Source organism: Streptomyces sp. NPDC007164 (assembly GCF_040634135.1).
Classification (GTDB): domain Bacteria; phylum Actinomycetota; class Actinomycetes; order Streptomycetales; family Streptomycetaceae; genus Streptomyces; species Streptomyces sanglieri.
The window spans coordinates 1-44,238 of the sequence record NZ_JBEYFB010000050.1 but is presented as its reverse complement, the minus strand read 5'-3'; the positions used below and the strand labels follow the sequence as shown (position 1 = coordinate 44,238).

Genomic DNA, 44,238 nt, shown 5'->3' with positions numbered 1-44,238 from the left:
AACCCCCCGGGCCCCGCGGCGGCGGGGCGGGTGCGCCCCGGGGGGGCAGCCCCTCCGCAGCCCCCGCCCCCCCCCACTCCGGCCCCCCCCCCCGCCCGGTCGGGGCCTTCACTCGTTGTCCGGGTCCGGGTTCTCGCGGCGCGGGGAGCCTCAGCCCACCCAGCAGCGGGTGACGACGGCCGCGTCGACCTCGAAGTTGATCCGGCCGCCGCGGAACTCCATGGTGATGATCGCGCCCGGCGGCAGCGATCTGACGGTGGTCCAGCCGTGGCTGCGGGCCCGTCGTTCGGCGGCGTCGGCAGCGAGGCCGACGTACTCGTCGGGCGCGTCGTCGGGCTGGACTGAAGGGGCCGGTATGGGTGCCATGCCCCTCACCGTAGGCGGCCGCGGGCGGCGGCGGAAGCCGGGGCGCCCGCCGTCGCCGGGCATCCTCACGTTCCTTGCCGGTCACACTTGTGTCACAGGATCACGACATGCCCGCAGTAGGAATCACGCCACCCGGACAGGCCGCCCGGGACCCGACACACAGTAATCACACAACCCGGAGAATGATCATTCGGAAAGCCCGGAATCGGAGTGGAATATCCCGTATCGAGCCGGTGCAATTCCCGCACCGAATAACACGCGTAAATGAGCATGTCGCCGGGAATTCACGCTTCCTTATGGCAGCCTTATCCTTTGGTCACAATATTCACTCTGCGGTACGGGACAGCCGTCGACCGCCACTGGTATAGCGGGCGACCCCGGCCGTCCCTAAGGCGTCGCCGCGGCCGGTGCTCAGTCCAGCGCCCTGGTCAGCCGGTCTCTGGCGACCTTGATCGCGTCCTTCAGCTCCGGTGGTTCGACGACCTCGAAGTCGAGGCCCAGCAGCATCACATGGACGACCATCACGTCCAGGCCGGTCGCCCCGGTACGCAGCAGACAGGTGTCGGCGTCGACCGCCTCCAGCACCCCGGCGGCGGGCGAGATCCGCTCGGCCACGTGCTCGATCCCCGCCTTCAGCCGGATCACCGCGCGCATCGGGTAGGCGCTCGTGGAGATCCCCTTGGCGACATAGGCGGCCAGGTCCTCGGCGGGTGGCTCGCGGGGGACGAACCTCGGGCCGTGCGGCGGCGTGGGGGTGATCCGGTCCGCCCGGAACGTACGCCAGTCCGCGCGGCCCAGGTCCCAGGCGACGAGGTACCAGCGGCGCTCGGTGCACACCAGCCGGTGCGGTTCGACGGTCCGCCGCGAGACGGAGCCGGAGTGGTCCCGGTACTCGAAGCGCAGCCGCTCGCCGTCCCGGCAGGCCCCGGCGAGTTCGGTCAGGACACCCGCGTCGGCGACCGAGGCGCCGGGCCCGCGGAGCAGCGGCACGGTGAAGGTGTTCAGCGCGTTCACCCGGCGCCGGAGCCGGTCCGGCAGCACCTGTTCGAGCTTGGTCAGGGCGCGTACGGAGGTCTCGCCGATGCCCTCGACCCCGTTGCCCGCCGCGGTGCGCAGGCCGACGGCGACGGCGACGGCCTCCTCGTCGTCCAGGAGCAGCGGCGGCAGCTGGGCACCGGCGCCGAGCTGGTATCCGCCGCCGGTGCCGGGGCTGGCGTTGACCGGGTAGCCCAGCTCGCGGAGCTTGTCGACGTCGCGCCGGACGGTCCGCGGCGTGACCCCGAGCCGGTCGGCGAGATCGGCGCCGGACCAGTCGCGGTGTGCCTGGAGCAGTGAGAGCAGACGCAGCAGTCGTGCCGAGGTCTCCAACATGACGGCGAGTCTGCCAGGGGTTGCGGACAGCCCGGGTCCGCAACCGCCCCGGCGGCCCTCAGGAGGCGGGTTCCGGTTCGAGCCGTACGCAGAGGTCGTTGTCGGTGGAGTAGCAGGGCGTGGCCCGGCCGCCCTCCCCGGTGCTGCGGCCCGGGTAGACGAAGATCTTCTTGCGGTCCCAGACGTCGTCGAGGATGCGGGAGATCCGTACACCGCCGGCCGGCCCGTCCTCCGCCGTCCCGGGGATCAGCCAGAGCGTCCACAGCCGGGGCTCGGTGACCGCCCCGTCGGCCAGCCCGTCGAGGGGCAGTGTGAAAGCGAAGGTGCCCTCCTTCCCCGTGACCGGCACCCGCAGGACCCGGCCGTCCGCGCCGGGCGGCCGGGCCTCGACCCGGGCATCGGCGCCGAGGCCGGTGCCGTACAGCGTGCCCTCGACGGTCATCCCGTGCCCGTCGAGGGTCACCGGCCCGGCCTCGGCGTGCGGTGCGCGCAGCCAGCAGCGCACGGCGAGCCGGCCGTCGAGGGTCGGGTACGGGATCCGGACCGCGACCCGCCCGCTCTGCGGTACCTGGTCGACGAGCAGCCGCAGGTCCCGGATGCCGGGCTCGACGGCCACCGCCGCGCCGTCCTGCGTACCGGGCTCCCGCAGATAGACGTCCCAGCGGCCCTCCGCGGGCTCCGCGGTCCCCGGCAGCACCGCGCGCAGCCGCCCGTCGCGCAGCGGGCTCAGCGGCAGCCGTACGGTGTGGCCGTCGCCGCCCTTGCCCTTGGCGCCGCGCAGCCGGAGCAGCAGTTCCGGCGCCTCCTGGTCCTCGCGGCGGCCGAGGTCGAGATCGAAGGTGATCCCGCCGCCCGGTCCCGCGGTGCAGTCGGCCTTCGGTGTCCTTTGCCCGGTGGAGACGGTCATGTGGTCTTCCCCTTGCGGATCACGGCGGCTGCCTTGTAGCGCAGGGCGTACGCCCCGTCCAGCACGGTGCCCCTGGCGCGGTGCAGTGTGGTGCCCAGCGCGCCGTGCGAGCGGTCGCGCGGGCCCCGCGAGGCGAGTTCGGTGAAGAGCCGTTCATGGCGTTCGGCGATCCGTGCCGGGTCGAACCGCTGCGACGCGGCCAGCGCGGCTCTTCCCGCGCGGTGCCGTGCCTCGTCGTCGCCGATCAGACCGAGCAGGGCCTCGGCCACGGCCGCCGTGTCACCGACCGGCACCAGCCGTCCGTCGGTGCCGTCGTCGATGATCTCGCGGGGGCCGTGCGGGCAGTCGGTGGCGACGACCGGCAGGCCGCAACGCATCGCCTCGACGATGGTCATGCCGAAGGACTCGCGGTCCGAAGTGACCGCGGCGATCGACCCCTTGGGCCACTCGGCCTCCAGCGGATTGACCGGTCCCATCAGGAACACGTGGTTGTGCAGCCCGAGTTCCTCGACGAGGGCGAGCAGCACCGCGCGTTCGTTGCCGGTCGCGTCGCCGCCGCCGTAGATGCGCAGCCGCCAGTCCGGGCGGACCGCGACCACCTCGGCGAACGCCCGGACGAGCAGGTCGTACCGCTTGACCTTGTGCAGCCGGCCTGCGGCGATCACCCACTTGCGGTCGCCGTCGGCGGGCGGGACGGCCGGTTCGGGCACGCTGTTGGCGATGGCCTCGATCCGTACGCCGGGGAGTTTGAACCCGGTCCGGTAGGCCCGGGCGTCGGCCTCGGTGACGGTGGTGATCGCGTCGAGCAGGGGGTAGCGGTGCGCGATCTCGCGGCGGAGCCGGTAGCTGTGGCTGTCGAGGGTGAGGTGCTCCTGCCCGATCCGGACCGGGCCGCGGCGGGCCTGCCTGCTGATGTGCACGTTGAGCCCGGGCCGGGTGCCGACCACGACGTCCGCCTCCAGCGACCGCAGATGGTCCGCCACCCGCGCGTCGGACAGCTTGCTGTACTGCCGGTGCCTGCTGTCGCCGCGCGGGAACACCGTCGCGGGGCGGGCGTATTCGGCGGCGTCGCCGTCGTACGTCGGGCTCTTCTTCCGCAGATCGACGAGGTGGCTCATGCGCACTCCCTCGGGGGCGCCCAGCGCGGGAACGTCGCGGTGCCGGAAGACCGACACGATCTCGATGTCATGGTGCCCGGCCAGCGCCCCGGCGAGATTGAACGTCGTACGGATCGTGCCCCCGACTCCGTAGGCGTTGTGGAGCAGGAAAGAAATGTGCATGTAACGCCATATCTCCCGGTTCGGCTGATCAGCGGCAGGCTGCACTTGCCATGACGACGCAGGCCGGTCAGCGGTTCACTCCCCGTACAGGCGAATTTCGGCCAGCGGTACACTCGCCCACTTTCCTGCTTTGTCGCTTTGTTGCCGTATTCGACGCACCGCCGCATCGCCGAGTCGACCACATCGCGAGCCCCCGGACCGGCCCGAACGGTCTCCAAGTGCGCTCCCGGGCCCCGGGATTCACCCTCTGGCCCGGTTGGTTCGATTACGTTCCCTTTCTCGCGTGACCCCGGCCGCGGCTCGCCCGTTGTCATTTCCATGAGCCGGGAACCGCCCGGCGCACGTACCGAGTTCGAGGAGCCACCCGTGCCGCGCATGCTCGACGTCAGCGAGGACGTACGCGCCGAGATCGGCGATGCCGAAGCCGAGCGGCTGCTCGTCGGCGACAACGCCCCGGGCAGTTACGACTGCACTTCCTGCCGCACCCCCGGAGACTCCGAGCAGGAACGCACCAGCACGGTGCTCTTCGTCGGCGACGAGACCGCCGTCCTCGCCTTCGCCCACGCGACGTGCATCCCCTCGCAGGTCGTCCAGGTCGCCGAGGAGCAGCTCCAGGGCGCCGTACGCAGCATCACCGGCGGCGAGGGCCCGTACGTCGACGGTTCCGGCTCCGGCGCGGGCCGGCCGCAGGACGCCCCCACCGAACAGGCCGTACTCGGCATCACCAGCGGCCTCGTCCTGATCGACGACGAGCTCCACCCGGCCCTCGTCGTCGAGCCGACCGGCGCGATCGCCCGGCCGGGCACGGACGGCGGCCGGGGCGACGAGTTCCTCCAGCTGCTGCTGGAGCAGGGCTTCCACCCGGTCCACCGGACGGACCAGGTGCCCGCCGTGCTGCACGGCTGGTCGATCCTGCTCGCCATGGGCCAGCTGCACGCCGTGCTCCAGCCGGGCACCGGCGGCGGCGCACCGGTCGCCTGGTGGCAGGCACACGCACCGCTCCAGGTCACCGAGGGCTGGCGGACCGCGGCCAACAAGTCGCAGACCGTGCTCGTCTTCGCCGCCCCGGCCGGGTCGATCGGCCAGCAGCCCCGCGAGGACCTGCTGCGCGACGCCCTGGACAGGGCCGCGGCCAAGGGGCTCCTGGTCGCCGCCGCGATGCCGCTGGCCGGTACCTGATCATGTCCGCCGGCCCCTCGCACCAGCGGCGAACAGCTATTTCTCCGCCACGCCCGCATCCGACCGCCACCGGTGTCGTTGGCACATACGTGCACTCATACGACTCCTCCCACCAGCGCCCGAGCCCGATTCCTGCCATGCGGCCCTCGCAGGAGCCATCGGGCGGTCAGTCCCACACCCCGATCTACGACGCGCTGTACTCCGAGTACCGCCGCTCGTTCCGGGCGCTGCCGGGTGATCGGAGCGGCGAGGAGAATCTCGGCTTCCTGGCCTTCGGCTCGGGGCTCTTCGGCAGCCGCCTCCCGCTGAGCGGCCACTCCGGCCACTCCGCCGGTTTCTCCACCGGCCTCGCCGTGACGGGCGGCTCCACCGGACACAGCACCGGGACCGGGACCGGAGGCCTCGGTTCCTGGCAGCGGATGGGCCGGCACTCCGGGCGCACCCAGCCGGCGGCCCTGCCCCCGGGCTCGCGGGGCGCCTGACCGTACGTCCGCGGGGCGCCCGGCCCGTGACTGAGCCCCGGACCGTCTCTCGTACGAGACGGTCCGGGGCTCCATCGTGCGCCCGTGGGTGCTACTTGTTGCGGCCGCGCTTCTCGCGGACCCGCACCGAGATGTGGATCGGGGTGCCCTCGAAGCCGAACTCCTCACGCAGCCGGCGCTCGACGAACCGGCGGTAGCCGTGCTCCAGGAAGCCCGAGGCGAACAGCACGAAGCGCGGCGGCTTGGTGCCGGCCTGGGTGCCGAAGAGGATCCGGGGCTGCTTGCCACCGCGGACGGGGTGCGGGTGGGAGGCGACGATCCCGCCGAGGAAGGCGTTCAGCCGGCCGGTGGGGACACGGGTCTCCCAGCTGGCGAGGGCGGTCTCGATCGCCGGAACGAGCTTCTCCATGTGCCGGCCGGTGACCGCCGAGACATTGACCCGCGGCGCCCACGCGATCTGCGCGAGCTCCGTCTCGATCTCGCGCTCCAGGTAGTAGCGGCGCTCCTCGTCGAGGGTGTCCCACTTGTTGAACGCGATCACCATGGCCCGGCCGGCCTCCACGGCCATGGTGATGATCCGCTGGTCCTGGACGCTGATGGACTCGCCCGCGTCGATCAGGACGACAGCGACCTCGGCCTTCTCCACGGCGGCGGCGGTACGCAGCGAGGCGTAGTAGTCCGCGCCTTCCTGGAGGTGGACGCGGCGGCGGATGCCGGCCGTGTCGATGAACTTCCAGGTGATGCCTCCGAGCTCGATCAGCTCGTCGACCGGGTCGCGGGTGGTGCCCGCGAGCTCGTTGACGACGACGCGGTCCTCGTTGGCGACCTTGTTCAGCAGCGAGGACTTGCCGACGTTGGGACGGCCGATGAGCGCGATCCGGCGCGGGCCGCCGATCGCGGTGCCGAAGCGCTGCGCCGGGGCCTCGGGAAGCGCTTCGAGCACGGCGTCGAGCAGGTCGCCGGTGCCGCGGCCGTGCAGCGAGGAGACCGGGTGCGGCTCGCCGAGGCCCAGCGACCACAGGGCGGTGGCGTCCGCCTCGCCGCTCTGGCCGTCGACCTTGTTGGCGCAGAGCACGACGGGCTTGCCCGCCCGGCGCAGCAGCTTGACGACGGCCTCGTCGGTGTCGGTCGCGCCCACGGTCGAGTCGACCACGAAGACGACCGCGTCGGACGCCTCGATGGCGTACTCGGCCTGGGCGGCGACGGAGGCGTCGATGCCCAGCACGTCCTGCTCCCAGCCGCCGGTGTCGACGACCTTGAAGCGGCGGCCCGCCCACTCGGCCTCGTAGGTGACGCGGTCGCGGGTGACGCCGGGCTTGTCCTCGACGACGGCCTCGCGGCGGCCGATGATCCGGTTCACCAGTGTCGACTTGCCGACGTTGGGGCGGCCGACTACGGCGAGCACGGGCAGCGGTCCGTGACCGGCCTCGTCGATGGCGCCCTCGACCTCTTCGAGGTCGAAGCCCTCCTCCGCGGCGAGCTCCATGAACTCCGCGTACTCGGCTTCGCCAAGCGCTCCGTGCTCGTGGTCCGAGCCGTCGGAGTGAATCTGGTCGTTCATGAAGTCCGTTCCTCTTTGCATCATCATCGATGGGCCACTGCTGCGCGGCCCACTACTCAAGTCTTACCCGGCGCCCGGTGAAACGCCTGGCCTCGTCCAGGTGGGCGGTCAGCCGCGCCTGGATCCGTACCGTCGCCTCGTCCAGCGCCCTGCGCGTACGCCGCCCGCTGCCGTCGCCCGCCTCGAAGGCGTCACCGAAGACGACATCGACCCGGCTGCGCAGCGGCGGCAGTGCCGATATCAACCGTCCGTGGCGCTCGGTGCTTCCCAGGACCGCCACGGGCACGATCGGCGCCCCGCTGCGTACCGCGAAGTACGCGAGCCCGGCACGCAGGGAGGCGAAGTCGCCCTCGCCCCTGGTGCCCTCGGGAAAGATCCCGAGCGCCCCGCCCTCCTCCAGCACGCCGAGGGCGTGGGTGATGGCGGTGCGGTCGACGGTCGTACGGTCCACCTTCAGCTGACCGATTCCGCGCAGGAACGGATCGAGCGGGCCGACGAACGCCTCCTTCTTGATCAGGAAGTGGACGGGCCGGGGCGCGGTGCCCATCAGCATCGGACCGTCGATGTTGTGCGAGTGGTTCACCGCGAGTATGACGGGTCCGGAGGCGGGAACCCGCCACGCGCCGAGTACACGGGGCTTCCACAGCCCGTACATCAGCCCGATTCCGATCCCGCGCCCCACCGCTGCTCCGCGCAGTGAGGGGCGGCCCGTGGCCTGGGTCACTTCGCGGCCCGCTTCTCCTCGACGAGGGTGACGACACACTCGATGACCTGCTGAAGGGTCAGCTCGGTGGTGTCCACCTCGACGGCGTCGTCCGCCTTGGCCAGCGGGGAGGTCTTGCGGCCGGAGTCGGCCGCGTCCCGCTTGATCAGCGCTTCCCTGGTGGCGGCGAGGTCGGAGCCCTTGACCTCTCCGCTGCGCCGGGCGGCGCGTGCCTCCGGGGAGGCGGTGAGGAAGATCTTCAGGTCGGCGTCGGGAAGCACCGTGGTGCCGATGTCGCGGCCCTCGACCACTATGCCCCGCTCGGCCGCGGCGGCGGTGGTGCGCTGCAGCTCGGTGATCCGGGTGCGCACCTCGGGGACGGCGCTGACGGCGCTGACCCTGGAGGTGACCTCCTGGGTACGGATCGGGCCCGAGGCGTCCTCGCCGTCGACGGTGATCGTCGGGGCGGCCGGGTCCGTGCCGGAGACGATGACCGGCTTGGCGGCCGCGGTCGCCACCTCCACCGCGTCCTGGACGTCGATGCCGTTGTTCAGCATCCACCAGGTGATCGCCCGGTACTGGGCGCCGGTGTCCAGGTAGCTCAGGCCGAGCTGCGCGGCGACGGCCTTGGACGTGCTCGACTTGCCGGTGCCGGAGGGCCCGTCGATGGCGACGATCACTGCGGCCGGGGCCGTACGGGTTTCCACGGTGGTGGACACCTTCCTGGTACACGGGGTGGGCGGGACGGGGGCGTGTGCGAACCCGCCCCGCACAAGGTTACCGAGTGTCGGGGCGGGCCCGAGCACCCCTGTGGACAACGGTCCCCCGGTCCCGCCCCGCCTACTGCCGTACCGACCAGCCGCGCTCGCGCAGTGCCGCGCTCAGTGCGGGGACCGCGCTCGGGTCGACCATCAGCTGGACCAGGCCGGCCTGCTGCCCGGTGGCGTGCTCGATGCGCACGTCCTCGACGTTGACCCCGGCCTGTCCGGCGTCGGCGAAGATCCCGGCCAGCTCGCCCGGCCGGTCGCTGATCAGCACCGACACCATCTCGTACGCGGCGGGGGCGGTCCCGTGCTTGCCGGGCACCCTGACCCGGCCCGCGTTGCCGCGGCGCAGGACGTCCTCGATGCCCTCGGTGCCCTCGCGGCGCTTGTCGTCGTCACCGGACTCCAGGCCGCGCAGCGCCCGTACCGTCTCGTCCAGGTCGGCGGCCACCCCGGCCAGCACGTCGGCGACCGGGCCGGGGTTGGCGGAGAGGATCTCCACCCACATCCGGGGGTCGGAGGCGGCGATCCGGGTGACGTCCCTGATGCCCTGGCCGCAGAGTCGTACGGCGGTCTCGTCGGCCTCCTCCAGGCGGGCGGCGACCATCGACGAGATCAGCTGCGGGGTGTGGGAGACCAGGGCGACGGCCCGGTCGTGCGCGTCGGCGTCCATGACGACCGGGACGGCACGGCAGAGCGCAACCAGTTCCAGGGCGAGGTTGAGGACCTCGGTGTCGGTGTCACGGGTCGGAGTGAGGACCCAGGGCCGACCCTCGAACAGGTCCGCGGTGGCGGCGAGGGGGCCCGACCGTTCCTTGCCGGCCATGGGGTGCGTACCGATGTACGGCGCGAGGTCGAGGCCGAGGGCCTCCAGCTCGCGGCGCGGGCCGCCCTTCACGCTGGCGACGTCCAGGTAGCCGCGGGCGATGCCGTCCCGCATGGCGGTGGCCAGCACCGTGGCCACATGGGCGGGCGGTACGGCGATGATCGCCAGGTCCACCCGCTCCTCGGGCTCCTCGTCCGTACCGGCGCCCAGCGCGGCTGCGGTACGGGCCGACCGGGGGTCGTGGTCGACGAGGTGGACCCGGATGCCGCGTCCGGCGAGGGCGAGGGCTGCGGACGTGCCGACGAGGCCCGTTCCGATGACGACGGCGGTTCTCACTGGGCGATGTCCTTGCGGAGTGCGGCGGTGGCACCGAGGTACACGTGGGCGATCTCGGACTTGGGAAGGTAGGTCTCGATGTGCGCGAGCACGCGCACCACACGGGGCATGGCGCCCACGATGTCCAGCTCCTGGGCGCAGATCAGCGGTACGTCGACGATGCCGAGCCCGCGCGCCGCGGCGGCCGGGAAATCGCTGTGCAGGTCCGGGGTGGCCGTGAACCAGATGCTGATCAGGTCGTCCGCGACGAGGCTGTTGCGTTCGAGGACGGCGGTGAGCAGGGCACCGACCCGCTCGTCCATGTGCCCGGCCTCGTCCCGCTCCAGCTGGACGGCTCCACGGACCGCTCGTACCGCCACGTCGTGCTCCTCGGTTCTTCGTGCTCGTTCTCTGCCCGATCAGCCTAGGGCCTGGCGGGTCACGCGGTCCGGGGTGCTCTGTCCGTGAGACGGGGCGGGTACACGGCCGCGGCCCGAGGGCTGCCCGGCCGTGATCCGCCGGACAGCCCTCGGGCCGCTTCCACCATCAGAGCTGCTGCTCGCGGACCAGGTCCTCGATCGAGCGGCCCTCCGGCACCTCCCCGGACGGGGTCAGCCTGTCGACCGCGGTCGGCAGCGAGCGGGCGATCTGGTCGGCCGCCTGTTCGGTGCTGACCCCCGATTCCCGGGCGACCTTCCGCAGGGTCTCGTCCGGCAGCGCCTCGGCGATCTGGGCGCCGCTGACCGCCTGGTTCTCCCCGGTGCCGACCCAGGACTGCGCCTGGTCGACGAGGCCGGATCTGGTGAGCATCCCGATCAGCCCTTCGAGCGCGTTGCCGCCGCCCGTACCGCCCTGGCCGCCGCCGAGTGCGCCCAGCAGCGCGCCGAGGACGTTCCCCGCGCCGCCCTGGCCGCCGCCCTGGCCACCGCTCTGGCCGCTGCCGCCCAGCAAGCCGCCGAGCAGGCTGCCGAGATCGTTTCCTGCCATGGTTCTGCCTCTCCAGAGGGGATGATTTATCGACAATGTCGATCAGAACCCGGGCTTCTGCCACTTGAGCGGGGCACCCCGCGCCGGAGCCGCAGCACGGAAATCACCGGTGTGGACCGCTCCCGCTCACGTAGCCTCGCCGGCATGATCACCCCTGATCCCGAGGCTCTCGTACGCGACCACACGGTCTACTCCTGTGTGATGGGCTCGCGCGCCTTCGGGCTCGCCACGGAGGGGAGCGACACCGACCGGCGCGGCGTGTTCCTCGCGCCGACCCCGCTGTTCTGGCGGTTCGAGAAGCCGCCGACGCATGTCGACGGCCCGGCACCGGAGCAGTTCTCCTGGGAGCTGGAACGCTTCTGCGAACTGGCGCTGCGCGCCAACCCCAATGTGCTGGAGTGCCTGCACTCGCCGCTGGTGGAGCACATCGACGACGTGGGCCGGGAGCTCCTCGCCCTGCGCGACGCGTTCCTGTCCCGGCTGGCCCACCGGACGTTCGTCCGTTACGCCTGGGGGCAGCGCAAGAAGCTGGAGGCGGACGTACGGCAGTACGGGGCTCCGCGCTGGAAGCACGCCATGCATCTGCTGCGGCTCCTGACCTCCGGCCGGAACCTGCTGCGCACCGGTGAGCTCACGATCGAGGTGGGCGCGGCCCGCGACGAACTTCTGGCGGTGAAGCGGGGCGAGGTGCCGTGGGAGGAGGTCGAACGCCGCATGAACCGCCTCATGGAGGAGAGCGAGGAGACGGCGCGGAACTCCCCGCTCCCCCAGGAGCCGGACCGGGCCCGGATCGAGGACTTCCTGATCCGCACCCGCCGGGCGTCCGTGGACCGGTCCTAGCAGGAGGCCTCCGTCAGCCGCGCGCGCACCACGAGGTCGTGCAGCGCCTCGAACCCGCCGGCCGTCGCGGGCAGCGCCGACTCCGTCCGGGCCTCGTCCAGCACCCCGTGCAACGCCTCGACGTCCCGCGACACCGCCTCCCCGTCCACGCCCTGCGCTCCACCGTGCTCCGCCTCGGCCTTCGCCTCGATCAGCCCGGGCAGATACGCGGGCGCCGCCACCTCCCCCAGCAGGGTCGGCAGATGCGCCAGCACCTCACCGCTGCGCATCAGGTGGATCCCGGTGAGCAGTGCCCGGAACGTGTACAGCAGCGGCTTCAGTTCACCGGTCTTCCCGAAGAGCAGCCACTGGGTGCCCGCGAACCCCCGGTAGTGGTGGGCGTGGTTACGGGTGACCACGCCCGGTGCCAGCGCCACCAGCTCCGTGTGCGGCTCGCTCGTGTGCACGACCAGCGGCGAGAGCAGTTGTTCCAGCACATAGCCGTTGGGCTTCAGCATCAGCCGGACGAACTTCCGCAGGTCGTGCGTGACGAGATCCATCTCGGTCCCGTCCCGGTCCCACATCCGTGAGCGGGTCTCCTCGGCCTCGCGCAGTCCCACGAGGTCGGCCGCGGGCAGGAGATGGACCCCCCGAAGGTCCACATCCGAGTCCTTGGAGGGGAACCCGTACAGATGCGCCCCGGAGACCGTGGCGAAGAGCAGCGGGTGACGCTCCTCGGCGAGGACCGGGCCGAGGTCGGTGACCGGCAGCCCGGCCTCCTTGAGGTGCTTGGTGTCCATGAGCATGGGTCAAGAATCCCAGAGCGCCCCCAGCGACAGCAGATCGCTGCGGTACTCGATCCGCTCCGACCACTCCTTGGGCCAGGCCCCCGCCCCCAGGTGCGCCCCGGCGAACGCACCGGTCAGGCAGCCCAGGGAGTCCGAGTCGCCGCGGGTGCAGGCGGCCCGGCGGAGCGCGGTGACGGGCTCCTCGGGGAACAGGAGGAAGCAGTGCAGGGCCGTGGCCAGGGCCTCCTCGGCGATCCAGCCGTCGCCGGTCACCTCGCAGGGGTCGGTCTCCGGGGACGGGTCGCGCAGCGCGTCCTGGACGCGGGCCAGCGCGGTCAGGCATTCGTCCCAGCCGCGCTGGATGTACAGCTCGGGCGAGGCGTCGCCCGCGTACCGCCAGAGGTCGCCGAGCCAGCGCGTGAGGTACCGGCCGCTGTTCTCGTACGCGTAACTGCGCAGCTGCCCGATCAGGCCCATCGGCTCGGCCCCCTGCGCCAGCAGGTGCACCGCGCGGGCCGTCAGGTCGGACGCGGCGAGCGCGGTCGGGTGTCCGTGGGTGAGGGCGGCCTGCAACTGGGCGGCGCCGGAGCGCTGTTCGTCGCTGAGTCCGGGTACGAGTCCGATCGGCGCGACCCGCATGTTGGCGCCGCAGCCCTTGGAGCCGGTCTGGCTGGCCTCCTGCCAGAGCCGGTCGCTGTCGAGCATCCGGCAGGCGGTCATGCAGGTGCGGCCGGGTGCGCGGTTGTTGTCGGGCGAGTGGTACCAGTCGACGAACTCCTCGCGCACCGGGCGGGCCAGCCGCAGCGGGGTGAGCAGTCCGCGGTCCATGGCGGTGCGGATGCCCCGCCCCAGGGCCAGCGTCATCTGGGTGTCGTCGGTGACGATCGCCGGCTTCGGCAGCCGCATCGCGCGCCACGGCCCGCACTTGGCGAGGATCGACGGAACGTTGTTGAACTCGGTCGGGAAGCCCAGCGCGTCGCCGAGCGCGAGCCCGGTCAGCGCGCCGGTGGCGGCCTGTTTGGTGATGGTCCTGGTCACGATCACGTGCTTCTTCCTTCCGGTCTCAGCAGTGGTGGGTGCAGGGCGGTAGCGGCACCCGCCCGGTAGAGCGCGGCCGGTTTTCCCCGTCCGCCGGTGCGGCGCGGCGATCCCTCCACGGCCTGGACGAAGCCGGGCGTGGTGAGGACCTTGCGCCGGAAGTTGGGCCGGTCCAGCTCGACGCCCCAGACCGTCTCGTACACCTGCTGGAGTTCCCCCAGGGTGAATTCGGGCGGGCAGAAGGCGGTGGCCAGGCAGGTGTATTCGAGCTTGGCGCCGATCCGGTCGTGCGCGTCGGCGAGGATCCGGTCGTGGTCGAAGGCGAGCGGGCCGGGCCGTACGGCGTCCCACCACCGGGCGCCGGCCGCGTCGCCGCCGCCGCGCGGTTCGGGCAGGTCGGGTACGAGTGCGGCGTAGGCGACCGAGACGACCCGCATCCTGGGGTCCCGGTCCGGGTCGGTGTAGGTGCGCAGCTGTTCCAGGTGGAGGGCGCCGGCGGTGCCCCCGGTCAGTCCGGTCTCCTCGGCGAGCTCCCGGCGGGCGGCGGTCTCGGCGGACTCGCGGGGCAGTACGAAGCCGCCGGGCAGCGCCCAGTGGCCCTTGTACGGGTCCGCGCCCCGTTCGACGAGCAGGACGTGCAGCCGGCCGTCGCGGACCGTGAAGACGGCGAGGTCGACGGTGACCGCGAAGGGTTCGAAGGCGTACGGGTCGTACCCCTCGGGGACTCCGGTGCTCATCGGTGCTCCGGCAGGGGCGCGGCGAAGTTCCAGCTGTCGGCGAGCAGTGCGTCGACGGCGGCGACCGCGGTGGCCAGGCGTTCCTGACGGGTGCCGGTTATCTCAATGAACTCCCTTCCCGTGCGGTTGAGTTCGGCGCGGAACCGGTCGGTCATCCAGGGCCGCAGTTCTTCGCCGTCGCGCAGTCCGTCGTCCTCGAAGGCGACGCCCTCGTGGTCGGTGAGCAGCCACAGGTGGTGGGCGGCCCGGTCGGCGGTCTGCTCGACGAGCGGGTTGCGTCCGCCGATGTACCGCTCGTGCCAGACGGTGGTGGCGAAGGAGTCGGTGTCGCAGACGAGCACCGGCGACCCGGTGCGCGCGGCGGCCTCCTCCCTCGCGTTCTGGGCCTCGGCGATCAGCGGGAAGTCGGCGGTGGTGAAGCTGACGTCCTCCCACTGGGCACCGGGCCACCGCTCGCGCAGCTCCGCCAGCTTCCGTTCGCTGAACTCCCGTCCGTACTCGGCGACGTACCGGGTCCGCGCCCAGACGCCGCCGCGTGCGCGGTAGTGGTCGGCGAGGGCGCGGGCCAGGGTCGTGGTGCCGGTGGACTCCGCGCCGAGGACGACGACCCGGCGGGCGAGGGCGGCCCGTACCGGCGGTTCCAGGAAGTCCCAGCAGCCGACCGGGTCCTTGCGGACGGCGGTGCCGGAGACCGGGAAGACCGTGCGGTCGGGGTCGACGCAGACGGATTCGGCGCCGAACCGGCGGGCGAGTTCGTCCCCGTACGACTCCGAGGTGAAGACGGCGTCCACCGGCTCGGTCACGGCCCCGGTGAAGACGGCCATGTGCGCGTCCCAGATCACCGGGTCGTGGAGGTCCATGCGAATGTCGTCGACGGCGCCGACGACCCGTACGTCCGGGTGCACCTCCCGCATCCAGGCCACCCGGTCGGCGAGCGGTACGGACTCCACGGAGGCGGCGCAGACCAGGACGGTCAGCCGTTCGCAGCGGTCCTGGGCGGTGCGGACGAGGTGGTGGTGGCCGGCGTGCGGCGGGTAGAACTTGCCGAGGACCAGCCCGTGGCCGAAGCGCTTCATGCCGCCACCCCCACCGGCCGCGGCCGCTGCCCCGCGAGATCGCGCTTCCAGTTGCGCAGGCCGATCAGGCAGAGCGTCAGGAAACCGGCGTACAGCAGCGAGGTCAGATAGAGCTCCTTGTACGCGTACAGCGGGATATACACCACATCGGCGGCGATCCAGAGCCACCAGGATTCGACGAGCTTGCGGCACTGCCCGTACGTCGCCGTCAGGGACAGCGAGGTCGTCAGGGCGTCCCAGAAGGGCACGGTCGAGTCGGTCGCGTGGTCGAGCAGGACGGTGAGCGCGAGGGCCCCCACCGCCCCCGCCGCGAGCAGCCAGGTCCATTCGGTGCGCGTGGTGCGCCGCACCGGCAAGTCCGGTGAGCCCGGTCCACCCCCGTGGGTCCAGGTCCACCAGCCGTACGCGGCAAGGGCGATGAAGACGATCTGGAGGCCGGCGTCGGCGTACAGGCCGGACTGGGTGAACAGCAGGATGAAGAAGAGGTTGTTGGCGATGCCGATCGGCCAGTTGGCGAGGTGCTGGCGGGCCACGAGCCAGACGCACAGCGCCCCGCTTCCGAAGCCCAGCACCTCGGTCCAGCTGACCGGGGTGTCGAGCACCGTCACCAGGGGTTGCTGCAGTGGATCGAGGAAATCCGCGAGACTCACGCCCGCCTCCTTAATAGTCACTCTGACTATAAAGGCGGAAGGGGCGCAGGAAAAGGCCCGCGGCCGATTCCTGTTCGAAAATCGAAGACAGGAACCGGCCGCGGGCCGTGGAACGGAAGGAGGAGGGTTACAGACCGACCTCGCGCATCAGCATGCCCACCTCGGTGTTGGTGAGGCGGCGCAGCCAGCCGGACTTCTGGTCGCCCAGCGGGATCGGCCCGAAGGACGTCCTCACGAGCCGCTCGACCGGGAAGCCGGCCTCGGCCAGCATCCGGCGGACGATGTGCTTGCGGCCCTCGTGGAGGGTCACCTCGACCAGGTAGTTCTTGCCGGTGTTCTCGACGACCCGGAAGTGGTCGGCGCGGGCGTACCCGTCCTCCAGCTGGATGCCGTCCTTGAGCCGCTTGCCCAGGTCGCGCGGGAGCGGCCCCTGGATGGCTGCCAGATAGGTCTTCTTCACCCCGTACTTGGGGTGGGTCAGGCGGTGGGCCAGCTCACCGTGGTTGGTGAGCATGATGATGCCCTCGGTCTCGGTGTCCAGCCGGCCGACGTGGAAGAGCCGCGTCTCACGGTTGGTGACGTAGTCGCCGAGGCACTGGCGGCCGTCCGGGTCCTCCATCGAGGAGACGACACCGGCGGGCTTGTTCAGCGCGAAGAAGAGGTAGGACTGGGCCGCGACGGTCAGACCGTCGACCTTGATCTCGTCCCTGTTCACGTCGACGCGCATGCCCTGCTCAAGGACGATCTCGCCGTTGACCTCGACGCGGGCCTGCTCGATCAGCTCCTCGCACGCCCGGCGCGAGCCCATGCCGGCCCGGGCGAGGACCTTCTGCAGCCGCTCGCCCTCCTGCTCGGCGCCCGGGTGGGTCTTGGGCGTCCGGATGTCGGCCTTGCCCGCGTACCGGTCCCGGTTGCGCTGCTCGATCTTGGCGTCGAGCTCACGCGGACGGGACGGGGCGCCGTACGGGGTACGGCGGCCGCTGCTCCTGGAGCCGCCGGTCGCCGCCTTCGGGCCGCCCTTGGCGCCGCCGCGGGCCGCCGCGCCGCGGCCCTTGCGGGTGCCGCCGTCACCGCCCGGCTTGTCGTTGCCCACGTCGTAGCGGCGCTCCTCGGGGCGGGGCCGGCGAGGGCGCTGCTCCTGCTTGTCGTCACGCTCGGAGCCGGGAACCCGGGGGTTCGGGTTGCTGTTCCTGCCGCTGCCGGTGTTGTTCCTGCCGCCGCTGCCGCCGCTCCTGGCTCCGCCGCCGCTTCCGCTGTTCCTGCCACTGCTTCGCATCAAAAATCCGTCTTGTCGTCTGCGTGAGTATCCGGGGTGTCCGGTGCGTCCGGATCGAACGACGGCACACCCTCTAGCGTCTCAGCCTCGATCGCGTCCGCCTCGGGGAGGAAGGGCGCGAGCTCCGGGAGCTCATCCAGGCCGCGCAGGCCCATCCGCTCCAGAAAGTAGTTCGTCGTCCTATACAGGATCGCACCTGTTTCGGGTTCCGCGCCCGCTTCCCCCACCAGCCCCCGCTGCAACAGGGTCCGCATGACCCCGTCACAGTTCACGCCGCGGACCGCGGAGACCCTGGAACGGCTGACCGGCTGGCGGTACGCGACCACCGCGAGGGTCTCCAGCGCCGCCTGGGTCAGCCGGGCCTGCTGGCCGTCCAGGACGAAGCCCTCCACGGCCGCCGCGTACTCGGGGCGGGTGTAGAAGCGCCAGCCGCCCGCCACCAGCCGCAGCTCGAAACCGCGCCGCTGCACGGTGTACTCGTCGGCCAGCTCCCGCAGCGCGTCGGCGACGGCCCTGCGGGGCCGCTCCAGCACCTTGGCGAGGTGCTCCTCGGTGGCGGGCTCGTCGACGACCATGAGAACGGCCTCCAGGGCGGGCTTGAGATCGAGGTCCGCGACGGTGGAGCCGGTGTTCTCCTGCTGACTCATGCCTTCACATCCTTCTGGACGTCCTGCGTCTCGGGGTCGAACTCGTCCGTGACGACGGGCCCGGCCCCCTCTCCCCCGGCCCAGCGCACCAGCAGCTCCCCGAGCGCCTCGTCCTGGTCGAGCGCGACGGCCTTCTCCCGGTACAGCTCCAGCAGCGCGAGGAACCGGGCGACGACGGTGAGGGTGTCCGGGGCGTCCTCGGTGAGCGTACGGAAGCTGATCTCGCCCGCCTCCCGCAGCCGCGCCACCACGATCCCGGCCTGTTCCCGCACGCTGACCAGCGGTGCGTGGATGTGGTCCACGTACACCTGCGGCTCGGGCTTCGACTGCATCGCCTTCACGGCCAGCGCGGCGAAGCCCTCCGCCCCGATGCTGATCACGACCTCGGGCAGCAGCTCGGCGTGGTGCGGCTCCAGCCCCACGGTCCGGGGGAACCGCCGCCCCTCGGACGCCAGCCGTTCGCTGAGGATCTCCGCGACGCGTTTGTACGCGCGGTACTGGAGCAGCCGGGCGAAGAGCAGGTCCCGCGCTTCGAGCAGCGCCAGGTCCGCCTCGTCCTCCACCTCGGCGGTGGGCAGCAGCCGGGCCGCCTTCAGATCGAGCAGGGTCGCGGCGACGACGAGGAACTCGGTGGTCTGGTCCAGGTCCCAGTCCGGCCCCATGGCGCGGATGTGTGCCATGAACTCGTCGGTGACCTCGGACAGCGCGACCTCGGTCACATCCAGCTTGTGCTTGGCGATGAGCTGGAGCAGCAGGTCGAACGGCCCCTCGAAGTTCGCCAGCCGGACGGTGAACCGCCCGTCGTCGGCGGGCCCGGAAGGCCCGGAGGCCTCAACCGGAGCCTCGGCCGCCGTCGGCGCTTCGGGAGCCGCCGGCGCTTCGGGAGCCTCCGGCGGGAGGGCCTCGGCCCCGGCGCCCTCGCCGTCCGCCGGCTCCGGCGCGGTCCCGCCGCCCGGGCCGCGCCCCAGGGGGCGGCGTGGGGCGCGGGCGGGCTCGTCGGTCGTCGGCATGAAGGTCCAGGGGCAGCGGGATACGGGCGGCGGGCCGTGGCCCGTACGGAAGGGGCCGGACCGCTCGTCCGGCGGCCGCCCACCGGGCAGGCTACCGGCGCCTCACCCGTCAGCGGCCGCGCAGCCGCCGTACGAGGATGCTCGCGTCGCCTCGCGACTCCAGGTCCGCGAGCACCACCGCGACCGCCTCGCGGACGATCCGCCCGCGGTCGACGGCCAGCCCGTGCTCCCCGCGCAGCACCAGGCGGGCGTGCTCCAGGTCCATCAGTTCCTCGGCCGAGACGTAGACGGTGATCTTCTCGTCGTGGCGCTCACGGCCGCTGGGCCGCCGGTTCGCCCCGCGCCCGCCGCCACGCCTGCGCTGCTGCTGAACGGCGGCGGCGGGAACCGCCTCCTGCGCGGCCGGGGACGTGGCGGGCGAGCCCGCCGGGGGCGCGGGCGTCGGTGCGGGCTGCTGGGGCCTGCGGCCCGCCTGTGCGGCCACCGCGACCCGGTCGGCGTCGCGGCTGCGCGACTCCTCCGCGTCGACGCCCGCCGCGGAGTGCTCCTCGCGCGAGGAGCCGTCGGCCGCCTGCGCCGCTTCCGCCCCGGATCCGTCCGCCCCGGAATCGCTCTCCCCGGCCGGACCGGGCACCCGGGCCTCACCGTTCGCCTTGCGTCGCCGGTCCGCGGGGGACGAGGCCTGGAGCCCCATTCCTCCGGTGGTACGGAACAGTTCGTCGGCCCCGGGCAGACTCACTCGGCGTGACACCGGGCGAGCACCTCCCTGGCGAGCTGGCGATAGGCGGCGGCACCGACCGAGTTGGAGGCGTAGGTGGTGATGGGCTCACCGGCGACCGTGGTCTCCGGGAAGCGCACGGTGCGCCCGATGACCGTGTGGTAGACGTGGTCGTCGAATGCCTCGACGACGCGCGCGAGGACCTCACGGCTGTGCACCGTACGGGAGTCGTACATGGTGGCGAGGATGCCGTCGAGCTCCAGATCGGGGTTGAGGCGCTCCTGGACCTTCTCGATGGTCTCGGTGAGCAATGCCACACCACGGAGCGCGAAGAATTCGCACTCGAGCGGCACTATGACCTTGTGGGCGGCCGTCAGGGCGTTCACGGTGAGCAGGCCGAGCGACGGCTGGCAGTCGATCACGATGTAGTCGTAATCGGCCATCAGCGGCTTCAGGGCACGCTGCAGCGTGGACTCCCGGGCCACCTCGCTCACCAGCTGCACCTCGGCGGCCGACAGGTCGATGTTGCTGGGCAGCAGGTCCATGTTCGGGACCGCGGTCTTCAGCAGCACCTCGTCGGCCGACATGCCCCGCTCCATGAGCAGGTTGTAGACCGTGAGGTCGAGTTCCATCGGGTTGACGCCGAGCCCGACCGACAGGGCACCCTGCGGATCGAAGTCGACGAGCAGGACGCGTCGTCCGTACTCCGCGAGTGCGGCACCCAGGTTGATGGTCGACGTGGTCTTGCCGACGCCGCCCTTCTGGTTGCACATCGCGATGATCTTCGCGGGGCCGTGATCGGTCAGCGGGCCCGGGATCGGGAAGTAGGGCAGGGGCCGGCCGGTCGGGCCGATCCGCTCGCGGCGCTGGCGGGCAGCGTCGGGCGCGAGGGTGGCCGCGTACTCCGGATCGGGCTCGTACTCGGCGTCGGGGTCGTAGAAGTGCCCCTGGGGCGCTTCGTCGAAGTCGGCGAAGTGGGCGGTGTCCCGGCCACTCTCGTTGCCGGCCATGGCGTTCACGTGTAGGCCGTCCATCATCTGGGGGGCTGTCGTCATGTGCTGTTGGGTGGCGAAGGTGCGGACAGCGACGGAGCCGACAGCCTCCAGCCCGTTCGGGCTCTGGCCCCGTGCAGGCATCCCTGGATGAACACCCCCGGGAGTAAATGTCGACTCATTCACAAGTCGTCTTACCTCCTTGGACGTGACCAGGAAACTTATCGATAGGTCAGCGTGGCACCATGCCGACGATTGGCGACTCTATGGCGTGTCACCGCTCCGCAGCAACACAATCCGCCGGACCCGGCCCGATGTGTCGGCAATCGAACACGTCCCTGTCAAGGGCGTGCGGCCACCGGGGCTCAGATTTAACAGGTGTACGAATCGGTTAAAGGGTTACGTTCGAGACGAGTTGAACAGGGCCGCCGAAGGGGCCCGACATGCGTACGGCCGGACCTTGCTCGGCAAGGTCCGGCCGTACGCATGAGGTTGACGGAAGGAGTTGACCCGTCAGCCGAGGAGCGCGCTCAGCTCGACGTGCTCCAGGCCGTGCGCCTCGGCCACCTCGCGGTAAACGACCTGCCCGTCATGGGTGTTGAGGCCCTTGGCGAGCGCGGCGTCACGGCGCAGCGCCTCGACCCAGCCGCGGTCGGCGAGCTCCAGGATGTACGGCAGCGTGGCGTTGGTGAGGGCGTACGTCGAGGTGTTCGGGACCGCGCCCGGCATGTTCGCGACGCAGTAGAACACCGAGTTGTGGACCATGAAGGTCGGCTCGGCGTGGGTCGTCGGGTGCGAGTCCTCGAAGCAACCGCCCTGATCGATTGCGATGTCGACAAGTACACTTCCGGGCTTCATCTTGGCGACGAGCTCGTTGGTGACCAGCTTCGGCGCCTTCGCACCGGGGATGAGCACGGCACCGACGACGAGGTCGGCCTCGACGACGGCCTTCTCCAGCTCGAAGGCGTTGGAGACGACGGTCTTCACCTTGGTGCCGAAGACCTTGTCGGCCTCGCGGAGCTTGTTGATGTCCTTGTCGAGCAGCGTGACGTGGAAGCCCAGACCGACGGCGATCTGCGTGGCGTTCCAGCCGGAGACACCGCCGCCGATGACGACGGCCTCGGCGGGTGCCGTGCCCGGGACGCCGCCCGGCAGCACGCCGCGGCCGCCGACCGAGCGCATCAGGTGGTAGGCACCGACCTGCGGGGCCAGCCGGCCCGCGACCTCGGACATCGGGGCGAGCAGCGGGAGCGCGCGGCTCGCGGTCTCGACCGTCTCGTAGGCGATGGCCGTGGTGCCCGACTCGATCAGCGCGTCGGTGCACTCGCGGGAGGCGGCGAGGTGGAGGTAGGTGAAGAGGGTCTGGTCCTTGCGGAGGCGGTGGTACTCCTCGGCGACCGGCTCCTTGACCTTGAGCAGCAGGTCGGCGGTGGCCCAGACCTCGTCGGCGGTGGGGAGGATCTGCGCCCCGGCGGCGACGTACTCCTCGTCCGTGATGGAGGAGCCGGCACCGGCGTTCTCCTCGACGACGACCTGGTGGCCGTGGCGGACGAGCTCGTGCACACCGGCAGGCGTGATCGCCACGCGGAACTCGTTGTTCTTGACCTCGCGGGGGATGCCGACCTTCACGTCGATCACGGTCCTTGGCTCAGAGGGTTACCCGGACATAGCTATACATACCCGGATAGACACTACGTAAATGGAGACACCGCGAACACACGCGGCAGAGCCAGTCTAATGAAGGGTTTCGTGCTGTCTAGCCTTACAAAGCATTAATTTTCAGTCGTCGCACTACGGATTTCGCAGGTCACACCCTCCTGTCCCAGCAATCTGTCGGCCAGACCCCGGTGCAGCCCGGCCGCAGCCGGGTCACCGAGCCGGTCGAGCGTGTCGGCCAGCCGGAGCTCCAGCGCCGCCTGAAGCCGTACGTCACCGGCCCGCCTGGCCCACTCGACGGCCTCCTGGCAGGTGTGCAGGGACTCGTGCGGCCGGCCCGCGTACTCCTGCACCCGCGCCGCCTCGCTGAGCGCCCGCGCCTGGGCCGGCACGTCGCCGAGCCTGCGGTACCCGGCCGCCGCGGCGCGCCAGTTCCGCAGCGCCTCGCCGTACCGCCCGGCATAGGTGTGGACGGCGCCGAGCCGCCCGTAGAGCCGTGCCTCGTCGGCCCGCTCCCCCTGGGTGAGCCGCTGCGCCAGCGCGCGGCCGTACCAGTCGGAGGCCCGCTGGAAGTCCCCCAGCTCGGCGTAGGCGCCGCCTACGGATTCCATCGCGCGGCCGGTGGCGTACAGGTCCTTCGCCGCCCGTCCGGCGTCCAGCGCGGCCCGGTAGCGGGCCAGCGCCTCCCGGGTGCGGCCGGTCCTGGCGTCGAGGTCGGCGAGGTTGAGCAGCGCGGCGGCCCGCTCGCGCGGCAGCTCGCGCCGCTCGGCGACGGCCAGTACCAGACCGTGCAGTCCGTACAGCTCGGGCGCGGCGGCCTCGGTGCCCCGGTGCACGGCCAGCGCCCGCACCAGCGCGGACACCAACCGCCTTGCCAGGGTGTCGAGTTCACCGTCCTCGACGGCGACCCGGGCCGAGGCCAGCAGGGCCGGCCGGCGGATCCGCAGCCATTCGGCGGCCGCCTCGGGGCCCGGGAAGCGCAGCGACCGCGGAAGCCCGGCGAGCCTCCGGCGGGCCGGTGAGCCCTCGGGTTCGGTCACCGCCCGGCAGGACTGCAGCAGCCGTACGGTGCGCTCCAGCATCCGGGCCCTGGCCAGCTGGACCTCCGCCGGCCGGTCCCTGGACTCCAGCAGCGGCCGCAGCAGCGGTGCGAGGCAGCCGGGCACCTCGTACTGCGGCTGGTCCGCCCCGTTGGTGTGCAGCAGCCCCAGGGCCACGAAGTCGTCGAGGGTCGTCTGGGCGGCCGAGACGGAGCAGCCGGCCAGCGCGGACGCGGTGTGGGCGTCGGCGAGTCCGGCGGGGGCGAGGGCGAGCAGTCGCAGTATCCGGGCGGCGGCCGGCGGCAGCGATTCGTGGACCAGCCGGAAGGCGCGGGCCAGCGGCCGGGAGCCGGTGGACCGCTCGGTGTCGTCCGGCAGTTCGCGCAGCTGCTTGGTGACATCGGCGACCGACGCCATGGGGCGGGCGGCGAGCCAGCCGGCGACCATCACCAGCGCGGCCGGCTGTCCGCCGCACTCCTCGGCGAGGGTCTCGGCGGTCCGCGGATCGACGGTGATCCGGACCTCTCCGATGGTGCGGGCGAGCAGCCGCACGGCGGAGCCCGCGTCCAGACCGCCGATGGTGCAGGGGCGGACGCCCGGGATGCCGGTCAGCGGGCCCTCGGACGTGGCGACGACCAGGCAGTCCGGGTTGTCGGGAAGCAGCGGGTCGACCTGTTCCGCGTCCACCGCGTCGTCCAGGAGCAGCAGGGCGCGGCGTCCGGCGAGCTCGTCGCGGACCATCCCGGCGAGCTCGTCCCCGTCCGCGCCGGGCGGCCCGGTCACCCCCATCCGGTCGAGCAGCTCCCGGGCGGTGCGCTCGGTGGGCACCGGCACGCCGCCAGGGTCGGTGAGCCTGACCCGGAACAGTCCGTCGGGGTGGTCGCCCTCGGCGAGCAGTCTCCGGGTGAGCTCTCCGGCGAGCGCGGTGCGTCCGGAGCCGGGGCGTCCGGCGATCAGCAGGAACCGGGCGCGGGCGGCCTTGCGGCCGGCCAGGGTGTCCAGGCCGGCCCGTTCGATGTCGGTCCGCAGCGCCTTCAACTCGCGGGCCCGGCCGAAGAATTGGGGTGGGGCGGTACCGGACGGCTCCTCGGTTCCCGCTGCCTCGGCCGGGTCGCTGGTGTCCACCGCCTGATCCGTCACGGGCCACGCTCCACTTCGCTGCACGCGTCGCCCGCCGGGACTCCGGTCAGGGCATTGTGAGCGTAGTTCAGGCGTGTGGGCGTTTTCCTCCGAGCGCGACCGAGCACAACACCGAGGTCCCCCGATCGGATCAGCATCTTGTCCGATCGAAGGACCTCGGTGTGCGCCGTTCGGTGGCCGAACGGTCCGTCAGGCCTCGAACGGGCGGGCCGGCCACGGCGCGCCGGCCGGGCGCAGCGAATCGATCCCGTCACCGGCGAGCACCGCCGCGAGCGAGAGGACGCCCACCACGAGGCAGTTGTTGTGCAGCTCCCCCGCGAGCACGCCCCGTACCAGCTCCTGGAGCGGCACCCGGGCCAGCTCCATGTCGGCCTCCTCCTCGGAGACCTCGAAGCGCTCCCCGTCGGCCTCGGAGAGGCCGCGGGCCAGGAAGATCCGTACGGCCTCGTCGCAGCCGCCCGGTGTGGTGTAGACGTCGGTCAGCACCCGCCAGTCCTCGGCCTTGACGTACGCCTCCTCGTAGAGCTCGCGCTGCGCCGCGTGCAGCGGGTTCTCACCGGGGACGTCGAGCAGTCCGGCCGGGATCTCCCAGAGCTTGTGGCGCACCGGGTGGCGGTACTGCCGCAGCACGACGACCCGGCCGTCGTCGTCGAGCGCGAGCACCGCGACCGAGCCCGGGTGGACCTGGTAGTCGCGGCGTACGACCGTGCCGTCCGGCATCACCACTTCGTCGGTGCGGACGCTGGTCTTGTTGCCGGTGAAGGGCGTCTCGGTCGCGGTGACCTGCCACTCCTCGGGCGTGTCCTGGAAACCCATCTACGTCCTCCCACGAAAAACAGAAACCGGGGTACGCGTCCTTCGAAGGACGCGTACCCCGGTCAACGTTAACGCCTGTGCGGCGCCGGACTACTTGCCCGGCTGCCTGCCCTTGCCGTCACCCGCCGCGGCGCCCGTCTTGCGCGCGACGGCCGCCTTCACCAGGCCCGCGAAGAGCGGGTGCGGGCGGGTCGGACGGGACCGGAGCTCCGGGTGCGCCTGGGTGGCGACCAGGTAGGGGTGGATCTCGCGCGGGTACTCGACGTACTCGACGAGCTTGTTGTCCGGGGAGGTGCCGGAGAAGACCAGACCGGCCTTCTTCTCCAGCTCGGCCCGGTAGGCGTTGTTGACCTCGTAGCGGTGGCGGTGACGCTCCTCCACGTACGGCTCGCCGTCGTACGCCTCGCGGACCAGCGAGCCCTCGGCGAGCTTCGCCGGGTACAGGCCGAGCCGCATGGTGCCGCCCAGGTCGCCCGCGCCCTCGACGTACGCCAGCTGCTCCTCCATCGTCGAGATGACGGGGTGCGAGGTGGCGGCGTCGAACTCGGTGGAGTTGGCGTCGGGGATCTCGGCGAGGTTGCGCGCGGCCTCGATCACGATGCACTGGAGACCGAGGCAGAGGCCGAGCAGCGGCACCTTGTTCTCGCGGGCGTACTGGATGGCGCCGATCTTGCCGTTGACACCGCGGTCGCCGAAGCCGCCGGGGACGCAGATCGCGTCGACGTCACCGAGCTGCTTCGCGGCACCCGACGGGGTCTTGCAGTCGTCCGAGCCGACCCACTTGACCTTGACCCGCGCCTTGTTGGCGAAGCCGCCGGCCCGGATGGCCTCGGTCACCGACAGGTAGGCGTCGGGCAGGTCGATGTACTTGCCGACGAGCGCGACGGTGATCTCGTGGTCGGGGTTGTGGACGCGGTCCAGCAGGTCGTCCCACGTCGTCCAGTCGACGTCGCGGAACGGCAGGTCGAGCTTGCGCACGACGTAGGCGTCCAGGCCCTCGGTGTGCAGCACCTTCGGGATGTCGTAGATCGACTTGGCGTCCACACAGGCCACCACGGCGGCCTCGTCGACGTCGCACATCAGCGAGATCTTGCGCTTGATGGCGGTCGGTACGTCACGGTCGGCGCGCAGCACGATGGCGTCCGGCTGGATACCGATGTTGCGCAGCGCGGCCACCGAGTGCTGGGTCGGCTTGGTCTTGAGCTCGCCGGACGGGCCGATGTAGGGCAGCAGCGAGATGTGCACGACGAAGACGTTGTCCCGGCCGACCTCGTGGCGGACCTGGCGGACGGTCTCCAGGAACGGCAGCGACTCGATGTCGCCGACCGTGCCGCCGACCTCGGTGATGACGACGTCGACGTCGTCGGTGGCCATGCGGCGGATCCGGTGCTTGATCTCGTTGGTGATGTGCGGGATGACCTGCACGGTGTCGCCCAGGTACTCGCCGCGCCGCTCCTTGGCGATCACCTGCGAGTAGACCTGGCCGGTGGTGACGTTGGCGGAACCGTCGAGGTCGACGTCGAGGAAGCGCTCGTAGTGGCCGATGTCCAGGTCGGTCTCGGCGCCGTCGTTGGTGACGAACACCTCACCGTGCTGGAACGGGTTCATCGTGCCCGGGTCGACGTTGAGGTAGGGGTCGAGCTTCTGCATGGTGACCCGAAGGCCGCGCGCCTTGAGCAGGGCACCGAGGCTGGAGGCAGTCAGACCCTTGCCGAGGGATGAGGCGACACCCCCGGTGACGAAGATGTGCTTGGTCGTCGTGGATGTGGGCTGCATAGCCAAAGGGGGCTCCCGTGGTCGCGATCGTGAGGTGCGTACCGGCGTTTTCGTCCGGAGACTCCGGAGGCGCCGTCGCTGCGGTTCGGGGGCCTCGTCTGCGGTTGCGGACGACCACCGGTCCACGGGCTACCAGGGTATCAGCGCCGAAGGGAGCCCGCTTCCGGCAGCATCCGCACGCCCACCTCGCATGATCACCACGAGTGCCCGTACACACACCCGTTCGGGTCAGACGTGTTGCTGAGACGGTCGCGCGGATCATCCGGGTGCGTCGTATCCTGCTCGGACACTTGCCCCGGGCGAGGTGACTTGTTCGCAGGATCCCCCACAACAACCCCTTGCGACGACCTCTTGACCCGCAGTAATGCCCTACGGGGCGACATGGCCGTTCGACTGGAGACGCACGTGGCCGGGCGCATCGAGGATTACGCACTCATCGGAGACATGCAGACCGCCGCCCTGGTCTGCCGGGACGGCACAGTGGACTGGCTGTGCCTTCCCCGCTTCGATTCGCACGCCGTCTTCGCGGGACTGCTGGGTACCGAGGAGCACGGCTTCTGGCGCCTCGGTCCGGCCCGGGCGGACGGGACGCAGCCGCCGGCCGCGGACCGCCGCCGCTACCGCGGGGACTCCCTCATCCTGGAATCGGAGTGGGACACACCGCGCGGAACGGTCAGAGTGACCGATTTCATGCCGCCGCGTGACGGTGCGCCGCAGGTGATCCGGATCGTGGAAGGGATCAGCGGCCGGGTGCCGATGCGCTCCGAGCTGCGCATGCGGTTCAGCTACGGACGGGTCACCCCATGGGTGCACAAGGTCGACGGCCGTACGGTCGCCGTCGCGGGCCCCGACTCCGTCTGGCTGGACACCCCCGCCGAGACCTACGGCGAGAACCTCACGACGTACTCCGACTTCACGGTCGCGCCGGGTGACCGGATCGCGTTCACGATCAGCTGGCAGCCCTCGCACCACGAGCCGCCCGGTCTGCCGGACCCGGAGGGTTCGCTGGACGCGACGGCGGACTTCTGGCGCAATTGGGTCGAGCAGTGCACGTACCACGGGCCCTACCGCGAGGCCGTGGTCCGCTCCCTGATCACCCTCAAGGCCCTGACGTACGCCCCGACCGGCGGCATCGTCGCCGCGCCGACCACCTCCCTGCCGGAGGACATCGGCGGCTCCCGCAACTGGGACTACCGCTACACCTGGCTGCGCGACGCCGCGATCACGCTCTCCTCGCTGCTGCGCACCGGCTACCGCGAGGAGGCCCGCGCCTGGCGCGAGTGGCTGCTTCGGGCGGTCGCCGGCGACCCGGAGAACCTCCAGATCATGTACGGCATCGCGGGCGAGCGCGAGCTGGGCGAGGCCGAGCTGGACTGGCTGCCCGGCTACGAGAACTCGGCCCCGGTCCGGGTCGGCAACGGCGCGGCGGGCCAGCTGCAGCTGGACGTGTACGGCGAGGTCACCGAGGCGCTGCACCTCGCCCACATGACCGGACTGACCCGCAACGACTACGCGACCGGCCTCCAGCTCAAGCTGATCGAGTACCTGGAGAAGCACTGGGACGAGCCGGACGAGGGCATCTGGGAGGTGCGCGGGCCGCGCCGTCACTTCGTCCACTCGAAGGTGATGGCCTGGGTCGCCGTCGACCGCACCATCAAGCTCATCGAGTCCGGGGACGCGGAAGGGCCGCTGGAGCGCCTGCACGAGCTGCGCGACGACATCCACCGCGACGTCTGCGAGCGGGGCTACGACCCGGAGCGCAACACCTTCACCCAGTCCTACGGCTCGAAGGAACTGGACGCCTCGCTGCTGCTGATCCCGCAGATGGGCTTCCTGCCCCCGGACGACAAGCGCGTGATCGGCACGATCGAGGCGATCCAGCGCGAGCTGTCCACCGAGGACGGCTTCGTGCTGCGCTACCCCACCTCGGGCGAGGACGCGGGCGTCGACGGCCTGGAGGGCGACGAGGGCGCGTTCCTGGCCTGCTCGTTCTGGCTGGCGGACGATCTGGCGATGATCGGCCGGGTCGACGAGGCCCGCCAGCTCTTCGAGCGGCTGCTGTCCCTGCGCAACGATCTGGGCCTGCTCGCGGAGGAGTGGGACTCCCGGCTCCAGCGGCAGGTGGGGAACTTCCCGCAGGCCTTCAGCCATGTGCCGCTGATCGACACGGCACTGCGCCTGACGGCGAGCGGGGCGTACGTCGGCTGAGAGCCTGTCGGGAGGACCTCCGACCGGGCGTACGCCGGCTCAGAGCCAGTCGGACCTCCGGCCGGGCGGCCACCCGACAGGCTCTGAGCCCGGCTCACGGGGCGGGCGCGGACCCGTCCGCCCCGGTCACCACGGGCCGCCGTGACGGCAGCCCCCATTCGCTCCAGGACCCGTCGTACACGGCCTGTCCGCGGTACCCCGCCAGTTCGGCCCCCAGGGCCAGGACGCACGCGGTGACCCCCGAACCGCAGCTGACGACCAGCCGCTCGCGCTCCCCGGCGAGAGCGGCGAACACGGCGCGCAGCTCGTGCGCCGGGCGCATCCGCCCGGCGCGCTGGAGCTCCCCGAAGGGGAGGCCGACCGCCCCCGGCATGTGCCCGGCGCGCAGTCCGGGCCGGGGTTCGGCGACGGTGCCGGTGAACCGTTCCCGGGCACGGGCGTCGAGGACCACCGTCGCGGGGTCGGACAGCGCCGCCGCCACCTCCTCGGCGCCGACGAACATTCCCGGGCGCGGCCGTGCGGTGAAGTCGCCGGGCGTCACGACGGGGGCGGGCCGGGCGTTCTCCAGCGGCAGTCCGGCGTCGGCCCAGGCGGGCAGGCCGCCGTCGAGCACCGCGACCCGGTCGAAGCCCATCGCCCGCAGCATCCACCAGGCCCGCGCGCTGGAGTAGATGCCCGCGCCGTCGTGGACGACGACGGTGTCACGGTCGTTCACGCCGAGGGAGCGCAGCTCCTCGGTGAACCGGCCGGCCCCGGGCATCGTGTGGGGCAGCGGGCCGGAGTGGTCGGACAGCGCCCCGTCGATGTCGAAGGGCCGCGCTCCCGGGATCCGCCGCTCACCGCCCCGGTGCGCGCCGACCGAGGCGTCGAGGACCACCAGTCCCGGCCGGCCGAGCCGCCGCGCCAGCCAGTCGGTCCCGACCAGCGGGCCGGGAAGCTCCGGACCGCCCGGGTACGCCGGTACGTCGTCGCCCACGTCTGCTCCAGGTCCGGTTCCGGCTGTCGGGGCCGCCCGGCATGCCGGGCCTGCCGGCCCGGACCGCACGGCGTTCACAAGATCGCAGCGGCGATCGTCCCATGTCAACAACTGCCCCGCGGCTCCCCCGGTGGCTCCCCCGACGACGCCTGCGGCGGCCGGGGCCGGTACCTTCCTGAATCAGGGGCGACCGCCGTCCGACCCGAGTGGAAACGCGAGGCCAGAGCCAGTGGAGACGCAAGGCGGAATCACCGTGCAGCGAGCCCTCGAACTGCCGGGGCTGCGCGGTGGGCTCCCCGAGGTGGTGGCCGGCGCGGACCGGCTGAACCGTACGGTGCGCTGGGTGCACGCGGGCGAGGTCCCGAACATCGCCTCGCTGCTCAAGGGCGGTGAACTGCTGCTCACCACCGGTCTCGGGCTCGGCACCCGCCCCGCCGAGCAGCGCGCCTTCGTCCGCAGGCTCGCTGACCGGGGCATCGCCGCCCTGGTGGTGGAGCTCGGACCGCGCTTCAGCAGACTGCCCGCGTCGATAGTGGACGCCGCCCGCGCCGCTGGGCTGCCGCTGGTGCAGCTGCACCGCGAGGTGCCGTTCGTGACGGTGACCGAGGAGATCCACACCGAGATCGTCAACGGTCACTACGCGCTGCTGCGGCAGGCCGAGGATGTGCACCGCAGGTGTACGGAGGCGCTCCTGGGCGGCGGTGGGGTGCCCCAGGTGCTCGGCATCCTGGCGGACTTCGCGGCCAATCCGGTCTTCCTGGAGACGGCGGACGGCCAGCTGCTGTACGCGGCGGGCCCCGGCTCCGGCCCGGTCTGTGCCGATCCGCTCCAGGTGTGGGACGGGATGCGCGGTGGGCGGGCGGCCCGTGAGACCCCGCCCACCGGTTCGGTGCTGGTGGATGTGCCGGGCGGCGGCCCCGGCTCCGGGGCGGTACGGGCCAGGCTGGTGCTGCTGGCCGTGGCCGGGCCGCTGGTGACGGTGCACCGGATGGCGGCGGAGCGGGCGGCGGGCATCCTCGCCGTGGTGCTGATGCAGGCCCGCCAGGAGGAGGAGCTCGCGGCTCGCGGCCGGGGCGACTTCCTGACCGATCTCGCCGAGGGCCGGATCACGCCGGAGGACGCGCCCGCGCAGGCCCGCGTACTGGGCTTCAAGCCGGCCGAGATGCCGCTGCTGCCGGTGGTGATGCGGCTGGCCCCGGAGCTTTCGGTGTCCGGGAACTGGGCGTTGCTGGCGCGGGCGGTGCTGGAGGAGCTCTCGTCGGTGGGGGTGCCGGTGCTGCTGGGCGTGCGGCCCGTGGAGGGCCGGGTTCCGGTGCTGCTGGGGCTGCGGTCCGAGACGGAGCGCACGGCGGTCGCGGACCGGGTCGCGGCGGCGCTGCGGGCCGGTGTGGAGCGGGCCGGTCTGGAGCGGGCCGGATCGCAGCCGCCGGTCGTGGTGGTGGGGGTGGCGGGCGGCTGGGCGGCGGCCGGCGCGGGGCTGCGGCACGCCGCCGAGACGGCGACGGCCGCGCACGGTCTCAGCGACCGGCCCTGGTACGACGCCCGGCGCCTCGACATCGATCTGCTGCTGTGGCGGCTGCGGGACCACCCGGACCTGGCGGCGTTCGTGGACCGGGCGATCGGCCCGCTGCGCGATCACGACCGCACCTCGCGCCCGGCGCTGCTGCCGACGCTGGAGACGTATCTGGCCCACGCCGGACGCAAGGCGGAGACGGCGCGTGAGCTGCATCTGAACCGTCAGACGCTGTACAACCGGCTGGCCCGCATCGGCGAGCTGCTCGGCACCGACCTGGACGACCCGCAGGCGGTACTGGCGCTGAGCCTGGCTCTGCGGGCCCGCCGCCACACCTCGTGACCGGGCGGCGGCTCACCGCGTCCGTGCCGCCGGCGGCTGGGCCAACTCGTCGTACACGCTGAGCACCTGGGCGATCGTGTCGTCCTCGGTGGGCCAGCTCGCGGCCTGCGCGAGCCCCGCGGCCGCCATCTCGGCGCGCCGTCCGGGATCCCCGAGCAGCCTGGCCACCGCCCGCGCGAGCGCCTCCGCGTTGCCGTACGGCACGAGTTCCGCCGCGTCCCCCACGAGTTCGGGCACGCCACCGACCGCGGTGGCGACCAACGGGACGCCGAGCCGCAACGCCTCCTGGGCCGACACCGAACGCGCCTCCCAGCTGCTGCACAGCACGGCCAGGTCCGCGGCGGCGAGCAGTTCGGCGTGGTCGTCACGGCTGCCGATGAGCCGTACGGGCAGCTCCTCGTTCCTGATCCGGCGCTGGAGCGCGGCCCGTTCGCGCCCCTCGCCCACGACGACCAGGAGCGGCACGGGGTCCAGCTCGCGCCACAACCGCGCGGCGTCCAGCAGGGAGCCATACCCGTGATGCGGTACGAGACTTCCGCGGGCGAAGATCAACGGCCGTTCCACCGCCCCGAGTTCGGCCCGCGCCTTGCCCGCGTGGGCAGCGGCGGGGAGTCGGGGGACGGGGGCGGAGACCGGTGCGAGCCGTGCGTCGCGCGCGCCCCGGTGCCGGGCCCGGTCGACCAGGTCGGAGGTCGTGCCGAGCACAACTGTCGCCGCCCTGGCGGCCCTTCGCTCCATCAGCCCGATCAGCCGGCTGCGGGCACCTTCGGCGTGCGCGCGGGCGTGCCAGGTGACGACCAGCGGGACGTGCCGGCCGCCGAGCGCGAGGGCGGCGCGCACGGCGGCGTGCGGGCCGTGCGCGTGGACGACGTCCGCCGTCAGGCAGGCGGCTCGCAGGGCGGCGACGGCGGCGGGATCACTGCGCCGGGGTACCGGCGCGAAAGCGGCGCCCGTGCCGGAGTAGTCGTAGGCGTGGTCCAGTTCGGCCGGGGCGCAGACGGTGACGTGCACGCCCCTCGCCACGAGTCCCGCGGCAAGCGAGCTGACGTGGGCGCTGCTGCCCGCGCTGCCGCCGCCCAGGACTTGGACCGTACGCAGTTGTGACACGTTGATTGGCTCCCGGGGGTCCCGAGTCGGCGGTTTTGGCACCGCCAAGGATGCCAGTCCGTACGCGCGTTCCGGCACAATCGAGCCGCCGTTGCGGCCCGCACCGCAACAACCGGACCCGGCCCATCACTCGCCCGGGTGAGAAACCGGCACGTAGTTGCCGCGCCCGCCCCTGCGGCCCCTCCGTCAGCGGTCCGCCGGCGTCCGGGCGATCCGGCGGCCGATCCGGTCCCCGTAGACCGCCGCGGCGACCAGCCCCGCGGCATGCGCGGCGAGTCCGGCCCGGCCGCGGCCCGCGACGATCGCGACCCCGAGGCCGGCCCCCAGGGCATGGGCCCCGGTGTCCCCGAGCATGGTCCGCTCGCCCAGGTCGTCGGCGGCGAGCGCGGCCACGGCACCCACCGGTGCGGCGGCGAGTCCGCTCGGCAGGCCGGGGGCCCCGAGGGCGAGGACGGTGGCGGCGGCCGCCGCGGGCCGCACGTCGGTCAGGTTGACGAGATGGGCGGTCCCGGCGATCACGACCGCGGCGAGCACCCGGTCGACGGGCCGCTCCTTGAGCAGCGCACCGGCCGCGAGCCCGGCGGCCCCGATCCCCAGGAGCTTCACCGCGCCGGAGGTCACCTCGCCGTCCCGCAGCGCCCCGAGGTGGGCGCGGAACCCGCGGCGCGGATCGTCCGCCCCGGCGAGGTCGTCGTACGCGCCGCAGCCGCCGGCCGCCAGCACGGCGAGCGCGGCGGCGCACCGGGTACGGGCCGGCAGCGGGAGGACGGCCGCTCCGGCCGCGGTGCCGAGGACGGCGGCCGGACCCGCGTACAGATCGACGGTCCGGCCCACGTGGTTGGTGCGCTGCCAGTGCGGACGCGGCCGGGCCCGCAGCGCCCGGTACACACCCCCCGCGACGACGGCGGCGACGGCACCGGACTTCACGGCCCTGCTCGACGCTGCTCCCATGCCGGCCACACTACGCAGCGGCCCGCCGGGGCCACCCGGCGGGCGGGGCCCCGCTACCCGTCGGCCCGCGCTGCGGCCAGCAGTTCCTCCGCGTGGGCCCGTGCCGTGCGGGAGTCCTCCTGGCCGGCGAGCATCCGGGACAGCTCCCGCACCCGGTCCTCGCCCTCCAGGACCGTGACCCCACTGCTGGTCACCGATCCGTCGACGGTCTTCTCGACCAGCAGCTGCCGGTCCGCGAAGGCCGCCACCTGCGGCAGGTGCGTGACGACGACGACCTGGGCGGACCTGGCGAGCTTGGCGAGCCGCCGCCCGACCTCGACCGCGGCCTTGCCGCCGACGCCCGCGTCGACCTCGTCGAAGAGGTACGTGGGTACGGGGTCGGCGCCCGCGAAGACCACCTCGACGGCGAGCATCACCCGGGACAGCTCACCGCCCGACGCCCCCTTGGCGATCGGCCGGGGATGGGCGCCGGGGTGCGGGGCCAGCAGCAGCTCGACCTCGTCGGCGCCGGACGGCCCGTAGAGCACGCTGCGCCCGTCGATCTCGATGCCGGACGCCTCGTCGGCCGCCTCCGTCTGCCGGATGTCGAAGGAGACCCGGGCGTGCGGCATGGCCAGCGAGGCCAGCTCCGCGGTCACCGCCTCGGCGAAGAGCGCGGCCGCCCGGTTGCGTGCGTCGGTCAACACCTGGCCGAGGCCGGAGAGTTCGTCCCGCAGCGCGTCGCGTTCGGCGGTCAGCTCGCCGATCCGGTCGTCGTCGCCCTCCAGCTCGGTGAGCCGGGCGGCGCCCTCCTGGGACCAGGCGAGCACGGCGCCGATGTCCTCGCCGTACTTCCGGGTGAGCGCGGTGAGCGCGGAGCGGCGCTCCTCCACCGCGGCGAGCCGCAGCGGATCGGCGTCCAACTGGTCGGCGTACCCGGCCAGTTCGCCCGCCACGTCGGAGAGCAGGATCGAGATCTCGCCGATCCGGTCGGCCAGCGCCGCCAGTGCCGGATCATGGGCGCGCACGGCGTCCAGGGACCGTCCGGCGGCCGCGACCACGGTCGTGGCGTCGATGCCCTCCGGGTCCTCCGGATTGCCCGCGAGTGCGGTGTGCGCGAGAGCCGCGGCGGAGGAGAGCGCTTCGGCGTGGCCGAGCCGTTCGGCCTCGGCGGCGAGGTCGACGTCCTCACCGGCCAGCGGCTCGACCGCGGCGATCTCGCCCAGCCCGAAGCGCAGCAGATCGGCTTCCTGGGCGCGTTCCCGGGCCCGCGTGGTCAGCGCGTCGAGCTCCGTGACGACGGCCCGCAGCCGCCGGTAGGCCGCCGCGTACTTCGCGTGCGGCCCGGCGACGCCGTCGCCCGCGTAGCGGTCGAGCGCCTGCCGCTGCCGGGCGGGCTTGAGCAGCCCCTGCTGGTCGGTCTGGCCGTGCACGGCGACGAGTTCGTCGGCGAGTTCGGCGAGCACTCCGACCGGCACCGACCGGCCGCCCAGATGCGCCCGGGAGCGCCCCTCGGCGGAGACGGTACGGCTGATCAGCAGCGCGCCGTCCTCGATCTCGGCCCCGGCCTCCTCGGCCCGCAGGGCGACGGTGTCGCCGTCGGACACCGTGATCCGCCCCTCGACGACGGCGGCCTTGGCCCCCATCCGTACCAGGGCGGGGTCGGCGCGCCCGCCGAGCAGCAGCCCGAGGCTGGTGACGACCATGGTCTTGCCCGCGCCGGTCTCACCCGTCACCGCGGTGAAACCGGGTGACAGCTCCACCACCGCGTCGTCGATGACTCCGAGCGACCGTATCCGCATCTCCTCCAACACGGACACGACCTTACGAGGTCCGGGCGCCGATGTGCGACGGACCCCGCCTCCCGGGGGCTGCTCTCCCATGTGTTCACGATCCATTCGCAACACCTCCGGGGGAATGTCCGACGGTCAGTGCGGTGCGCCCCGCCACCCCGAGACCGGCAGGGCGAATTTGGCGACCAGCCGGTCGGTGAACGAGGCGTGGTGCAGCCGCGCCAGCCGTACCGGCACCGCACCGCGCCGCACCTCGACCCGGGCGCCGGCGGGCAGTTCCACGGTCCTGCGGCCGTCGCACCACAGGACCCCGTGCGGGGTGTGCTGCTGGACCTCTACGGCGAGCACGGACGTCGGGGAGGTCACCAGCGGCTTGGCGAACAGCGCGTGGGCGCTGATCGGCACCATCAGCAGCGCCTCGACCTCGGGCCAGACGACGGGACCGCCCGCCGAGAAGGCGTAGGCGGTCGATCCGGTCGGGGTCGCGCAGACGATCCCGTCGCAGCCGAACCCGGTCACGGGGCGGCCGTCGATCTCCAGCACGACCTCCAGCATCCGCTCGGGCGACACCTTCTGCACGGCCGCTTCGTTGAGCGCCCAGTCGGTGTGCACGATGTCGCCGTTGCTGTGCACCAGTACGTCGAGGGTCATGCGCTCCTCGACCTGGTAGGCCCGGGTCACGACCCGGTCGACGACCTTGTCCAGATCGTCCCGCTCGGCCTCGGCGAGGAAGCCGACCCGGCCGAGGTTGACGCCGAGCATCGGCACCCCGGACGCGCGGGAGAACTCCGCGCCGCGCAGCAGCGTCCCGTCCCCGCCCAGCACGATCAGCAGTTCACAGCCGTCCACGGCCTTGGGCGTGGTGTCCGTGACCGTCTCCACGGACGGCGGCAGCGGCAGATCGGCCGCCTCGGTGGCCAGTACCCGCACGCCCAGGCCGCTGCGCAGCAGCCCCTGTACGACCAGTTCGGCACTGCGGATCGCGGCCGGACGGCCGGTGTGTGCCAGAAGAAAGACAGTTCGTGCCGCATTCGTCGTCAACGAGGCCCCTCCGCCACTGCACGGTCGACATCTGCGGGATCCAGCTCAGGTGCTCCTGCCCGCAGCCAGAGAAAGTACTCGACGTTCCCGGCGGGCCCCGGCAGCGGGCTCGCCGTCACTCCCCGCACGCCGAGCCCCAGTCCCCAGGCCCGGCGCGCCACTTCACGTACCGCTTCGGCCCGCAGCTCGGGGCTGCGCACCACGCCGCCGCTGCCCAGCCGCTCCTTGCCCACCTCGAACTGCGGCTTGACCATGAGGACCAGGTCCGCGTCGGGGGCGGTGCAGCGGGCCAGGGCGGGCAGGACCAGACCCAGCGGGATGAACGAGAGGTCGCCGACCACCAGGTCCACCGGCTGTCCGTCGATCGCCTCCACCGTCAGCTCGCGGACGTTGGTGCGGTCCTTGACGGTGACGCGCTCGTCGGACTGGAGCGACCAGGCGAGCTGCCCGTAGCCGACGTCGACGGCGACGACATGGCCGGCGCCGGCCCGCAGCAGCACATCGGTGAACCCACCGGTCGACGCCCCGGCGTCCAGCGCCCGCCGGCCCTCGATCTCCAGCCCGAGGGGCACGAAGGCGGCAAGGGCGCCCGCGAGCTTGTGCCCTCCGCGCGAGACGTACCCGGGGTCGCTGTCGTCCTCGATCACGACGACGGCGGCGCTGGTCTCGACCTGGGTGGCGGGTTTGGTCGCGGTGTTCCCCCCGACGGTCACCCGCCCTGCGGCGATCAGCTGGCTCGCGTGCTCGCGCGAGCGTGCGAGCTTGCGGTGTACCAGCTCGGCGTCGAGGCGGCGACGGGCCACTCTTGCCACGTTCGGTTCAGCTCCTGTTGTCGTACGAGGGCATCGGTGCGGGTACCGGTGCGGGTGCGGGCCCGGCGTCCAGCGCCGTCAGCGTTTCGCGCAGCCCACGGTGTACATCCTCGTACACCTCGATGTGTCCGTCCGCCGGGAGGTGGTCCGCATCGGCGAGACGCTCCAGCCCGGCGTCCACCCCGGCGTTGCCCGTGGGGGCGCGTACGACGCCGAGGGGCGCGGGCGCGGCGGGGTCGGGCGGGGTCCCGGCGGCCGGGTCCTCCGCTCCGCTCCCGGGCACTGTTCCGGCTGCCGTCCCCGGTTCCGGCATCGAGTCGCTCATGCGGGAAACGCTACCGCGAAGGGCTGCGGTACCGTCGGTCACAATGGCGACCATGGCGGAGTGCCGCAGCGCACTCGACAGACTTTCCGACAACCTCGCGGGGGCCGACGGCGCCGTGCGCGGCGCGGCCGCGCTCGACCGCTCGCTGAGCTGCCACATCAAGGACCTCGACCGCACCTTCACCGGGCGGCTGACCGATGGCCGGATCCAGGTCCTGGACACGGTCGACGGCCCGCCCCGCGAGAAGGCCGAGATCCGGCTCGCGATGACCGGCGACGACCTGGTGGCCATGGTGGACGGCGAGCTGAACTTCGCCAAGGCGTGGGGTTCGGGCCGGGTCCGTCTGGAGGCCGGCTTCCGCGACCTGCTGAGGCTCAGGTCGCTGCTGTAGGAATCAGCTCGCCGACAAGTACGGATCAGGTCGCCACGATGCGGCCCAGCTCGCCACGATGCGGCTCAGCTCGCCACAGTGCCGATCAGGTCGCCGCTGCTGCCTGCCGGGCGCGGCTTGCGTGCGGCGGGCACCACCAGCGGGGTTCCGGTCTCCGGGTCGTCGATGACCTGACAGCGCAGCCCGAAGACCCGCTCCACCAGTTCCGCGGTGACCACCTCGCCCGGCGCCCCTTCCGCGATCACCTCGCCCTCCCGCATCGCGATGAGGTGGGTGGCGTACCGCGCGGCGTGATTCAGATCGTGCAGGACGGCCACCAGGGTGCGCCCCTGCGTCTCGTGCAACTCCGCGCAGAGGTCGAGGACATCGATCTGGTGCTGGATGTCGAGGTACGTCGTCGGCTCGTCGAGCAGCAGCAGCGGCGTCTGCTGCGCGAGCGCCATGGCGATCCAGACGCGCTGACGCTGACCGCCGGACAATTCGTCGACATAGCGATCGGCGAGTTCACCGACTCCGGTCGCCGCCATCGATTCCTCGACAATGCGTTCGTCGTCCGGCGACCACTGACGCAGCAGCCCCTGGTGCGGATACCGGCCACGCCCGACGAGGTCGGCGACGGTGATCCCGTCCGGCGCGATGGAGGACTGCGGCAGCAACCCCAGAGTCCTGGCGACCTTCTTCGCGGGCATCGCGTGGATCGCCTGCCCGTCCAGGAGCACCCGCCCGCTGTCCGGTTTCAGCATCCGCGAGAGCGCGCGCAACAGGGTCGACTTGCCACAGGCGTTGGGGCCGACGATCACCGTGAACGAGTTGTCGGGAATCTCGACCGAGAGATTCTCCGCGATGACCCGCCGGTCGTAGCCGAGGGTCACCGAGTCCGCGGTGAGGCGCTGCATGGTCGTACTCCCGGAGCCGGAGGTGATCGGGTGCGGGACGACGACACACCGAACAGGGACAGGTTAGGCAAGCCTACCCTCTCCCGTGCCGGTGTCGTCGGGAGCCCCCGCTGTCGTCGGAGCCCCCGCTCTACAACCCCAGCCGGGCGACCGCCTTGCCGGCGTCCAGCCCGCACGAACCGTCCCCCGCGTACGTCCACGCCGCCCCGCAGAGCGCCCGCAGCCCGTCGATCACGTCACCGTCCCCCGCCAGCACCAGCTCGTCCCCGCGCGCCGAGGCCGTCCAGCCCCCGCACCCGAAGCCCTCGCCGCTCTCCGTCACCTCGGGCTGCCCGGTCAGCAGCCCCCGCAGATCCGCGTCGATGTACGTCGGCCGGTGCTCCGGCAGGGCGGCGACCAGCTGCGCCGCGTCCGTCACCCCGGTCAGCACCAGCAGGGAGTCCACCCCGCCGTTGAACGCGCCCTCGATGTCCGTGTCCAGCCGGTCACCGACCACCAGCGGGCGCTCGGCCCCGGTCCGCAGCACCGTCTCCCGGTGCATCGGCGGCAGCGGTTTTCCGGCAACCTGCGGCTCGGCCCCGGTGGCGATCCGTACGACCTCCACCGCCGCGCCGTTCCCCGGTGCGATGCCCCGGGCGCTCGGGATCGTCAGATCCGTGTTGGACGCGAACCACGGGACCCCGCGCGCGATCGCGTACGCGGCCTCGGCGAACCGCCCCCAGGCCATGTCGGGGCCGCCGTACCCCTGCGCCACCGCGACCGGCTCGTCGTCCGCCGACTCCACCGGCACCAGACCGCGCTCCCGGAGCGCGACCCGCAGCCCCTCGCCGCCCACCACCAGCACCCGTGCCCCGGCGGGCAGCTGATCGGCCATCAGCCGGGCCACCGCCTGCGCCGAGGTGATCACATCGGCGGGCTCCGCGGGTACGCCGATTTCGGTCAGGTGGGCGGCCACCGCGGCCGGCGTCCGCAGGGCGTTGTTGGTCACGTACGCCAGGTGCATCCCGCCGTCCCGCGCCGCCCCCAGCGAGTCGACGGCGTGCACGATCGCGTGACCGCCCGCGTACACCACCCCGTCGAGATCCAGCAGCGCCGTGTCGTACGCCTCGTTCAACGCGGTACCGCTGCCGCTGGGCCTGTTCCTGCTCGCCTGACTCATTCTTTGCGCTCCTCGTCCCATGCTTTCTGTTCCGATCATCGCGCATCCCGTCCGCGCACATACGATGCAGAAATGAACACATCAGGTCCGGCCGTCCAGGGACTGCGTCTGATTCCGTTCCGTGGACTGCGGTACGTTCCCGAGCGGGTCGGCAGTCTCGCCGCGGTGACCTCACCGCCGTACGACGTCGTCGTGCGCCCCGACGGTCTGCACCACCTGGAGTCGGCGGACCCGTACAACATCGTCCGGCTGATCCTGCCGCAGGCGGACACGGCCGCGGCCCGCCACCAGCAGGCGGCACAGACCCTGAAGCACTGGCTGGCCGAGGGCGTACTCGCACCTGACAGCGAGCCCGCGCTGTACGTCTACGAGCAGCGCAACAACGAGATCCTGCAACGCGGCGTGGTCGGGGCGCTGGCACTGTCCGCCCCGGCCGACGGCATCGTGCTGCCGCACGAGGACGTGATGGCCCATGTCGTCGAGGACCGGGCCGATCTGATGCGCACCACCGCCGCCCACCTCGAACCGCTGCTGCTCACCTACCGCAGCGACGACGACGGCCCGGGAGCGACCGCCGTCATCGAGCGGACCACGGACCGCCCACCGCTGCTCGCCACCACGACCGAGGACGGCTACCACCACCGGCTCTGGGCGGTCACCGACCCGGCCGACCGGGCCGAGATCGAGACCGATCTCGGCCGCCATCAGGCCCTGATCGCCGACGGCCACCACCGCTGGGCCACGTATCTGCGCCTCCAGCAGGAGCACACCGCCCCGGGCCCCTGGGACTTCGGCCTGGTCCTCCTCGTCGACACGGCCCGCTACCCGCTCCGGGTCCGGGCGATACACCGGCTGCTGCACCGCCTCCCGGTCGCCGATGCCCTCGCCGCGCTGAACGGCCTCTTCCGCGTCCGCGACCTGGATGTGCCGCTCCCCGTGGCCCTGGACGCGCTCGCCGAGGCAGCCGCCGAAGGCAACGCGTTCCTGCTCGCGGGCGACGGCGGTTTCCATCTCGTCGACCGCCCCGACCCCGGTCTGCTGTCCCGCACGATTCGCGCCGACCGCCCGGCCGCCTGGCGGACCCTCGACGCGACGGTCCTGCACTCGGCCCTGCTCGACCACATCTGGCGGATTCCCGACGCTCCGGAGCACATCGCGTACATCCACGACACCGCAGCCGCCGTGGAACAGGCCGAACGTCACGGCGCGACGGCGGTCCTGATGCATCCGGTACGCGAAGAGGTCGTCCGGGACCTCGCCCGGCAGGGAGTCACCATGCCGCGCAAGTCGACCTCCTTCGGCCCCAAGCCGGCCACCGGCCTGGTCCTGCGGAGCCTCGACCTCGACTGACCCACAGCAACAAAAAAGGGCGGCACCCCTCCCGGGGTGCCGCCCTCTCTCATGCCTTACGCCTCCGACGGACGGTCCTCGTCGTCGCTGTCGCCGCCCTCAGCGGTGGCAGCGGACTCGGAAGCCACGTCGGTGTCGACCGCCGCCTGGTCCTCGTCCTCGTCGAGTGCATCGACGAACTCGACGCCGTCCATCTCGGCGAGCCGGTCGGACGCGTCGGTGGAGCCGTCCTTGTCGGCCTCCAGGGCCTTCCCGAACCACTCACGTGCCTCGTCCTCGCGCCCGGCCGCGAGCAGCGCGTCGGCGTACGCGTAGCGCAGCCTGGCCGTCCACGGGTGCACGGCGTTCGAGGCGAGCTCGGAGCTCTGCAGTGTGACGATGGCCGCGTCGAGCTGCCCCATGTCCCTGCGCGCCCCGGCAGCCACCAGGCGCATCTCGACCTGTCCGGCCTTGTCGAGCTTCTGCACCTCGGCCTCGCCGGCCATGGCCATCGCGCGCTCGGGCCGCCCGAGTCCACGCTCGCAGTCGGCCATGACGGGCCACAGTTCCACGGACCCGGTCATCCGCTTGGCGGCCCGGAACTCCGCCAGCGCCTCCGAGTACTTCTGCGTGGCGTACGCGGCGAACCCGGCAGCCTCACGCACCGCGGCCACCCGCGAGGCCAGCCGGAGCGCGATCCGCGAATACGCGTACGCCTGCTCCGGGTCCTCGTCGATCAGCCGGGCCACCATGACGAGGTTGCGCGAGACGTCCTCGGCCAGGGTCTTCGGCAGGCTCATCAGCTCCTGCCGCACGTCCTTGTCGATCTCGTCGCCGGTGACGTCCTCCGGAATCGGAAGCCGCTTGATCGGCTCACGGTCCCGGTCGTCCCGACGCTCGTACCCACCCCGGTCGTCGCGCCCGCGGTAGCCACCCCGGCCCCCACGGTCGTCCCGCTGCCCGCGATATCCCCCACCCCGGCTGTCGTCCCGGCGGAAACCGCCGCCGGAGCCACCGCCGCGGTTGTCGTCGCGGCGGTAGCCGCCACCACGGCTGTCGTCATCCCGGCGAGGTCCACGCGGCCGGTCATCCCGACGCTCGAAACCACCCGAGGGACGCCCACCACGCTCATCGTCACGACGCGGCCCACGATCACGGTCACGATCGTCCCGACGGAACCCACCACCAGTGGAACCACCACGGCTGTCATCACGACGGAACCCACCACCAGTGGAACCACCACGGCTGTCATCACGACGGAACCCACCGCCGGAGCCACCACCACGGCTGTCATCGCGGCGGGGTCCCCGGTCGCGGTCACGGTCGTCACGGCGGAAGCCACCACCACCGCCACCGCTTCCGCCGGTGGGCCGGCTGTCGTCACGGCGGAAGCCACCGCCGGAGCCGCCACCGCGGTTGTCGTCGCGACGGAAGCCGCCACCACGGCTGTCGTCATCCCGGCGAGGTCCACGCGGCCGGTCATCCCGACGCTCGAAACCACCCGAAGGACGCCCACCACGCTCATCATCCCGACGCGGCCCACGATCACGGTCACGATCGTCCCGACGGAACCCACCACCAGTGGAACCACCACGGCTGTCATCACGACGGAACCCACCACCAGTGGAACCACCACGGCTGTCATCACGACGGAACCCACCGCCGGAGCCACCACCACGGCTGTCATCGCGGCGGGGTCCCCGGTCGCGGTCACGGTCGTCACGGCGGAAGCCACCACCACCGCCACCGCTTCCGCCGGTGGGCCGGCTGTCGTCACGGCGGAAGCCACCGCCGGAGCCGCCACCGCGGTTGTCGTCGCGACGGAAGCCGCCACCACGGCTGTCGTCATCCCGGCGAGGTCCACGCGGCCGGTCATCCCGACGCTCGAAACCACCCGAAGGACGCCCACCACGCTCATCATCCCGACGCGGCCCACGATCACGATCGTCCCGACGGAACCCACCACCAGTGGAACCACCACGGCTGTCATCACGACGGAACCCACCACCGGAGCCACCACCACGGCTGTCATCACGGCGAGGTCCCCGGTCGCGGTCACGGTCGTCACGGCGGAAGCCACCACCACCGCCACCGCTTCCGCCGGTGGGCCGGCTGTCGTCACGACGGTAGCCACCACGGTCGTTGTCACGACGCGGCCCGCGATCCCGATCACGGTCACGATCGTCCCGACGGCCGCTGAAGCCGCCTCGGTCACCACCGTCCCGGCGACGCGGCTCGCGCTCCGAACGATCGTCGGGAGAGTTGGTGGACATCGGCGTGACTCCTGTCATCGGGTACTACAAGACATTCTGGCGCAGCCGGACATCCGACGCGCTCCGGCAAAAACAAAAGGACCCTTGGTCCCAGCGTGGACGCTGGGACCAAGGGTCCTTGAAAGATTGTTCGGCGGCGTCCTACTCTCCCACAGGGTCCCCCCTGCAGTACCATCGGCGCTGAAAGGCTTAGCTTCCGGGTTCGGAATGTAACCGGGCGTTT

Annotated in this window: 42 protein-coding genes and 1 rRNA gene; 7 read left to right on the top strand and 36 right to left on the bottom strand. The window is 72.2% G+C overall.

All coding sequences use genetic code 11. From position 1 onward, the window contains the following. Nucleotides 1-150: 150 nt before the first annotated feature. The 4 genes from ABZ622_RS35535 to ABZ622_RS35520 form a co-directional block, all read right to left on the bottom strand. Entirely contained in the window at nucleotides 151-366 is a 216-nt protein-coding gene (locus ABZ622_RS35535; protein WP_360550450.1) for an I78 family peptidase inhibitor, read from the bottom strand. 411 nt (nucleotides 367-777) lie between these two features. Continuing rightward, complete coding sequence (locus ABZ622_RS35530; RefSeq protein WP_360550448.1) at nucleotides 778-1,737, bottom strand: YafY family protein; 960 nt, start codon at nucleotides 1,735-1,737, stop codon at nucleotides 778-780. A gap of 58 nt (nucleotides 1,738-1,795) precedes the next feature. Then, nucleotides 1,796-2,644 carry a transferase gene (locus ABZ622_RS35525; RefSeq protein ID WP_360550446.1) on the bottom strand — a complete coding sequence of 283 codons (849 nt, stop codon included), beginning with the start codon at nucleotides 2,642-2,644 and terminating at the stop codon, nucleotides 1,796-1,798. Further along, entirely contained in the window at nucleotides 2,641-3,924 is a 1,284-nt protein-coding gene (locus ABZ622_RS35520) for a glycosyltransferase family 4 protein (protein ID WP_360550444.1), read from the bottom strand. Before ABZ622_RS35520 ends, ABZ622_RS35525 begins: the two co-directional genes overlap by 4 nt. Nucleotides 3,925-4,290: 366 nt before the next feature. Between ABZ622_RS35520 and ABZ622_RS35515 the strand changes: the two genes are divergently transcribed. Both ABZ622_RS35515 and ABZ622_RS35510 read left to right on the top strand, forming a co-directional pair. Next, nucleotides 4,291-5,103, top strand: coding sequence for a hypothetical protein (locus tag ABZ622_RS35515; protein WP_360550442.1), 813 nt, complete (start codon nucleotides 4,291-4,293; stop codon nucleotides 5,101-5,103). A gap of 137 nt (nucleotides 5,104-5,240) precedes the next feature. After that, complete coding sequence (locus tag ABZ622_RS35510) at nucleotides 5,241-5,585, top strand: hypothetical protein (RefSeq protein ID WP_360550440.1); 345 nt, start codon at nucleotides 5,241-5,243, stop codon at nucleotides 5,583-5,585. A gap of 91 nt (nucleotides 5,586-5,676) precedes the next feature. Here ABZ622_RS35510 and der read toward each other — a convergent pair whose 3' ends face one another. The 6 genes from der to ABZ622_RS35480 form a co-directional block, all read right to left on the bottom strand. Then, on the bottom strand, nucleotides 5,677-7,146 hold the full coding sequence (gene der, locus ABZ622_RS35505; RefSeq protein WP_360550438.1) for a ribosome biogenesis GTPase Der: 1,470 nt from the start codon (nucleotides 7,144-7,146) through the stop codon (nucleotides 5,677-5,679). Nucleotides 7,147-7,198: 52 nt separating this feature from the next. Then, the gene (locus tag ABZ622_RS35500) at nucleotides 7,199-7,870 is read right to left on the bottom strand and encodes a lysophospholipid acyltransferase family protein (protein WP_360550436.1); all 672 of its coding nucleotides are present in this window, start codon (nucleotides 7,868-7,870) and stop codon (nucleotides 7,199-7,201) included. Further along, the gene (gene cmk, locus ABZ622_RS35495; protein ID WP_360550434.1) at nucleotides 7,867-8,568 is read right to left on the bottom strand and encodes a (d)CMP kinase; all 702 of its coding nucleotides are present in this window, start codon (nucleotides 8,566-8,568) and stop codon (nucleotides 7,867-7,869) included. The genes ABZ622_RS35500 and cmk overlap by 4 nt, the downstream gene beginning before the upstream one ends. A gap of 121 nt (nucleotides 8,569-8,689) precedes the next feature. Then, nucleotides 8,690-9,775, bottom strand: a complete 1,086-nt coding sequence (locus ABZ622_RS35490; protein ID WP_360550432.1) for a prephenate dehydrogenase — start codon at nucleotides 9,773-9,775, stop codon at nucleotides 8,690-8,692. Beyond that, nucleotides 9,772-10,134 (bottom strand): chorismate mutase, encoded by a 363-nt coding sequence (aroH, locus tag ABZ622_RS35485; RefSeq protein WP_360550430.1) that lies wholly within the window; start codon nucleotides 10,132-10,134, stop codon nucleotides 9,772-9,774. The genes ABZ622_RS35490 and aroH overlap by 4 nt, the downstream gene beginning before the upstream one ends. Nucleotides 10,135-10,300: 166 nt before the next feature. After that, a complete protein-coding gene (locus tag ABZ622_RS35480) occupies nucleotides 10,301-10,741 on the bottom strand; it encodes a YidB family protein (protein ID WP_360550428.1) in 441 nt (146 codons plus the stop codon). A gap of 144 nt (nucleotides 10,742-10,885) precedes the next feature. Here ABZ622_RS35480 and ABZ622_RS35475 point away from each other — a divergent pair, with 144 nt between their 5' ends. Next, nucleotides 10,886-11,581, top strand: a complete 696-nt coding sequence (locus tag ABZ622_RS35475) for a nucleotidyltransferase domain-containing protein (RefSeq protein WP_360550426.1) — start codon at nucleotides 10,886-10,888, stop codon at nucleotides 11,579-11,581. On the opposite strand, the gene ABZ622_RS35470 is transcribed toward ABZ622_RS35475, so the two are convergent. The 14 genes from ABZ622_RS35470 to ABZ622_RS35405 form a co-directional block, all read right to left on the bottom strand. Further along, nucleotides 11,578-12,366 carry a nucleotidyltransferase domain-containing protein gene (locus tag ABZ622_RS35470; protein WP_360550424.1) on the bottom strand — a complete coding sequence of 263 codons (789 nt, stop codon included), beginning with the start codon at nucleotides 12,364-12,366 and terminating at the stop codon, nucleotides 11,578-11,580. The two genes, ABZ622_RS35475 and ABZ622_RS35470, sit on opposite strands and share 4 nt — an antisense overlap. Nucleotides 12,367-12,369: 3 nt before the next feature. Then, on the bottom strand, nucleotides 12,370-13,392 hold the full coding sequence (locus tag ABZ622_RS35465; RefSeq protein WP_360550422.1) for an ADP-ribosylglycohydrolase family protein: 1,023 nt from the start codon (nucleotides 13,390-13,392) through the stop codon (nucleotides 12,370-12,372). Further along, nucleotides 13,389-14,123, bottom strand: coding sequence for an NUDIX domain-containing protein (locus ABZ622_RS35460; RefSeq protein WP_360550420.1), 735 nt, complete (start codon nucleotides 14,121-14,123; stop codon nucleotides 13,389-13,391). Before ABZ622_RS35460 ends, ABZ622_RS35465 begins: the two co-directional genes overlap by 4 nt. Next, nucleotides 14,120-15,199 carry an AAA family ATPase gene (locus ABZ622_RS35455; protein ID WP_360550418.1) on the bottom strand — a complete coding sequence of 360 codons (1,080 nt, stop codon included), beginning with the start codon at nucleotides 15,197-15,199 and terminating at the stop codon, nucleotides 14,120-14,122. Before ABZ622_RS35455 ends, ABZ622_RS35460 begins: the two co-directional genes overlap by 4 nt. Further along, nucleotides 15,196-15,849 (bottom strand): nicotinamide riboside transporter PnuC, encoded by a 654-nt coding sequence (pnuC, locus tag ABZ622_RS35450; protein ID WP_360550416.1) that lies wholly within the window; start codon nucleotides 15,847-15,849, stop codon nucleotides 15,196-15,198. The genes ABZ622_RS35455 and pnuC overlap by 4 nt, the downstream gene beginning before the upstream one ends. Nucleotides 15,850-15,976: 127 nt before the next feature. Next, nucleotides 15,977-17,125: a pseudouridine synthase gene (locus ABZ622_RS35445; RefSeq protein ID WP_360550414.1), complete on the bottom strand. Its 1,149-nt coding sequence runs from the start codon at nucleotides 17,123-17,125 to the stop codon at nucleotides 15,977-15,979. Beyond that, on the bottom strand, nucleotides 17,125-17,772 hold the full coding sequence (gene scpB, locus ABZ622_RS35440; protein WP_360550412.1) for an SMC-Scp complex subunit ScpB: 648 nt from the start codon (nucleotides 17,770-17,772) through the stop codon (nucleotides 17,125-17,127). The genes ABZ622_RS35445 and scpB overlap by 1 nt, the downstream gene beginning before the upstream one ends. Continuing rightward, the gene (locus tag ABZ622_RS35435) at nucleotides 17,769-18,782 is read right to left on the bottom strand and encodes a ScpA family protein (protein WP_360550410.1); all 1,014 of its coding nucleotides are present in this window, start codon (nucleotides 18,780-18,782) and stop codon (nucleotides 17,769-17,771) included. The genes scpB and ABZ622_RS35435 overlap by 4 nt, the downstream gene beginning before the upstream one ends. A 109-nt stretch (nucleotides 18,783-18,891) precedes the next feature. After that, nucleotides 18,892-19,521: a hypothetical protein gene (locus tag ABZ622_RS35430; protein ID WP_360550454.1), complete on the bottom strand. Its 630-nt coding sequence runs from the start codon at nucleotides 19,519-19,521 to the stop codon at nucleotides 18,892-18,894. Next, entirely contained in the window at nucleotides 19,518-20,636 is a 1,119-nt protein-coding gene (locus tag ABZ622_RS35425; protein ID WP_266916845.1) for a ParA family protein, read from the bottom strand. Before ABZ622_RS35425 ends, ABZ622_RS35430 begins: the two co-directional genes overlap by 4 nt. A gap of 369 nt (nucleotides 20,637-21,005) precedes the next feature. After that, on the bottom strand, nucleotides 21,006-22,121 hold the full coding sequence (gene ald, locus ABZ622_RS35420; RefSeq protein WP_360550452.1) for an alanine dehydrogenase: 1,116 nt from the start codon (nucleotides 22,119-22,121) through the stop codon (nucleotides 21,006-21,008). A gap of 143 nt (nucleotides 22,122-22,264) precedes the next feature. Further along, nucleotides 22,265-24,328, bottom strand: a complete 2,064-nt coding sequence (locus tag ABZ622_RS35415; protein WP_360550408.1) for a tetratricopeptide repeat protein — start codon at nucleotides 24,326-24,328, stop codon at nucleotides 22,265-22,267. 189 nt (nucleotides 24,329-24,517) lie between these two features. Next, nucleotides 24,518-25,144, bottom strand: coding sequence for an NUDIX hydrolase (locus ABZ622_RS35410; protein WP_360550406.1), 627 nt, complete (start codon nucleotides 25,142-25,144; stop codon nucleotides 24,518-24,520). Between the two features lie 90 nt (nucleotides 25,145-25,234). After that, nucleotides 25,235-26,920 carry a CTP synthase gene (locus tag ABZ622_RS35405; RefSeq protein WP_360550404.1) on the bottom strand — a complete coding sequence of 562 codons (1,686 nt, stop codon included), beginning with the start codon at nucleotides 26,918-26,920 and terminating at the stop codon, nucleotides 25,235-25,237. A gap of 381 nt (nucleotides 26,921-27,301) precedes the next feature. Here ABZ622_RS35405 and ABZ622_RS35400 point away from each other — a divergent pair, with 381 nt between their 5' ends. Continuing rightward, the gene (locus ABZ622_RS35400; RefSeq protein ID WP_360550402.1) at nucleotides 27,302-29,128 is read left to right on the top strand and encodes a glycoside hydrolase family 15 protein; all 1,827 of its coding nucleotides are present in this window, start codon (nucleotides 27,302-27,304) and stop codon (nucleotides 29,126-29,128) included. 94 nt (nucleotides 29,129-29,222) lie between these two features. On the opposite strand, the gene ABZ622_RS35395 is transcribed toward ABZ622_RS35400, so the two are convergent. Continuing rightward, entirely contained in the window at nucleotides 29,223-30,104 is an 882-nt protein-coding gene (locus ABZ622_RS35395) for a sulfurtransferase (protein WP_360550400.1), read from the bottom strand. A gap of 229 nt (nucleotides 30,105-30,333) precedes the next feature. Between ABZ622_RS35395 and ABZ622_RS35390 the strand changes: the two genes are divergently transcribed. After that, nucleotides 30,334-31,959, top strand: coding sequence for a PucR family transcriptional regulator (locus ABZ622_RS35390; RefSeq protein ID WP_360550398.1), 1,626 nt, complete (start codon nucleotides 30,334-30,336; stop codon nucleotides 31,957-31,959). A gap of 12 nt (nucleotides 31,960-31,971) precedes the next feature. On the opposite strand, the gene ABZ622_RS35385 is transcribed toward ABZ622_RS35390, so the two are convergent. The 6 genes from ABZ622_RS35385 to ABZ622_RS35360 form a co-directional block, all read right to left on the bottom strand. Then, the gene (locus ABZ622_RS35385) at nucleotides 31,972-33,066 is read right to left on the bottom strand and encodes a glycosyltransferase family 4 protein (protein WP_360550396.1); all 1,095 of its coding nucleotides are present in this window, start codon (nucleotides 33,064-33,066) and stop codon (nucleotides 31,972-31,974) included. A gap of 186 nt (nucleotides 33,067-33,252) precedes the next feature. Then, nucleotides 33,253-34,017: a hypothetical protein gene (locus tag ABZ622_RS35380; protein WP_360550394.1), complete on the bottom strand. Its 765-nt coding sequence runs from the start codon at nucleotides 34,015-34,017 to the stop codon at nucleotides 33,253-33,255. 53 nt (nucleotides 34,018-34,070) lie between these two features. Then, nucleotides 34,071-35,816: a DNA repair protein RecN gene (recN, locus tag ABZ622_RS35375; protein ID WP_360550392.1), complete on the bottom strand. Its 1,746-nt coding sequence runs from the start codon at nucleotides 35,814-35,816 to the stop codon at nucleotides 34,071-34,073. 108 nt (nucleotides 35,817-35,924) lie between these two features. Then, the gene (locus tag ABZ622_RS35370) at nucleotides 35,925-36,830 is read right to left on the bottom strand and encodes an NAD kinase (RefSeq protein ID WP_072484231.1); all 906 of its coding nucleotides are present in this window, start codon (nucleotides 36,828-36,830) and stop codon (nucleotides 35,925-35,927) included. Beyond that, complete coding sequence (locus ABZ622_RS35365; protein ID WP_266916830.1) at nucleotides 36,827-37,642, bottom strand: TlyA family RNA methyltransferase; 816 nt, start codon at nucleotides 37,640-37,642, stop codon at nucleotides 36,827-36,829. The genes ABZ622_RS35370 and ABZ622_RS35365 overlap by 4 nt, the downstream gene beginning before the upstream one ends. A 7-nt stretch (nucleotides 37,643-37,649) precedes the next feature. After that, the gene (locus ABZ622_RS35360) at nucleotides 37,650-37,967 is read right to left on the bottom strand and encodes a hypothetical protein (protein WP_360550389.1); all 318 of its coding nucleotides are present in this window, start codon (nucleotides 37,965-37,967) and stop codon (nucleotides 37,650-37,652) included. A gap of 43 nt (nucleotides 37,968-38,010) precedes the next feature. Here ABZ622_RS35360 and ABZ622_RS35355 point away from each other — a divergent pair, with 43 nt between their 5' ends. Further along, nucleotides 38,011-38,358: an SCP2 sterol-binding domain-containing protein gene (locus tag ABZ622_RS35355; protein ID WP_360550387.1), complete on the top strand. Its 348-nt coding sequence runs from the start codon at nucleotides 38,011-38,013 to the stop codon at nucleotides 38,356-38,358. A 65-nt stretch (nucleotides 38,359-38,423) separates the two neighbouring features. Here ABZ622_RS35355 and ABZ622_RS35350 read toward each other — a convergent pair whose 3' ends face one another. Together ABZ622_RS35350 and ABZ622_RS35345 are read right to left on the bottom strand one after the other, a co-directional pair. Next, nucleotides 38,424-39,254, bottom strand: coding sequence for an ABC transporter ATP-binding protein (locus ABZ622_RS35350; protein ID WP_360550385.1), 831 nt, complete (start codon nucleotides 39,252-39,254; stop codon nucleotides 38,424-38,426). A 130-nt stretch (nucleotides 39,255-39,384) separates the two neighbouring features. Continuing rightward, on the bottom strand, nucleotides 39,385-40,413 hold the full coding sequence (locus ABZ622_RS35345; protein WP_360550383.1) for an HAD hydrolase-like protein: 1,029 nt from the start codon (nucleotides 40,411-40,413) through the stop codon (nucleotides 39,385-39,387). Between the two features lie 72 nt (nucleotides 40,414-40,485). Between ABZ622_RS35345 and ABZ622_RS35340 the strand changes: the two genes are divergently transcribed. Further along, a complete protein-coding gene (locus ABZ622_RS35340) occupies nucleotides 40,486-41,763 on the top strand; it encodes a DUF1015 domain-containing protein (protein ID WP_360550381.1) in 1,278 nt (425 codons plus the stop codon). 56 nt (nucleotides 41,764-41,819) lie between these two features. On the opposite strand, the gene ABZ622_RS35335 is transcribed toward ABZ622_RS35340, so the two are convergent. The 3 genes from ABZ622_RS35335 to rrf all read right to left on the bottom strand — a co-directional run. Further along, nucleotides 41,820-42,542 (bottom strand): tetratricopeptide repeat protein, encoded by a 723-nt coding sequence (locus tag ABZ622_RS35335; RefSeq protein WP_360550379.1) that lies wholly within the window; start codon nucleotides 42,540-42,542, stop codon nucleotides 41,820-41,822. After that, nucleotides 42,542-43,915 carry a hypothetical protein gene (locus ABZ622_RS35330; RefSeq protein ID WP_360550377.1) on the bottom strand — a complete coding sequence of 458 codons (1,374 nt, stop codon included), beginning with the start codon at nucleotides 43,913-43,915 and terminating at the stop codon, nucleotides 42,542-42,544. Before ABZ622_RS35330 ends, ABZ622_RS35335 begins: the two co-directional genes overlap by 1 nt. Before the next feature lie 228 nt (nucleotides 43,916-44,143). Further along, a 5S ribosomal RNA gene (gene rrf / locus ABZ622_RS35325) occupies nucleotides 44,144-44,238 on the bottom strand; the annotation flags it as partial.

Bases quoted from the DNA above. Each gene is read 5' to 3' on its own strand.
- ABZ622_RS35380 (WP_360550394.1), bottom strand. From the start codon at position 34,017: ATGGGAGCAGCGTCGAGCAGGGCCGTGAAGTCCGGTGCCGTCGCCGCC.
- ABZ622_RS35535 (WP_360550450.1), bottom strand. From the start codon at position 366: ATGGCACCCATACCGGCCCCTTCAGTCCAGCCCGACGACGCGCCCGAC.
- ABZ622_RS35480 (WP_360550428.1), bottom strand. From the start codon at position 10,741: ATGGCAGGAAACGATCTCGGCAGCCTGCTCGGCGGCTTGCTGGGCGGC.
- ABZ622_RS35335 (WP_360550379.1), bottom strand. From the start codon at position 42,542: ATGAGCCTGCCGAAGACCCTGGCCGAGGACGTCTCGCGCAACCTCGTC.
- ABZ622_RS35405 (WP_360550404.1), bottom strand. From the start codon at position 26,920: ATGCAGCCCACATCCACGACGACCAAGCACATCTTCGTCACCGGGGGT.
- ABZ622_RS35340 (WP_360550381.1), top strand. From the start codon at position 40,486: ATGAACACATCAGGTCCGGCCGTCCAGGGACTGCGTCTGATTCCGTTC.
- ABZ622_RS35460 (WP_360550420.1), bottom strand. From the start codon at position 14,123: ATGAGCACCGGAGTCCCCGAGGGGTACGACCCGTACGCCTTCGAACCC.
- der (WP_360550438.1), bottom strand. From the start codon at position 7,146: ATGAACGACCAGATTCACTCCGACGGCTCGGACCACGAGCACGGAGCG.
- ABZ622_RS35530 (WP_360550448.1), bottom strand. From the start codon at position 1,737: ATGTTGGAGACCTCGGCACGACTGCTGCGTCTGCTCTCACTGCTCCAG.
- ABZ622_RS35510 (WP_360550440.1), top strand. From the start codon at position 5,241: ATGCGGCCCTCGCAGGAGCCATCGGGCGGTCAGTCCCACACCCCGATC.
- ABZ622_RS35475 (WP_360550426.1), top strand. From the start codon at position 10,886: ATGATCACCCCTGATCCCGAGGCTCTCGTACGCGACCACACGGTCTAC.
- ABZ622_RS35520 (WP_360550444.1), bottom strand. From the start codon at position 3,924: ATGCACATTTCTTTCCTGCTCCACAACGCCTACGGAGTCGGGGGCACG.
- ABZ622_RS35470 (WP_360550424.1), bottom strand. From the start codon at position 12,366: ATGCTCATGGACACCAAGCACCTCAAGGAGGCCGGGCTGCCGGTCACC.
- scpB (WP_360550412.1), bottom strand. From the start codon at position 17,772: ATGAGTCAGCAGGAGAACACCGGCTCCACCGTCGCGGACCTCGATCTC.
- ABZ622_RS35445 (WP_360550414.1), bottom strand. From the start codon at position 17,125: ATGCGAAGCAGTGGCAGGAACAGCGGAAGCGGCGGCGGAGCCAGGAGC.
- ABZ622_RS35525 (WP_360550446.1), bottom strand. From the start codon at position 2,644: ATGACCGTCTCCACCGGGCAAAGGACACCGAAGGCCGACTGCACCGCG.
- ABZ622_RS35355 (WP_360550387.1), top strand. From the start codon at position 38,011: ATGGCGACCATGGCGGAGTGCCGCAGCGCACTCGACAGACTTTCCGAC.
- ABZ622_RS35360 (WP_360550389.1), bottom strand. From the start codon at position 37,967: ATGAGCGACTCGATGCCGGAACCGGGGACGGCAGCCGGAACAGTGCCC.
- ABZ622_RS35425 (WP_266916845.1), bottom strand. From the start codon at position 20,636: ATGCCTGCACGGGGCCAGAGCCCGAACGGGCTGGAGGCTGTCGGCTCC.
- ABZ622_RS35350 (WP_360550385.1), bottom strand. From the start codon at position 39,254: ATGCAGCGCCTCACCGCGGACTCGGTGACCCTCGGCTACGACCGGCGG.
- ABZ622_RS35345 (WP_360550383.1), bottom strand. From the start codon at position 40,413: ATGAGTCAGGCGAGCAGGAACAGGCCCAGCGGCAGCGGTACCGCGTTG.
- ABZ622_RS35455 (WP_360550418.1), bottom strand. From the start codon at position 15,199: ATGAAGCGCTTCGGCCACGGGCTGGTCCTCGGCAAGTTCTACCCGCCG.
- ABZ622_RS35410 (WP_360550406.1), bottom strand. From the start codon at position 25,144: ATGGGTTTCCAGGACACGCCCGAGGAGTGGCAGGTCACCGCGACCGAG.
- ABZ622_RS35435 (WP_360550410.1), bottom strand. From the start codon at position 18,782: ATGCCGACGACCGACGAGCCCGCCCGCGCCCCACGCCGCCCCCTGGGG.
- ABZ622_RS35400 (WP_360550402.1), top strand. From the start codon at position 27,302: ATGGCCGTTCGACTGGAGACGCACGTGGCCGGGCGCATCGAGGATTAC.